This is a genomic window from Bradyrhizobium nivariense, from assembly GCF_029846695.2.
GTDB lineage: Bacteria > Pseudomonadota > Alphaproteobacteria > Rhizobiales > Xanthobacteraceae > Bradyrhizobium.
Genome location: NZ_JARWCR020000017.1, coordinates 1 through 55,555 on the forward strand (window position 1 = coordinate 1; position 55,555 = coordinate 55,555).

The following is a 55,555-nucleotide window of genomic DNA, read 5'->3' on the forward strand; positions in this document are numbered from 1 at the left end:
CCGGCCGACAAGCCTGACCCGCAGTTTCTGATCATCGTCGCTCATCACAAGGTGTCCACCTATTTTGGTGGACACCTCATGCATCAGGGCACTCAAAAGCAAAAGGTGCGGAGAAATTAGCGCTTACGGCGATTCTTCTTTCTCCAAGCCTTCAGCGTGGCCCTACGCACGCCGCTGCGCTCTTCAAGCGAGTCGTAGGTCACACGCTGGCGGGCCATCTCGGCAAAGACGAGTCTCGCGAACGGCCCGACGCGCTCGGGCATCGAGACGGTGCGCGGATTTCTGCGTCGCTTCCGGGTGGAGGGGAAAATTGGCGCCGCGCGGAAATCGGGCGGATACAGCGGATTATTCGGGGGCATCGGGTCATCCTGAAGGCGATTGAACTGCCTTCAGGGTCGGATAATGGCCTATTCCGCTACAGCCCATTTCGGTAGCCACTGCGCATGCGTCTAGTTTGGAGACAGAAGTGCATTCGAGAACAGAAAGTCACTGTTGAAATCTTATATCTAGCCAGATCGGGCGGTCGCACGTCACCCACGATTAGGGGGGCGCCAGGAGGACCCAAAGTGATCAGCGAGAGTCCAAATTACCAAGGCTGATCGTAAGCGAACGCGCACGCCGATAATACTTCGGTCGTTTCGTAAGGAATGCCACGAGGATCGAGGCGACCGGCCTCAGCAATGAGGTGGAGGTTCTTGCGCGGTCTGGAAGAGACGACGTAGAGCAGCTTCTTCGCGCTTTCGTCCCCGGCCGGATCGGCGAAGTGCGGTACCATCCCCTCAAGAAGAGCAAAGGCGATCACCGTGTCGTATTCGGCTCCCTTCACCCCGTGGATGGTCGAGATCGTAATGCCGCTCCGGCTGGCGAAAGCACGCCGAAACATGGTTATTTCTGAGACTCCCTGAACACCCGACTGCTCTAGCCGTTCGATCTGCGTAGCTGAGCGTGCGAAAAAAATGTGATAGTGGGCTGCGAGAGCCGGAACTTCCTCCAGTTCAAACTCCAGCGCTAGGCATAGCTCGTCGAAGAACAGTCGCAGATATTCCAGTCCATCATCGACCGCGATCTGGACAGTATTGCAACGTCGCAGCAATTCTCGCGGAGTCAAGCTACCGGCAACGACACCTGCGTTACGCAATTCGAAAATGATTTCTTTAGCCCATCGCGTGCGTCGCACGTACAGTTGAGGAGAAGGCTCGGTCAGGGCCAAGCGGGCGACCTTGTACCAAAAGTTGTCTTGATCCCGCGAAAACGGCGCCATGCCCGGGCCGTCAAAGTTATATTCAGGCAAGGCGCCCATTAGCCGCCTCGTTAGTGCTGCCAATTGCATCCAACGTGGGCCAACCACGCAAATCTCGTGAGCGGCGATTCCCTGATCAATGTTGAAGCGGATAAGCCGGACAATCTCGTCGTCAACCCCGTGATTCCCAGTCTGCTGATCAAAGGAAACTACACTGGCGTAATCACGACACTCACCCTCTGCCGAAATCGCAGCCGGTACGACATGGTAGTTTGAGAAATATTCAACCAGTCGCGAAGAAGATCGGTAATTGGTCGAGAGGCTCTTTTCCGCAAGCTGGAGGCCCGACAAGACTTCAAACTCGGCGCGGGTCATGGCATAGCCGCCGAGCGAGCCGTAAATCGCTTGGTTGGGATCGCCGACTAAAAAGGCGTTCGACTGACCGGCAGAGGACCTGAGGATCAATGCTAGGATGGCATATTGGATTTCCTTAGTATCCTGAAATTCGTCAACTAGGATGAACTTGAACAACGACCCCAGCAGTGTGGGTATTGCGGGCTCGCTTGCGACTAAGTCGTGCGCGTAACGGAGGATCATTTCGAAATCCACCAATCGCTCCGCCTCTAGGCCATTCCAAAAAGCTTCGAGCACTCCCGAGATCTGTTGACGGCGTTGTGGGTCCACTGCTTCCATTTGGAGGCCCTGTGGTGTGAAGAAGTAACCGCAGTCAAAAGTGCGAAGACGCGGACGCTGTCCTTGGCACAAAAGTTCCAGCCGACGTTCTGTTTCATGCTGATCGGCGATACGAAATCCGTGCTTTAGCTTGTCGTGATAAAGGCGGTAAGGCCGCAAGATCCAGTCTAAGCAAAAGGAATGTATGGTACCAATCCAGAGACGTTCGGTATCAACGCCCAAGCGCTCGATTCGCTCTTCGATCTCTTCGGCCGCGCGGTGGGTGTATGTAATTGCCACTACCCAGTGCTTGTCCGACTCCAGACGTGAGAGTTCGAGAGCGATTTTATAGGTCAGAGCTCGAGTCTTGCCGCTTCCGGGACAAGCCGTAAGAAATACGCTTCCCGGGTGCTCAATCGCCTCAACTTGCTCCGGATTCAAGTCGCGCTGTTCCCACACGAACACCATCACGCTTGTCCTAGCACCTCAATAATAACATCCCCTGGTAGCGCCTTTGCCAAAACATCAAGTAGCGAAGCGAGCTCAATCTCTCCTCGCTGGTATTGAGCCGCGTGGTCGCGGACGGATTGTGCGAGGGCTGGCGGAAGTAAGGCAGGATCATCATGCGCCCTCAGCCGGTGTGCAATCATATTGCTGAGAACCGCTCGGCTGAGAGGCCGATGGGCGGTAAAGATGGCCTCCAAGAGATATGGTGGGATACGGGTCTTTGTCGTCACTCGCTTGGCTAACTGAATTGCCAACCAGCCCTTACCGATGTTCTCAGCCATCGTTAGTATCCGCTTGCCGAACCTTTCTGGATCGGTCGAGCGCAGATCTTCCGTCGCGGTTCTAATCGTTGGGGCCGACGAATAGACCGCAGCAAGGCTGTCGACCGCCGCCTCCGCATTTCCACTTCTGATAAACTCGACTTCGAAAGTGCACGGCGCAAAATGGGTGGACAGCCAAGAATTGCCAGCCTTGAAAGAATTTAGACGCGCCTGCCGCGCGAGCCCAGCCTCTGCAGAACCCGCCGCCTTGAGCTTTAGCTTCGCAACTGCCGCCGTGTCGTCCTCGTGAGGAGTGATATCGAAGAAGCTTGCGTCCAGATCGGTAACAATTGCACAACGCTTCCGGATGCGGTCGTCGTGGAATAGCAGAGCAACGTTTTCAAACCCAGTGCTACGAATGTTTATCAGACTTATGCCGAGTTCATCGAGACTGATCCCCAATACCTCCTTCACCATCGTTGGAACGAGGATCTCCTCCGCATCGCCCTCGACGAGGATGACGCTCTTGGCGAACAGCAGATTGCTGCGCACTGCGTCCAAATAGCGTTCCAAGCTTAGGATCTGGCCGGGGTCTAGACCCGAGGCGGGCTGAAAGATTTCGCAGCGACTGCCGGAGCGGCTAAGTACGTTTACATTCTCAACATTGCTCACTTCAGATATGTGCGTGGAGTGAGTTGAGTAGATAACTTGAGTGTCCGCATAGGCCAAGCGATCGAACAAGGTCTTCTGAATATGTGTATGGATATGCGCCTCAGGCTCTTCAATCAGCAAGAAGTTAGCGCAGGCCTGTTTTGCTTTTTGGTATTTAAATTCGAGCAGCTTTAAAGTGAGATAGATTAGGTTGGCTCCGCCGAGGCTCAGTTCATGGATCGCGCCTTCGTAATCGTCGTCAGTTTCCCCGACGAAGAGCCGCAGTGATTGGAATAGTCGCTCGGCTTCAGCCGGTACCGCCGATCGTACAGCGAGGTTGGCCGGCGAATACGTTTCTCCCGCAGTGTCTCGAATGGTTTGGCGGATGTCGGAGCGGATTTCGCCGACGTCGGGCAAGTCCTCGATTGCTTGGTTTAGGTCTTTGACCTTGTCGGTGATCGGCTTGAGCTTTGCTGGATCGATTTCACCGCTCTTGCTACGTAGCAAGGTTAGGAGCGGATTAGTGCGCTGCCCCTGAAATTCGCTAACCACATCGCGAAGCGCTTGAACGAATGTAAAGCAAATTTCTTTCGAGACCGAGAGCACACGAGGAATTGGGCCGCCGAGCTGCGGAGGATTGAGCTCTTTTGGAAATGAGACCGCCTCGAAATCGCCGACCAATGTCTTGTAGGCATCGGGGTCAGTAAAGTTTGCGGTGCTCTTGCCCGTAAACACCGTTTCGTAGTCGGCGATGGTAATCCCGTTCAATATTTGCTGAAGCGCAGCTTGATCACCCTCAGCCAGTTCGCCGAGACGCTGGCGAACAGCGGCGCTCGGTCGGAAGATAAGGTTGTAAGTGGCACGCCCAACCACGCTCTGCTCGACTACGCCCGTGCCGTGAAGGAAAAGGGCTTGAATGGCTTCGTCTTGCGAAACCTCGTCGAACTCCAAGCTAATGATGATCCAGTGGCCGCGCCAACTTTTCAGGCCTCGATAGAAATCTGTCTCTTGCAGGCGGTAGGCCCATCGCAGTTGATCGGCGTCAAGCAGAAGTCGAATGCCCCGAAACAGATTGGTCTTGCCCGATCCGTTTTCACCAATGATCGTGTTAACGCCAGACTTAAACTTGGCATCTGCGCGTTCGAAATTCCGGTAGTTGACGAGCTGAACGCGCGAAATGTGCATTCGTCTGTTCCTGGACCATGCTGGAGGGATTAATTGCAGAACATCTTGGTGGCTTGCGGCCACGCCGCATTAACCCACGATTGTAAATCATGACGGGCTGCTGCGATAGGGCGTGCGGCGGAGGTAGGCGGGCCGGCTATTTGAAAAGGCCGCTCGCCGATGCGAAGTGATCCGCCCGCAAGGAGATCTTGGCGAAGCTGGCGCGCGACTGCACCCGCGTAACCTCAAGGCTCGCCAGCGGCCCCAGCCGCTCTTCCAGCCACACCCGGAGGGCGGGAACGCCTCCGGGCAGGACGCCGGGGAGATAGTAGCCGCTACTTGCCGGACCGCGCGCTCCCCCTTTGCGGTAGGTGAACACCCGAATCGGAGAAACTGCCCCGGGATCCCTAATATGATTCCTATTTAGGGATTCCGGGGCAGTTTTCGCGCGCTCAGCGTCGTGCTTCGACAAGTCAAACGCGGTCATAGAGTCGCGGCTACTCGACAACACGACACCCTCGGCCATCATGTCAGCCTCGGCACCGGGGCAGACCGCGCCCCACTCAACGACCTCGTCCACCGTAACCGGCAGGACGACTTCCCCGACTAAGTCGAGAAAGCACGGCGCCGTTCGGCGGTGCGGCCTCAATCGACCGATGGCCTGCTCAAGCTCGTCTTCCGTGATGCCACGGCGGACGGCCTCGGCGAAATGGTCGGGATGGCACTCAACGTTGGCGGAGATGGCCGGACCGTCGGTCATCCGAATGCCGCCAATCCTCTTCCGGTAATATTCGCCGATAGGCTTGACCGGGTATCCGGCGAAAACGCTCGCGCGAGCCTCCACCTTGTCCGGGGACAGCCACCACCGGCCGATAACAACCAGGCCGGCCACCGTCCCAAATTCGTTTGAGCCCGAAGTTGCACCGAAGTGCATCCACGACACATTATCCGGCACCTGACGGGCGAACCGCTCCTCAAGGCCAAGGTAGGAAATGACGCCGAGACGCGCCGGTGCGATAAGCGCTGCCCGCTGCCGGATATAGCGGAGGACACCTTGCTCGTTTTGGGGGTGAGGCTTGGCATTCTGGCCGATTCCCAGGGAGCCCATAGACATGGTCTTCCCAGTGACCTGCCGCACGAGGACATGATCCGGCCATTGAATGGGGATGTCGGCCTTCACGCTGGCGGCGACCGGAAGGCCGGCAACTTCGTCCCCGAACACGGCCGCGTGCAGAATCTCGGGCGTCGTGAGCGTCGCGTCCAGCGCGAGCACCGGCGCCAACCATGACGGATCGAACGGGCGCAGCGGCGTCAGCGTGAACGCGCTGCCCGTAACGGTGATCCGTCCCGACTGCCGATGGTCGAACGCAAGGAATAACGCGATTTCGCTCCAGAGCGCGCCAACATCCCGCGCCAAGCGGTTACGAGCGCCGTGATTGTGGAGCGCGAGATTGAGTCCAGACTCCTTCATGCCCGGTTGTAGAACTTCTGGCCGAACGCGCCGCTGCTCTAAGGTCGCAGCTCGCAGGGCGGTATGCGAGAAAATGCGGTGATCTCCATCTTCGAGCACCGCGCGGGACAACGGCCCGTTGCCGTTCGCCTTTACTACGGCCAGCAGCTTCGCGCGCGTGCCGATCAGAAAATCGTGTTCTTCATCGCTGCAAAGTTCGATCTTCGCGCGCCAAAGCTCGGTGACGTCGATCGTCGTTGTATCGCCAACGGCATTGTCATGGAACTTCTCGTCGATCACAAGGCCATCTAGCTCGGGCAGGAAGTCCGGCTTTTCGTAGAGCAGTGATGCGGACGTAATGATCCAAACCTCAGGCTTCGCCTCGCGTTGCCGCTCATGGCCGCAAACAGTAGCGAACTCACATTGCACAAGCATCTCATCAATCCGGCGCATACAGACTGCGGACCTGACGCTGACACCCAGAGCAATGGCCGCAGCCACGGCCGGCAGGTTTTGGCACATGGTCTGTCCCGGCGCGTCAGGGTCGGCCTGTTCGCGGCCCCGATAGACCTGCGCCTTGATGCCGAGGCTCTTCAGGTCGAGTGCTATATCCTTTCCGAGGTCGATACGCGGGACCACATAGGCCAGGCGCCAGCCGCGCTTGGTCCACGCGGCAACATTCCGGGCGGCTTGAAATGACTTGCCACCGCCAGCATCGATCTTCACACCCCACACGGGCGGCTTTTGGTGAATCAGCGGCGACTTGAGGCGTGCTTGGTTGCGATAGATGCGCCACGCCTTCATCTGCGCTTCGAAGTCGTCCAACGCACCGCGCAACGCCGAGGTGGCGTCGGCAAGCGGAAAAGCGCGGTCGGGATAGGTCGGTGACAGCGAGCCGGACTTGGTTGAGCGCAGAAGGATCAGGCGCTCTTCCGGCAGTCCAAGTTTTTGGCGCAGCCATGCCGCCGCAGCCGGATAGGGAATGCGCTGCGCCTTGGCGACGACCTTGATGGGCGTGAAGGTCTCCATGGTGCCGAAGTCCTGAATGCCGGTCGGGTGGAACGACAGGTTCGGTTGGCGGCGAGCCTCAGAGCGGCCCGAGCCTGAGCCACGCCATGGCGCGACTGCGCGATAGCCAACGCCATTCGGGCGGGTCTTTGGCAAACCCAGCGCAGGAACCCACGCATGCAGGTTCGCGAGCGCCACCGTATTCACGTCGTCGTGCCAAAGCAGGTCCTGGGCCGTCTCGCCTCGCGCGGGCCGTTCAACGGTTGCGCCACGCGGCTGCCGCTCGGGTGCGTCCCATCCGTATGCGCTAAGCACGTCCTCCATCGCCGCGACATGCGCGCTGGTGATCTCGGGAAGGTCACTGAGCGGCGTATCGAGCAACGTCCGCTCGGTGGTCCACTCATAGGGCCGACCGATGTCGGGATGCACAGTCGGGGGAAGCACCGTCTGCTTTCCGCCGCTCAGGAAGTCGAGCAAGCCGCGCTTCTCGGTGGTGCGGTAGTTCTTCGACGGCAGCGGCTCGGCGGCACGATAGAACGCGGTCACGCCCTTCCGGCCGCGTTTCGCGACCGTGTGGGGCGGCAACACCGCGAAGATGGGGTCAATCAGGGAGTCGTCGTCAACGTCCACCGCAACGAATCCACCGAAGCCGCAAGCGAGGCCGACCCCGGCATCCGGCCACCTTGACCAATGCTCGATAATCTTGAGATGGGCCTGCCGATCGCCGAACACCTGCCAGTTTTTGAGGCGATACCACTCCGGCTCACCGTCGCGGCCGACTTCGAGTCTGCCGGGCTCTTTGCCTTTCGGATGCCAGTCGTGTTCGCCCCACGGCGCGATCGGCAACGGCGAATAGCCGCGCTCGACCAGCGCCGGGGCAGTTAGAGCAAAGGGGGAGGCCATCATCACGCCCCCGACAGAGCAGGCGGCCGGAAGTTCACATCGGTAATCACAGCACGAATGGCGGCCTTGAACCGCTCGCGCGGGCTGCCGCCGCCACCGCTCCAAATCTTCGAGCAGAGATCGGCGCTGTTGCAGCAAATCGTGTCGCCGGTGCGAAGCGTGATCTCTACGTGGAAGTACCAAGGCTTCCGGCCGGGGTCGTTCGTCCACGCACGAACTCGGTAGATTGCGTTAGGAAATGCGGCGAAGTAAGCTGCGTTGATGTTTTTGACGGGCTTCCCGCAAAAACCTTGCGCACACTTCGAGTCGGAATTATAGAAATTGGGCCTCATAAGACTTTCCTTTTGCATCACCCGCCGCGCCAACGGCGGGTTTTGCTTTTAGGCTATACGACAGCAACACGCCGCGCTTCGAGCCATAGGTCCACGTCCGATCGGCGGTAACGCACGGCCCCGCCAGGAAGGCGGAACCAAGCCGGGCCGGTGCCTTCACGGCGATACCGCTGCAACGTCGGCCGCGACACGCCAAGTTCCGCCATGAGGTCATCTTGAGGTAGGAGCGCTGAGTTCGACATCTTTGGTCTCCAATCGTTCACGAAAACAAACGAACACGCCATCACATAGCTGAACAGGCCATTATGATCTCCCATGCCGAAACTCCTCTTGCGCAAGGCAAAAGACACCGACGCGAAGCTAGGCGCCGCGTCGGTGGCAACGTTTCGTTGATACTTATTGCTGGGATTTATCAGGCGAGCCCTGCGTCGATCAGATCGGCGCGGTCGAGAAGCGCCCGCTTGCACAAGGCCTGATCGGTCGAGCCAAGCGTGGCCTCTTCATTGTGTCCGAGGCAGTCTGCGAGCAGGCGCAGGTATTCGGGCGAACCGATTTTGGGGTTGTTGTCGTCCATGGTCAGCCCTCCCTTACGCCGCGCATCCGTTGGAATTGGCCGCCGAACGGGTAGCGAGCCATGCGTCAATCTCCGCCGCATCGAAGAAACGAGAACGGCCGATGTAGATCGGCGTGGGAAAATTGTTCGTCCGCAGCTTAACCAGTCGCTCGAAAGTGGACTGCGGCATGTCGAGCTTGCCGCGCACGGTTTCGGACTTGATCAGTTGTTTCATTCTATACCTCCTGAGATTTGATGGTGGCTCAAGAGGTACAAACGGCGGCGTAGAAAATCGCGGTAGAAATTGACTGACGCTCGTTACCCCAAAACAATGGATGCTTTGTCTCTACACGTCACGCTTCAAGCGTTTCCAGATCTTCTTGATAGATTCAATCCCGACCCCAACACCCTTATCGGCCGCGACGGCGGCTTGAGCGGCCCCAACCTTCATGCCCCCCTCAACGCGCTCGTAAACGGCTAGGAAAATCTTATAGTCCCGCCATTCGCCTTGCAGCGATCCGACGGGATTGTCTCCGCCGGAGCTGCGCCACGCTTGGCTCAACTCTTCCGCCCGAAAACGGATTGGCGGTGCGCCCAACTGGGTCTGCATCGCTTGTTCCGCAACCTTTCCGATGCAACTAGCAAACCTATCAACCTCAGCTTGGATCACATCCGGCACGGGTAGTCGGTGCCGTCGCGCCAAACTATATGCGGCCCAAGCCGCCGCAGGATTCTTGTTGACGGTGAACACTCCCGTCAGTGTGGTTAGGTCAAGTTCGGCCTTTGTGGGCAGCTTCGCCATTGATCACGCGCCCACCTTGAACTTCACGATATTCGATTCGCGTGCCGCCGAGAGATTGGCGAGGAAATCCGCCCATAGGTTGAGCGCGTGGCGCTTCTCTTGAGCGAACGAATGCCGTTGATAAACAGCCATCACGCCGCGCATCTGATGGTTCAGCACCCGTTCAATCGTCACGACGTCTACGCCCAGTCGCGGCATGGTGGTGGCCGCAGTGCGGCGAAGATCGTGGAGTCGCCATGGCTCGATTGTAACCGCGTCAGGATCAACGCCGCGCGCCACTGCATCCTCGCGCGCGATCTCAAGCATCACTTCGTCAACGCGTGTTTTCGCATGGGCGGCAGAGAATGACGCGAACACACGCGGCGAGTCCTTGACTCGGTCCATGGTGCTCAGAATCTCAACGGCGATTGGGGCGAGGGGAACGGCGTGTGCTCGACCGTTCTTCGCGCGAACGCCTGGGAGCGTCCATGTCGGCGCTTCGCCGATCAGGTCGAGTTCGGACCATTCCATGTCGCCGACTTCGTTCAACCGCTGCGCCGACAGCAAGAGCAGATGGACCAATTGACGCCGGGGCCATTCGAGCCGGTCGATTGCCCGCAGCACGAGCCGCAATTCATCATCAGTGAGGACTCGATCCCGGGGGACTTCCTTGACGACCGCAGTTCCGTCGAACGGGTTCTTTTCGACCAGTTCCTTGGTAATGCACCATTGGAAGAAATGCCGCCCATAGGCTCGCAGCCGCTTCGACTGGATCGGCGCACGCGCCTTGACCGTGTCGAGTACCCGGATTGCGTCGCTGCGCCGGATGTCATCCACCCGCCTCTTGGCCCAGCCTTTCAGTTCCCTGCCGAGAACTCGCCGTACCTCCTGGCCGGACTTCAATCCATCGGCGTGGTCGGCGTAGTAGCGAGCCAGCACGTTTGCGACCGTATCCTCGCGGCGTCGGGCTTCCTGCTCCTCGGCCGCAATCCGGGCAGCTTCTGCCCGGCGAGTAGCGCGCTTCTGGTCGGCGGGGTCCGCACCCATCGCACGTTGCCGTCGTGCGTCGCCGGCCGCATCACGGGCCTGCGCCAGCGTAAGCGCTCCGGGTCCGCTGGCCGGACCGAGTACGACAGTCACGTCTTGCGCGTCTTCCTTCTCGCCACGTCGGAACCTGTAGACGAACGTCCGCGCCCCAGACGGATACACCAACACGCGCAGGCCGGGATGCCCCACGTCCGGCAGGGCGTAGCGCTTCGCTCGCGGCTTTGCGTGTTCGATCGCCAACGCAGTCAGCGGTTTTTTCACTAGCGCCCCCTTTCTGAGCCCCACTCCAAGCCCCAACAAATACCTAGCTGTAGCGGTATTTCCTGGGATGTCGTCAGCTACCAATAGAGGGTGATGTTATTGAATAGAATGAGATTTTTTGACGCATGTGGGGCTTGGCGGTAGTTGCCGAAACTACAAGATGCCTGACTGTAAATCAGCCGCCTTATGGCTTCGCAGGTTCGAGTCCTGCCTCCCCCACCAGCCTTCGCTCGCTTCGCGAGCTACGGCTCGGCAAGCCAGCACCAGTGTCTGTGGCGCGAAACGAGCGAAGGCTGTCGCGCCGTAGCCCGAAGGGCGTAGGCGGACTGTCGAATTGATACGGATGCCGCTATCAGCCTCCCACGAGCCTGAAGCTTCATGCCGAGCTACGGCTCGGCAAGCCAGCACGAATGTCTGTGGCGCGAAACGAGCGAAGGCTGTCGCGCCGTAGCCCGAAGGGCGTAGGCGGACTGTCGAATTGATAGGGATGCCGCTATCATCCTCCACACGAGTCTGAAGCTTCATGCGACCGCGGCTGCGTGCACATGTTCTACGTGTACATTCTCAGGAGCAAAAGCGACCCCGATCGTTATTACGTCGGCCTGACGTCTGATCTTCGTGCTCGCCTCAAAAAGCACAATGCCGGTGACGTTCCTCACACGTCAAAGTTCACTCCGTGGGAGCTCAAGACCTATGTTGCGTTCTCGGATGAGCGGCAGGCCGTTGCCTTTGAGAAATATTTGAAGTCAGCCTCCGGCCGGGCATTCGCTAAGAAACGCCTCTAAAAGCGCGCTCCGGACTGACACACGCCGCCCAACGCCTCACCCCATCATCTCCCGCACCATCGGCACCACCTTCCGCCCATAAAGCTCGATGCTCTTCATCAGCTTCTCATGCGGCAGGGGTCCCGCCGAATACTTCAACTGAAAGCGCGAAATGCCAAGCGCCTTTGCCGTCTTGGCGATCTTGCGGGCGACCGTCTCCGGCGCGCCGACATAGAGCGAACCCTGCTCGGCCTCGCTCACGAACTCGTCGCGGCCCATCGGCGGCCAGCCGCGTTCCTTGCCGATGCGGTCGCGCATCGCCTTGTAGTCGGGCCAGAGTTCTTCGCGCGCCTGCTCATCGGTCTCGGCGACATAGCCAGGCGAGTGCACGCCGATCGGCTGTGCCGGGCGACCGAATTCCTTGAATGCGCGGTGATAGAGATCGACGAAGGGTGCGAAGCGCGCGGGATCGCCGCCGATGATCGCGAGCATCAAGGGCAGGTCGTAATGCGCGGCGCGCACCACCGATTGCGGACTGCCGCCAACGCCGATCCAGGTCTTCAACGTGCCGTTCTCGACCGGGGGATAGACCAGCTGATCCTTCAGCGGCGGACGCAGCTTGCCGTCCCAGGTCACCGGCTTCTGCGACAGCAGGGCCGCGAACAGATCGAGCTTCTCCTCGAACAGCGCCTCGTAAGCCCGCAGGTCGAAGCCGAACAGCGGAAAGGATTCGGTGAACGAGCCGCGGCCGAGGATCACCTCGGCGCGCCCGTTCGAGAGCGCGTCGAGCGTGGCAAAGCGCTGGAAGACGCGGATCGGATCGTCCGAGCTCAGCACCGTCACGGCCGAGCCGAGATGAATCCGCTTGGTCCGCGACGCGATGGCGGCCAGCACGGTCTCCGGCGAGGAGATCGCGAAGTCGGCGCGGTGATGTTCGCCGAGGCCGATGAAGTCGAGGCCGAGGTCGTCGGCCAGCACCGCCTCGTCGACGACGTTGCGGATCACTTGCGCGTGCGGAAGCATCGCGCCGGAGGCGTCCCTGGTGACGTCGCCAAAGGTGTCCAGTCCGAATTCGAGCGGTGCGGTCATTGATAGGATCTCTGCGGGCGCGGCTTGCGCGCCTGTCACTGTGGGAGGGGATCGCTTTGCGTGGGAGCTAAGCAGTGGAGACCGCTGCAACAATGCTGCTTCGAGAAACCCATCGTTTCCGCTTTTTCATGGTGTCGGGTCCCGCGCCTTCAATCGGACTTGGCGAACGTCTCGACCAGGGTCTCGCGCAGCCAGCGTTGCGCCGGTACGGTGTCGTTGCGCTGATGCCAGAACAGGCTGACGATGCGCGGCGGCGCCTTGAGCGGAAGCGGCATGGCGTGCAGGAACGGCGCGTGGCGGGATTGCGAGCGCAAATCGCTTGGCAGCACGGCGATCAGGTCGGACTGGCGCACGATTTCGTAGGCGGCGCTGTAGTGATTGACGGTCGCGACCAGGTTGCGCGACAGCCCGCGCGAGGCGAGGAAGAGGTCGTAGGACGGCAGGGTCTTGCCGGCGAGGCTGACATCGACATGCCCCGCGTTGAGGAAGCTGCGCGTGCTCAGCCGCTTCATCGCCGCGAGCGGATGGCCGCGCCGCATGAAGCAGGCGTAGTCGACCGTCCACAGCGAGCGCGAGCGAATGGCGGCCGGCTGCTGCGCCTCGTTGACATAGACGCTCAACACGCAATCGACCCTGTTGTCCTCGAGCTGGTCGGCGATCTCGAGGACGGTGTTGGGGATGGTATGGACGCGTGCCTTCGGCGCGATCTCGCCAAGGTGGTTCATGAGCTTCGGCATCACCAGCGAGGCGACGTAATCCGACATCGACAGGCTGAACTCGGTCTGGGCACGGCGCGGATCGAACACCTGCTCGTCGAGCGCGCCGCGGACGGTTTCGAGCGCCTCACCGATCGGCTCCCACAGCACCACGGCGCGCTGGGTCGGACGAATGCCGGTGCCGGACCTGACGAACAGGGGATCGTCGAGCGCGTCCCGCAGGCGTGCGAGCGCGTTGCTGACAGCCGGTTGCGTCATCAGAAGCGCGTTGGCGGCGCGCGTGACGCTGCCCTCGGTCATCAGGGCCTCGAAGACTTTCAGCAGGTTGAGGTCGAGCGAACGGAACGACAGAACATTCACCACAGTGATGTACTAGATCATGATTATAAATTATGACGATAATATCTCTTTGTCTATGGTTCCCCCACTAGCGGAGTGCCGGGCCGCCAGACAGAGGGGGACTTTCATGTCGATGATCTCGGCGCGCATCGAGCGCCTTCCATTCGCGCGCTTCCACACGCATCTGCTGCTGATGGGTGGGCTCGGCTACACGTTCGACGCGATGGATGCGGCGGTGCTCGCCTTCATCCTGCCGGTGCTGCGCACAGCCTGGAATCTGTCGAGCGTGCAGATCGGCGTGCTCGGCAGCAGCACCTATATCGGCTTCCTGTTCGGCGCCTTGCTTGCCGGCACCCTGGGCGACCTGATCGGCCGCCGCGCGGTGATGATGTCGGCACTGGCGCTCTATTGCGCCGCATCCATCGTCAGCGCGGCGGTTGATACATGGCCGTCTTTCTTTGCCGCCCGGGTCGTCGCCGGCATGGGCACCGGCGCGGAGAGCGCGATCATTGCGCCCTATCTGGCGGAATTCGTCGCACGGCGTTACCGCGGCAGCTTTACCGGCGCGCTGGCCGGCTTCTTCTCGTTCGGTTTCGTCGCTGCGGCCTTGCTCGGCTACTTCATCGTTCCCGCCTATGAGAACGGCTGGCGCATCGTGCTGGTCATCACCGCCGTGCCGGTCGTCATGCTGCTGTGGTGGCGCAGGGCGCTGCCGGAATCGCCGCGCTGGCTGGAGAGCCGTGGCCGGGAGAAGGAAGCCGAAGCCGTGCTGGACAGGATCGAGGCCGGCTTTGCGAGCCAAGGCCATGTCCTGCCGCAGCCGGTCGTCGAAGCCACGGCACCCGCCGGGACTGGCGGGACGCTGCTTGCCAATTTCGCTGCGCTCTTGGCAGGCCGCCAGGCGCGCATCACGATCATGACCTGGATCATGTGGCTTGCGATCACCTTCAGCTACTATTCCTTCTTCGTCTGGATCCCCGGCCTTCTGGTCCAGAACGGCATGAGCATCACCAAGAGCTTCGCCTACTCGATCGCAATCTATTGCGCGCAGATTCCCGGCTATTTCAGCGCGGCCTGGTTCAACGAGCGCATCGGTCGGCAGGCGACGATTGCCTCCTACATGGTGCTCGGCGGCGTCAGCGCGCTCGGGCTCGCCTTCGCGCAGGGCGACCAGCACATCATGGTGGCGGGAATCTTGCTGTCCTTCTTCATGAACGGCACCTATGCGGGCGTCTATGCCTATACCGCCGAGGTGTTTCCGACGGCGGTCAGAACCACCGGCGCCGGGCTCGCCTCCGCGATCGGCCGCATCGGTGCGATCGTCTCGCCGATCCTGGTCGGCTACCTCTATCCGAATTTCGGCTTCGCCGGCGTGTTCGGCCTTACCACCAGTGTGCTGCTGTTAGGCGCGCTCACCGTGGTGCTGATGGGGGTGCCGACGCGCGGCCGTTCGCTGGAAGAGATTGCGGCGGGCGAAGTCGCATGAGGGAGACGAAACGCCGATCCGATCCGCTGCTCTGCGCTGTGGCGGCCGCGCAGGGCAGGGCGGATCAGCCGAATGCCCTGTTCGCGGCGCTGGACGACGCCTTGAAATCGGCGATCGGACACAAGCTGTTCACGATCCTGAGCTATGACGACGACACCCAGGAAGCTGCGCGGGTGTATTCCAATCTCCCCGGACCTTACCCGACGGGCGGACGCAAGCGCCTGGCGCCGGGGCCGTGGACCGAGGCCGTGCTCGACCGCGGCGAGGCCTATATCGGCCGCACAGGGGACGATCTGCGCGAGGTGTTTTTCGATCACGAGCTGATCGCTTCGCTCGGCTGCGAGAGCGTGCTCAATATGCCCGTGCGCTGGCGCGGACGCACGCTCGGCTCGCTCAATCTGCTCCATGAGGCAGGCTGGTACGGCGAGGACGATGTCGCTGCGTGTCTTCCGTTCGCCCAGCTCGCCTTGCCCGCGCTGCTCATCCAGTCCTGATAAGACAGGAAGTCGTCATGTCCCGTGTGCTCTTCAAGAACGCCGCTCTGCTCGATCCGCTTCAGCCGGACCTCCTGGAGGGGCATCACGTGCTGGTCGAGGACAATGTGATCAAGGAGGTCTCCGACCGGCCGCTCCAGGCCGCAGCCGACCGCACCATCGATCTGAAGGGCAAGACGCTGATGCCCGGCCTGATCGACCTGCATGTTCATGCGGTGGCGGTCGAGCTCAACCTGGCGCAGCAGGTGCACATGCCGAACGTGCTGGTGACGTTGCGCTCGACGCTGCTGCTGCGCGGCATGCTGCGGCGAGGCTTCACCACCGTCCGCGATGCCGGCGGCGCCGGCCATGCGCTGAAGCAGGCGATCGAGACCGGTCTGACTGACGGTCCGAGGCTGTTCGTCTCGGGCCGTGCGCTCAGCCAGACCGGCGGGCACGGCGACATGCGGGCCCGCTCGGACTACCTTGCCAGCGACGCACCGTGTCCCTGCTGCGTGCGCGTCGGCGCGCTGGCGCGCGTTGCCGACGGTGTCGACGGCGTGCGCAGGGCGGCGCGCGAGGAGCTCCAGATGGGCGCCGACCAGATCAAGATCATGGCCTCCGGCGGCGTCGCTTCACCGACCGATCCGGTCGGTGCCTTCGGCTACTCCGAGGACGAGATCCGCGCCATCGTCGAGGAGGCGCGCGGGCGCCAGACCTATGTGCTCGCCCACGCCTACACCGCAGCCGCCATCGAACGCGCGGTGCGCTGCGGCGTGCGCACCATCGAGCATGGCAATCTGGTCGATGCTCCGGCCGCGCAGCTGATGGCCGAAAAGGGCGCCTATGTGGTGCCGACGCTCGTCACCTACGAGGCGCTGGCCAAGGAGGGCGCCCAATATGGCCTGCCGCCGGAGAGCGTTGCCAAGATCGCCGATGTCCGCGACGCCGGCCTGCGTTCGCTCGCGATCTACCGCGACGCCGGCGTGAAGATGGGATTTGGCAGCGACCTGCTCGGGCCGTCCCAACGCCTCCAGAGCGACGAATTCCGCATCCGCGCCGAGATTCTCGGTCCGCGCGCCGTCATCGCCAGCGCGACATTGATCGGCGCCGAGGTGCTCGGCATGGAGGGCAGGCTCGGCCAGATCGTGCCCGAGGCGTGGGCCGACCTGCTGGTGGTCGACGGCAATCCGCTGCGCGATGTTGCCTGCCTGCTCGGCCAGGGCGAGCACATCCCAATGGTGATGAAGGCAGGCAAGGTCCAGTTCGACAGGCTGAGCGCCTAGCTGGCACTATCGCCACATCCCCCGCATCCGCGCGCCGATGTCGACCTTCGGGCCTTGCGCCGCCGTGCGTGCCGCGCCGGCTCCGGCCTTCGGCCAGGCGGTGCGTTCGAACAGATAGACGAGCTGCTCCGGGATGAAGCGGGTGCGCGAGGCGTAGACGTGGCGGTCGCCCTTGGCGGCCTGGCCGTGGGTGAAGAAGCGCTGCGGCACCACGAGGTGCAGATCGTCCTTGGCGCGCGTCATCGCGACATAGAGCAGGCGCCGTTCCTCCTCGAGCTCGGCGCTGGTGCCGGCACCGAGATCGGACGGCATGCAGCCGTCGACGACGTTGAGCACGAACACCGATTTCCACTCCTGGCCTTTGGCCGAATGGATGGTCGAGAGGATCAGATAGTCCTCATCGCGGAGCGGCGGCCCGGATTTGTCGCTGGTCGCATCCGGCGGATCGAGCGTGAGCTCGGTCAGGAATTTCTCGCGCGAGGCATAGCCACTCGCGATCTGCTCGAGCTGCATCAGATCGGCGCGGCGCGTCTCGGAATCCTCGTGGAGGCGATCGAGATGCGGTTCGTACCAGAGCCGCACGCGTTCGAGATCGGCCGGCCATTCCGAATAGCGCAGATTTTCGATGGTGCGGACGAAGCCGGTCCAGTCCGCGCCGGTGCGCGGCGGTACCGGGAACTGGCCGAGCGCGGCAAGCGGGTCGGTACTCTCGGCCATCTGGTCAAGTACGCGCTGCGCAGTCGCGGGTCCGATGCCCGGCAACAGATGCAGGATGCGGAAGCCGGCGACGCGGTCGCGCGGATTCTCGGTGAAGCGCAGCAGCGCCAGCACGTCCTTGACATGCGCGGCATCGAGGAATTTCAGCCCGCCGAACTTGACGAAGGGAATGTTGCGGCGGGTCAGCTCGATCTCCAGCGGGCCCGAATGCGAGGACGTCCGGAACAGCACCGCCTGGTGCTTGAGCAGCGCGCCTTGCTCGCGGTTGGCCAGCACCTCCTCCACGATGTAGCGGGCCTGGTCGGCCTCGTCGTGCACGGTGACGAGCTGTGGTTTTTGCGTGGAGGCGCGGTCGGTCCAGAGGTTTTTTGTAAAGCGCTCGCGGGCCAGGCCGATGACGCCGTTGGCCGCCGCCAGCACGGCTTGCGTCGAGCGGTAGTTGCGGTCGAGCGTGATCATCTCCGCGCGGGGCGAAAAGCTTTGCGGAAAATCCAGGATGTTGCGCACGGTGGCGGCGCGGAACGAATAGATCGACTGGGCGTCGTCGCCGACCACGGTGAGGCCGCGTCCGTCCGGCTTCAACGCCAGCAGGATCGAGGATTGCAGGCGGTTGGTGTCCTGATATTCGTCGACCAGCACATGATCGAAGCGGCCGCCGATCTCTTCCGCGATCAGCGCGTCGCTCATCATCTGCGACCAGTAGAGCAGGAGGTCGTCGTAATCGAGCACGTGCTGGGCCTGCTTGGCCTCGACATAGGCCGCGAACAGGCCCTTCAGCTCGGCCGCCCAGCCTGCGCACCAGGGATAGTGCTGGCCCAGCACCTTCTCGATCTCCATCTCGGCATTGACGCAGCGCGAGTAGATCGAGAGGCAGGTGCCCTTGGCGGGAAAGCGACTCTCCGTCTTCGACAGGCCCCGCTCGTGCCGGACCAGGTTCATCAGGTCGGCGGAATCCTCGCGGTCGTGGATGGTGAAGGCGGGATCGACGCCGATCCGCTCGGCATATTCGCGCAGCAACCGTGCGCCGATGCCGTGGAACGTGCCGGCCCAGCTCAGCGCGTCACGCATGATCGCGGCATTGTTCTCGCCGAGCACTTTTCGGGCGATGCGCTCGACCCGGCCGGCCATCTCGGCCGCGGCGCGGCGCGAGAACGTCATCAAGAGAATGCGGCGCGGATCGCTGCCTGCGACGATCAGATGCGCGACGCGGTGGGCCAGCGTGTTGGTCTTGCCGGACCCGGCGCCGGCAATGACCAGCAGGGGGGCGCCCACGGTCGCACCATCAGCCACGCCATGCTCCACGGCGCGGCGCTGCTCCGCATTGAGCGTGTCCAGATATGTCGCCACGAATCGCCCCGGTGAAACCGCCAGAGTCGGCGATCCCGCGGCGAATCGCAATGCGGCTGGACGGAACCGGTGTTAAGACCTAGGGAAAAGACAGCCCAAGTTCCAGCCTGAGAGCGCCCCCGGCATGACCGAGCTCAAGTCCGACCAGTTCGAGATGCGGCGGCTGGAATCGCTCAGCAACACCATCTTTGGTGTCGCCATGACGCTACTCGCTTACGACTTGCCCAAGGCCGCGGTGTTCACCAGCGCGCCCGACTGGAACGATCTCGCCCGGGTCTATTCCGGCAAGCTCGCGGGTCTTGCGCTCAGCTTCATCATTGCCGGCGTGTTCTGGATCAGCCATCACCGGCGGCTGGCACGCCAGCCCGTCGGCAGCCGCGGCGCGGTGATCCTCAATCTGTTCTTCCTGCTCTCGATCGTGCTGCTGCCGGTGACCAACGGTCTCTACACCAACTACCCCATGAGCAACGCGGCCGCCGTGCTCTACGGCCTGAACCTGACTGCGATCGCCGGCCTCAATGCCTGGCTGTGGTGGAGGATTCTTGGGGGCTGGCGCCACGAGATCATGGCCTCCTTGTTTCCGCTGCTGGTGTTCATCCCTGGCACGATCGTTGCGGCGTTCGCGCCGCATGTCGCGCCCTTCCTGTGGTTCATCGCCTTCGGCGGACTCCTGATCCGGCGCTTCTATGTCGGGCCGACCGAGCCGGATGCGTAAGGCGGCTCACCCTTGCGTCGCGCCGAACCCGTCGGCCGGCACGTAAAGCTTGACCGGGCGGATTTCGTAGACCGCAGTCGGATTGACCTGGCGCAGCGTCCGCGCCGCCGCGATCGCCTCCTCATCCGTGTCGTATTCGACGAGGTGGAAGCCCAGAAGCTGCTCCTTGGTCTCGGCAAACGGGCCGTCCAGCACCATGCCTGCGCCGGGGCCACGCAAGGTGCGGGCCTTTCGGGTCTCATCCAGGCGGGCGGCCGGCCCAAAATGTCCACTTGCCCGGAGAGGAGCCTGAACCTCGATGACTTTGGCCACGACCGCGGCGTCCTTCTCGGGCGTCCAGGACAAGATCTCGTCTTCCACGTGATAGGCCAGGATGGCGTAAAGCATCGTCACCTCGTTGATTTTGCGGCGCGCAGCTCGAAGGACGTATCACGATGGCTGGGACCGACAAGGGCAGTGCGGAAAATATTGCGTCGTGCCGGCCTCGATGAAGCCGTCCCGAAACCCGATTGCGGCCCGGGCGGGTGAACGCCGCCCCAAGCCGAGGCGACTGATGGCCACAAGAACACGGAAGGCCATCGGAGGCGGCAATGTCGGGTCACACCATCAAGGTCATTTGCAAGATCATTTGCGACGCGCGGCGGGCGGCACGATCGGAGCCTGCCGATTTGCACGACCGGAGCGGTCACCATCGCTATTACGGCAGCTCGGTCGAGAACGGCGGCGAACGCATCGCCGAGAGCCGCGGGGGCAAACGCCCGCGCGCCCTCAATGTCTGCGGCTTCTGAAGCCTTCGGCGAGAACGTCATTCAACATGGACGTCCTGCAAATACCAATCGCGGCGATGCCGTTGCTGCTCGGCGGGGAGCCGCACCGCGCAGTCATGGCCTGCTGCGTCGACATGCTGATCGCCGCCGTGGCATTGCGCGAGCGGCTTCGCGCGGGCTGATCCGGCGCCGTCACGGCGCGCTCAGGACCTGCTTGACCAGCGCCTCGCGCAACGTTGCCAGCTCGCCGCTCGCCTCCATCTGCGCGATCATCTTGCCGACCTTCGGCACCAGATCGCGATGGCGTTCGTGCAAATAGTGGTAGATGTGGACGCGCTCGAGCGGTGGCGAGAGCGCGACAATCCTGTCCTGCAGATTGAGCTTCCTCACCGCGACCAGGCCGCTGAAGAGGTCGGTGACCATCACGTCGAAGCGGTCGGCGTCGAGCATCCTGACCATGTTATCGAGGCTCGTGGTTGCCGTGACGCGGGCCATGCCGCGCGTGCCGTCCTCCGACGAGCCGACGCCGCGGACGATGCCGATGCTGTAGTCCCTGATCGAATTCCAGCCGGCGACGTCGAAGCGGAGTTTCGTCGAAAACACCGCCGGCTCGATGTAGTTGATCGCCGGCGTGACCTGGACCAGCGTCGGGTAGTCGCGGGAGAGCGTCCCGATCCGCTGGATCTCGCCGTCGACCGCGCCGGCGCTCGACAATGCGAGCGCGCGCTTACCGGGGACGTCCTCGAATTCCAGCTTGATGTTCAGCCTGGCGTAGACGGCCCGCAGCATCTCGCCGCCGACATATTGATCGGGGATGCCGGCGATCCGCGCCAGCCGGATCAACTCCTGCGCCTGCGAGGGGCCGGCTGCGAGCAACGATAGGCAGGCCACGACTATCCGCCACATCAGGCGTCTCCTTCGGGCGTGCGTTGCTACCACTGGATTCGGGCGCTCGCGCGATCTACCGGGGGGGCCTGCGCGGCGGCCACAACGATTCACCGCTCGCCCGCCTTGCAGGCGGTTCCGGACTTTCACCGATGTCATTTTAGCACGCGAAGTGATAGCTTGCGCGAGATTCCTGCTGCTGGGCGCAAGACATGACCCCGCAGATTCCATGGCGCCCATGGGCCGAGGATCGCTGCGCGCCTCGCGTGACGGACACGTCGCGTGAAGGGTACGTTGCGCGAAGGGAAAGTCTCAACGATCGAATTGCTCGCGGCTGCGGCCGGCCGGAGCAGGGTGCCATTTTCGGGGACATGGTGCATGGGCAATGCAGGCGACGAGAACTCCAAGCGCAGCCGCGCCATCGCCCCGGCGGCCGCGAAGCAGGATTCGACCGGGCAGAATTTGAACGGAATCGGCGCTGCCCTCGCGCCGCCGATGATCGGGGCGCTGCTGTCGCGGATCTTCAACTGGTCGCGCAGCGGCGTCGGACCCCGCCTCCTGGCCGCCGTGCTGCTGTTCTCTTCGATCGTGACGCTCACGCTGACCGCACTCCAGCTCTATCTGGACTACGAGCGTGAGGTCGGCGTCATTGAGACGCGGCTTGACGAGATCGGTCGCAGCACTACCGGCAGCCTCGGCGAGAGCCTGTGGAATCTCGACCAGAACCAGCTCAAGCTCCAGCTCGACGGCATCCTGCGGCTTCCCGACATCCGGGCGGCGGAAGTCCACGAGATCGCCGATCGTCCCAGTCCGATCCATCTCGCGGTCGGCGAGCCGAGCACCCGCTCGATCGTGACGCGCGACTATCCCTTGAACTACAGCGTGCAGGGGACCGCACGCCCGATCGGCGTGCTCCACGTCGAGGCGACCCTGACCGATGTCTATCAGCAACTGCTGAACCGTGCCCTCGTCATTCTGGCAAGCCAGGCGGCGAAGACGTTCCTCGTCTCCCTGTTCATCATCTACATGGTCCATCTGCTGGTGACGCGGCATCTCGTCGCCATCGCGGAGTTCGTCAGCAAATACAGCCTGACGCGGCCACCGCCGCCTTTGCAGCTGGAGCGCCGGGCGCCCCACGATGCCGACGAACTCGACAAGGTGATCGATGCCTTCAACGCCATGTGTGCAAAGCTCGAGCGAGTCTATGGCGAGCTGCGCGAGGCCAATGCGAATCTCGAGCGTGACCTGAATATCCGCCGGCGCGCGGAGGAGGACGCGCATGCGAGTGAGCAGCGTTTCCGCGACTATGCCGAGACCGCCTCCGACTGGTTCTGGGAGACCGGACCGGATCATTTGTTCACCTACATCTCCGACCGGGCCGGCGCCTTCGGCATGGACAACAAGGCGCTGATCGGCAAGCGCCGTTCCGATGCCGCCTTCGACCGCGACGCCGAGCCGGAGAAATGGCGCGCGCACACGGCGACGCTGGACCGCCACGAGCCGTTCCGGAAGTTCGAATATCGTGGCCGCGACGTGTCCGGACGCGTGCGTCATTTCAGCGTCAACGGCCAGCCGGTGTTCGCCGCCGACGGACGCTTCATGGGCTACCGGGGGTCGGCGACCGACCTCACCGAGCAGCACGAAACCGGGGAGCGGCTGCGCCAATCCCAGAAGATGGACGCGATTGGTCAGCTCACCGGCGGCGTCGCGCACGACTTCAACAACGTGCTCACCGTCATCACCGGCACCATCGAGATCGTCCAGGAGGGGCTTGCGGACAAGCCCGAGTTCGCCGCGATCGCGCAGTTGATCGACGATGCGGCCGCGCGTGGTGCGGAGATCACCTCGCAGCTCTTGACCTTCGCGCGTCGCCAGCCGCTCGAGCCGCGCGAGATCGACGTCAACGCGCTCGTGGTCGAGACGGCGAAGCTGCTGAAGCCGATGCTCGGCGAGCATATCGAGATCGTGACACGGCTCGCGGACGACGCCTGGTCCGCGTTGGCAGATCCGTCGCAGCTCACGTCCGCGATCGTCAATCTCGCCGTCAACGCCCGTGACGCGATGCCGGGAGGCGGCAGGCTCACGCTCGAGACCGCGAACCGCGACCTCGACGGCACGAGCACTACCGGCGACGGCGATGTCATGCGCGGTGCCTTCGTGATGGTCGCGGTTGCCGACACCGGCCACGGCATTGCCTCCGACATCCGCGAGCGCGTGTTCGAGCCGTTCTTCACCACCAAGGGCGTCGGTCGCGGCACCGGGCTTGGGCTCAGCATGGTCTACGGCTTTGCCCGCCAGACCGGAGGCACCGTCGCCATCGAAAGCGAGGAGGGACGTGGCACGGTGATGCGGCTGTTCCTGCCGCGATCGAAGGGCGATGCGCCGGCCAGAACGGCACCGGTTCAGGCGCTCGCGGCGGCACGCGGGCACGAGACGATACTCGTGGTCGAGGACGATCCGCTGGTGCAGGGCTATGTCATCGCCCAGCTCGGCACCCTCGGCTATCGCACGCTCGCGGCCGGGGACGGCGCAGCCGCGCTTGCACTGGTCGATCAGGGCGCCAGGTTCGATCTGCTGTTCACCGACATCATCATGCCCGGCGGCATGAACGGGCGGGAATTGGCCGAAGCCGTCCAGCTCCGCCGGCCGGGAGCGCGGGTGCTCTACACCTCCGGCTACACCGACGACACCATCGTCCACGGGGGGCAGCTCGACCCCGGCGTGGCATTGCTCAGGAAACCGTACCGGAAGTCGGAGCTGTCGCTGAAGATCCGCGAGGTGCTTGCGGGCGAGCCGCCGGCCTGAGCGGCGCCCGCCAACGAAAAAGGCGCGGCGGGGAGGCCCCGTCGCGCCCGATTTCTTGCTCGCTGGTCCAGGGCCGAGAGCGCCCCGATGCCAAGCTTCTATTCAAAGCCTAGCGGGCGATCCCAGCGAGGTGACAGCGCTTGGTAAGAGACACTGGATCACCTCCTTTCGTTGGTTTCGGAAGACCTCAATATAGGCGGCAATGCCGCCGCTGTTAAGGGGAGGCGGGCCGGGAGGAACCAGCGGCTGTTCGCAAGGCCGGGAAGCCGTCTGTTGGGCAGTTGAGACCGCCGCCCGGCCGTGTTAGGGAGCCCCTGTCGCGGGTGTAGCTCAATGGTAGAGCAGCAGCCTTCCAAGCTGAATACGAGGGTTCGATTCCCTTCACCCGCTCCATCCGCTCCCAAATAGTTTCTTTCGCATGAGGCTCTGCTTGATTGGCCTTCTGCCCGATGTGCCTTTCGGTAGTTCTTTCTTGGTTCGGGGGCCCGATAGTCAGCCCTTCGCGCCGTTCGCTTCGCGCTTAAGCTGCTGCTGCTTGTAGTCGGCCTGCACGGCTGGATCGTCGTTGCTTCCGCGAATGGTGTCGGCTTCGCCCGGACCGCCATCGAGTCCCTTAGCTGCGGCAATGTGCTCCTTCAGATTGGAGACCGCAGCATGGATGCAAGGTTCAAGATATTTGTCGAGGATGCCTTTGCCGGGATCGTCCAATTCTTTCGTCAAGGCTTGCAGATAAGCGGTCTTATCGGTCGAGGTCCAATCGAGGCTGAAGCCGGCGCGTTGAGCGAGTATGGAGTGGATCACCATAATCGTTCGGCCGTTGCCGTCCAGGAAGGGATGGCCGTGGGCTAGATAGCCCATGACTTCCCCGGGCTTCTCGCGCATGGTTTTGGGATCGTTGCCGAGCTTCAAGGCATGCTCAATCGCGTTTTGGATGTACTTGGGGTGTGCGAACAGAACATCGCCTCGGCTTACGGCGATATTTGGTGCCGTCGTGGTGCGGTCCTGGCCGGCCCACGGATACATGGCCTCAAAGAGCGTTTTGTGAGTGCTGAGAAGGTCCCCGTAGGTCAGGGTCTTCTTTTTTTGAAGCGCCGCGAACGCGTCATCGATGCCAGTCGTGAAGGAGGCATGTTCAAGCCTCCGCACAATCGCGCGATCTTTCTCTCGGGCAAGGTTACGTAGATATCCGCGCGTTTCAAAGTCGCCGAACGGATCAAAGGTCACGGCCTGGCTTCACGCAGGTAGGCAGCCTGAAGCAGGATCATTTCCGGACGTGTGATCCGCTCCGCGCGTACCAAACCAATGAGCAGCCGCTCGATCTCGTCCAGCTCGACGGTATCGCCGGCCAGGCGCGAGATATGATGGGCCAGGCGGTCGTTAGGACCTTCGGAATAGGATACGTGGAAGGTCCGGGCCAGTGTCCGGATGTGCTCTGCGGTCGAAGGGGCGGTTAGCTTATCCATATCAACAATATAGCAGTTTTTGACTGAGATTCCATTAACGAATAGCCCGCTGAAATCAGTGGGTTGCGAGGCAAATTCCGAAGAGGAATGCAGTCCGCCTTATCGCAAGAGTGCCCTTGGATTTCAGGGGAGATGCTCAGGGTCCCGACCTTTGCCATCAGCTCAGTCCCAATGTCGGCTGGAGCTTGGCGTCGTCGACGGGACGCCCGGTGACATCGGTGAAAAGCGTGGCCGCTCCCCCCGCCTTGTCGACGAAGGCGGCCTTCGCACGGGCGACCTTGTCTTTTGCCTCCTGGGTATCGCTGGTGGTGTGGGCGGCCTCGCGATAAGCGGCTTCGGTGTTGCGGAGATCGGTGATGACCGCGTTCAATTGCGTTGCGTTGTTCGAGGTCACGAGCTTGCCTGCGATATACACCACCTGGCTGAGACCCAAAATACCGAGGATGTTCTGCGGCACCGTGAAGGACGCAAGTTGAAACACGCCGCCGGCGAAAAGTGCGAGCCCTACCGCGCCCGTAAATATCAAGCTCTGGAAGCGGTAAACGTCGAAACTGCCGTCGCTCGAGATCAGGTCGTAGAAGCTCGGCTCAGGTGTGGCGCGGGCCGTGTCCTTGTCGAACCAGCCCTTGTTCATGAGCCAGGCCTGATTTGTGGGGTCGAGCGCCGTCTTCGACGAGTCTGCGCCCTTCGCCGCCGCAGCCCCGATACCCGCGATGCCGAGCAATTGCAGGATCGTGGTCGAAAGGTCAGACAGCACGCCCGTGCGAAGCAAGACGTAGGCGAGCATCGCGAAAACCAGGATCGTGAAGAAGAACACCTGGAAGGCCGAGAGGCTCCCGCGATTGTCGGAGCTAGCCGTAATCCGGATGGGATTCCAGGCTTTGACGCCTTTCAACGACGATTTGCTCAGGCGAGCAAAGGCCTTGGCCGAGAGAAAATAAGCAGCGACAACGATCCCGAGCGCCAGCCAGATGCTCAAAGAGTAAGGGCTGAGATAGACCGGCAGGTAGGAGACCTTGAACGGGCTTCGCGTGCTGTCGCACTGGTAGATGTAGAGATTCCGCCGGGTCCACCATCCCGCGACATCGTTGGGAACGTCGATCGAAACGATGGTGTCGCCGGACTTCAGCAGGCGCTTCACGACGAGGTCGTCGGTTTCGCCCGCTTTTCGAGCCCGGGCGCCGTGCCTGACCTCGCCCCGCGGGACTTCCTTGTCCTCCAGGAAGACCGCAAAATAGTGCGCCTCGGGATCGAGAGAGCTCGCAAGTCCGAAGTCGACGTTGCTTCCGGCGGGCACGAGATTGCTGTTGTAGATGATCGCGGCGCTGTTTGCCGTATTGGCGAGCTTTTGAAGAAACTCACCGCCGGCGCAGTCGGAGACTTCCGTCCGCGCCGCCGTCGTGTCCTTCACGCTCGCCTTTTTCGCGTTCGTTGCCGCGTCCTTGGCAGGAGGCTGCACGCCCTTCGTCTCGGCCGCCGGGGCGGGGGGATCGCCTGCCTGTTGGGCAAGACAGGGGGCAGCCGGTAGGGCAGCTGCGAGCAGGATTGCGAGGATCCCAATCGCCCGAGTGGAAGCACGGCATCGGCTTCAAATGTGCACAACGATAGCTTGCGCGAAATCGAACAAGTATCCCTCCCACAAAATGACATAAGGCCCGCAAGAGGCCTGCAAAGCTAAGTTCGAAATCTACCTAAAATAGTACGTGCGATGCGCTTCGCCAGCGAGGCTCCGGGCCCGAAGGCCTCGACTTATGCACAAAATCCTCAGGCGAGCTTGCCGTGGACTGCAAGGGCCTCGGTTCGGCCGACGGTCTTCGGACGATGCATCGCCGTATTAGGTTGACCTCGGCGGTCGATATGGCAGAGAAGGGCGGCGGCCGGAACGGGACGCTGGCGCCCCATCGGGTCGCTGTTGGGAGCAGGTGCGGATATGGCTGAGCGGATCGCTCTCATCACCGGCGTGACCGGACAGGACGGCGCCTATCTCGCCGAATATCTGTTGTCGCTCGGCTATGTCGTGCACGGCATCAAGCGGCGCTCGTCCTCGTTCAACACCGCGCGGGTCGATCATCTCTACCAGGACCCGCATGTCGGCAACGTGCCGTTCCTGATGCATTACGGCGACATGACGGACTCGACCAATCTGATCCGCCTGGTGCAGCAGATCCGGCCGACCGAGATCTACAATCTGGCAGCCCAGAGCCACGTCGCGGTCAGCTTCGAGAGCCCGGAATACACCGCCAATGCCGACGGCATCGGCGTGCTGCGCCTGCTGGAAGCGATCCGCATCCTCGGCATGGAGAAGGAGACGCGGTTCTACCAGGCTTCGACCTCCGAGCTCTACGGCCTCGTGCAGGAGATCCCGCAGAAGGAGACGACGCCGTTTTATCCGCGCTCGCCTTACGGCGTCGCAAAGCTTTACGGCTACTGGATCACGGTGAACTACCGCGAAGCCTACGGCATGTTCGCGAGCAACGGGATCCTGTTCAACCACGAGAGCCCGATCCGCGGCGAGACCTTCGTCACCCGCAAGATCACGCGCGGCGTCGCCCGCATCGAGGTCGGGCTGGAGGAGACGCTCTATCTCGGCAATCTCTCCGCCAGGCGCGACTGGGGCCATGCGCGCGACTATGTCGAGGGCATGCACAAGATCCTGCAGGCCGACAAGCCCGACGATTTCGTGCTCGCCACCGGCGAGATGCACTCGGTGCGTGAGATGGTCGAGTTGTCGTTCGCGCAAGTCGGCCGCCGCATCGCATGGCGCGGCAAGGGCGTCGACGAGACCGGCGTCGATGAGACGAGCGGCAAGACCGTGGTGAAGATCGATCCGACCTATTTCCGCCCGACCGAGGTCGATCTCCTCGTCGGCGACGCCAGCAAGGCGCGCGAGGTGCTCGGCTGGACGCCGAAGCGGGGTTTTGCAGAGCTCGTCGCGGAGATGATGGCGAGCGATCTGGCGGAGGCAAAGCGGGATGCGGCGAGTGGCAAACGCACCGTTTGAGCTGAAAGGCAAAAGCGTCTACGTCGCCGGCCATCGCGGCATGGTCGGAGCTGCGATTGCGCGCCGGCTCGAACGGGAGGACGTCAAGCTCGTCACGGTGGCTAGGGGCGAGGTCGATCTCTGCAACCAGGCCGCGGTGTTCGACTGGTTCGCGAAGACGCGGCCGCAGGTGATCTTCCTCGCCGCGGCAAAGGTCGGCGGCATCGTCGCCAACAACACGCTGCGCGCCGAGTTCATCTACGACAACATCGCGATCGCGGCGAACGTGATCCAGGCCGCGCATCAGAACGGCGCCGAGAAGCTGATGTTTTTGGGCTCGTCCTGCATCTACCCGAAAATGGCCGCGCAGCCGCTGCAGGAAGATTCCGTGCTGACCGGCCCGCTGGAGCCGACCAACGAGCCCTATGCAATTGCAAAAATCGCCGGGATCAAGATGGCGGAGGCCTATCGCAGCCAGTATGGCAGCGACTTCATCAGCGTGATGCCGACCAATCTCTACGGCCCCGGCGACAATTATCATCCCGAAATGAGCCACGTGGTCGCGGCGCTGATCCGCCGCTTCCACGAGGCGAAGGTTTCGGGCGCGAAGAACGTCGTCGTGTGGGGCACCGGCACGCCGCGGCGCGAGTTCCTTTATGTCGACGACATGGCGGATGCCTGCGTGCACCTGATGAAGACCTATTCGAGCGCAGAGCTGGTCAACATCGGCACCGGCGAGGACATCACCATCGCCGAGTTCGCGCGCGTCGTGGCCGAAATCGTCGGCTACAGCGGCGAGATCGGTTTCGACAGCTCGCGTCCCGATGGCACGCCGCGCAAGCTGCTCGACGTCAGCCGCCTCGCCAGGCTCGGCTGGCGCGCGACGACATCGCTTCACGATGGCTTGAAGCGTGCCTACGCGGCGTATCAGGCCAGCGCACAGGTGACGGCGCAAGGGTAACAAGCGTAGGAACCATCACCGCCAGCACGAGTTGGCCGTCGGGCAGGACATAAGTCACACGAGGTCGACCGTGCAAGAAGACGTGCGCGTGCGCACCACCGCGCAAATCGCGGGCCATCCAATTCATCCGATGCTGGTGCCGATACCGATCGCGTGCTTCATCGGAGCGCTGCTGACCGACATCGCCTATGTCGTCAGTGCCGAGATCATGTGGGCGGATTTTTCGGCCTGGCTTCTGGTTGTCGGCGTCATCTTCGGCGTGCTGGCGGCGATCGCCGGCCTGACCGATTTTCTCGGTAACCGCCGGGTGCGGGCGCAGTCGCCGGCCTGGCCGCACCTGATCGGTAACGCGGTGGCGCTGATCCTGGCCATCGTCAACGCCCTGATCCACACGCGTGATGCCTGGACCTCGGTGTGGCCGACCGGGCTCGTGCTTTCGGTGATCACGGTGCTGATCCTGCCCGTGACCGGCTGGCTTGGCTGGGCCATGGTGTATCGCCACGGCGTGGGAGTTGCGCGATGAAATCCTCAATCGCTCCCGCACTGTTGTGCTCCTCGCTGCTGTGTCTGGCCGCCTGCAACGACGGCAGCGGCGATCCGAAGGCGCAAACCGGCGCCAACCCGGTACTTCCCGACATCCAGCAATATCTGCTGCCGCCGATGCACATCGCCCGCATCGTTGGCTGGAAGAAGGACGAGACCCCGGCCGTTGCGCAGGGCTTGCAGGCCAAAGCTTTTGCGATGGGCTTGCAGCATCCGCGATTCCTTTACGTGCTTCCCAACGGCGACGTGCTGGTGGTGGAATCCAAGGCGCCGAAGGGGGCTCCGATCAAGCGGCCCAAGGAAATCGTGATGGGATACGTCGAGTCCTGGGCGACATCAGGCGGCGATACCGGCGAGAGCAACCGCATCACGCTGCTGCGCGACAGCAATGGCGACGGCGTGCCTGACACGCAAAGCGTCTTCCTCGACCATCTCAATTCGCCGTTCGGCGTTGCGCTGGTCGGCAACGACCTCTATGTCGCCAACACCGATGCGATCGTCAGATATCCCTACACGGAGGGTGATACGAAGATCACCGCGCCGGGCACGGTGCTGACGCCGCTGCCGGGCGGCCCGATCGATCATCACTGGACCAAGAGCCTGGTCGCGAGCCCCGACGGTTCAAAGCTCTATGCCGGCGTCGGCTCCAACAGCAACATCACCGAGAACGGCATGGAGGCCGAGCACAATCGCGCCGCCATCCTCGAGATCGACCGCGCCAGCGGCCGCTGGCGCATTTTTGCGAGCGGCCTGCGCAATCCCAACGGCCTCAGCTTTGAGCCGCAGACCGGGGCGCTGTGGACGGTGGTGAACGAGCGCGACGAGCTCGGTCCCGATCTCGTGCCCGACTACATGACGTCGGTGAAGGACGGCGGCTTCTACGGCTGGCCCTACAGCTATTTCGGCCAGCACGTCGATCCCCGCGTTAAGCCGCAGCGGCCCGACCTCGTCGCCAAGGCGATCGTGCCCGACTACGCGTTGAGCTCGCATGTCGCCCCGCTCGGAATGGCATTCTACTCCGGGAGCAGTCTGCCGGCCGCCTATCGCGGCGGCGCCTTCGTGGGCGAGCACGGCAGTTGGAACAGGCAGGTCCTGAACGGCTACAAGGTGGTGTTCGTGCCGTTCACGGATGGCAAGCCGAGCGGCCCGCCGCAGGATGTCGTCATGGGCTTCCTCAACAACGACAACCATGCGCGGGGGCGGCCCGTCGGGGTCGCCATCGACAAGACCGGCGCGCTGCTGGTCGCCGACGACAGCGGCAACATTGTGTGGCGCGTGACCGCCGCGCACCCGCAGCTGACGCAGCGATAGACTAGAGAACGGGAGGAGTTGAACCATGGGCCTTGCTCAATACGCCATCGTGCCGGTGCAGGACCAATGGGGCGTGCTGCACGACGGCAACATCAACGGCAAATACGCCACCAAGGAATCGGCGTTCGAATCGGCGGTGGCTGCCGCCTCGCTGGCGCTTCGCCAGGGCCATGAAGTCCATGTCAGCGTGCCCGGCCGCGAAGCCGGCGAGAACGCGCTCGGCAGCTAGTGGAGCGCGCCCCCTGCTGACAAGGCGAAGCCGCTCTGCGGCTGACGCTGCGGTGCCATTCGGAACCAACATTTCCGATTCGCGCATCTCCAGCTAAGACAGGTCGCACAGGCGTGATCCGCGCCTGGCGGGCAGGCGACGGTTGGAATGCGGTTCTTGAAATCTGACAGCAGGCTCATCGGCGTCCTGCTGGTGCTCGCGGTCACCCAGCTTGTTGGGTGGGGTACAATAGGTCTTCCCGCCATCGTCGGGCGCGATCTCGCGGCCGATCTCGGCATGAGCCTGCCGGCGGTGTTCGCAGGGACGTCCGTTCTCTATGTCTCGATGGGGCTGTGCGCGCCCTGGCTGGCCAAGTCGTTTGCGCGGCATGGCGCACGAAACGTGATGGTGGCGGGCACGGTCGTCGCCATCCCGGGCTACGTTCTTCTGTCCTTCGCCCGCGAGCCAACGCTCTATTTCGTCGCCTGGATCGTCCTCGGAATCGCCGGCAGCGCCACGCTCTCGACCGGTGCCTATATCATGCTGAACGAGGTCGCCGGGCGGCAGGCCAAGAACGCCATCGGTGCGCTGATGCTGGTGACGGGCCTCTCCAGCAGCATCTTCTGGCCGACCACCTCGTTCCTGAGCGGTCTGCTCGGCTGGCGCTGGACGTGCCTCGTCTACGCGGCCATGATGGTCGTCATCAACCTTCCGCTCTACGCGTTCCTCGCACCGCGCCGGAAAATTGTCCCTGATGAGGGGGGCGTGCCGGTCAAAGCTGCGCCGCCTCCTGCGATTCCGAAGCGCACCTTCAGTCTCGTCGTCGCCACGATCACGCTCAATGCCTTCGTCAATTTCGGCATCGGCGCCATTATGATCGAGCTGTTGAGAGCGGAAGGGCTGGCGCCGGCGCAGGCGCTCGGCTTCGGCTCGATGCTGGGCGTAATCCAGGTCAGCGCCCGCGGGCTCGATTTTCTCGGCGGGGGGCGGTGGGACGGAATCACGACCGGTCTCGTCGCCGGCACGGCGCTCCCGGTCGCCATGCTGCTGCTGATGACGGGCGAGGGCGCGACCTGGGCCGTCGCGGTCTTCATCCTGCTCTATGGCGCCGGCAGCGGCGCGATGGCGGTGGCGCGGGCGACGATCCCGCTGGTGTTCTACGATCAGGCCGAGTTCGCCAAGGCGATGTCGATGATCGCGCTGCCGCTCAATCTGGCATCCGCGGTCTCGCCGCCGCTCCTTGTCGGCCTGCTCACCCAGTTCGGCAGCCGCGGCGCGCTCGGTCTCACCTTCATCTGCTCCTGCGCCACGGTGCTGATCCTGGTCCTGCTCGGCCGCCGCCGGCCGCGGATTGTCCCGGCGGCCGCGACCTGAAATATTCGCACTGCGGAAATTGACCGCGCGGGTGACCTGCCCTGGCGAGCGAAGGGATGGCCGTATGCCGCCAGTGCAGTGCTCAGAGCACGAAAATGGTGTATCCGCAGGGAGCGCGGTCCGCTGCGAGCCGCCGCGCCAAGATCCAGTTCCCGGAGGAAATCGTCATGTCGGCCCTGCCGCTTTCAGGCATCAAGATCCTTGACCTCACCCGCGTGCTTGCCGGGCCGTTGTCGGCCCAGATGCTGGGCGACCTCGGCGCGGAGGTGATCAAGATCGAGCGGCCGGGCACCGGCGACGACGCGCGCGCCTTCGGCCCGCCTTATCTGACCGACCCCGAGGGCAAGGCCAACAACAACAACTCGTTTTACCTCTGCGCCAACCGCAACAAGAAGTCGGTCACGGTCAACATCGCCAAGCCGGAGGGGCAGGCGATCATCCGCGAGCTCGCCAAGGACGTCGACGTCTTCATGGAGAACTACAAGGTCGGGGATCTCAAGCGCTACGGCCTCGACTACGAGACCATCAAGGCGATCAATCCCGGCATCGTCTATTGCTCGGTGACCGGCTTCGGCCAGACCGGCCCTTACGCGCCGCGCGCCGGCTATGACGCCATCCTGCAGGCGATGGGCGGCCTGATGAGCGTCACCGGCCATATCGACGGCGAGCCCGGCGAGGGCCCGATGAAGGTCGGTCCGTCGATCGTCGACTACATGACCGGCATGAACACCTCGATCGGGATTCTCTCGGCGCTGTATCATCGCGACGCCAATGATGGCGTGGGCCAGCACATCGACGTCTGCCTGTTCGACACCGTCATCGCGTCGTTGTCGCACTGGCTGCAGATCTACCTCGTCAACGGCAAGACGCCGCCGCGCCGCGGCACCTGGGGCAATGGCGGCATGCCGGCCGGCGTGTTCCGCTGCACCGACGGCGAGCTGATGCTGGTGGTCGGCAATGACGGCCAGTTCCAGCGTACCTGCGCCGTGCTGGGCGAGCCCGAGCTCGCGAGTGACAAGCGCTTCGTCAGGAACAACGACCGCGTCGTGCACGGCAAGGAGATCATGGCGATCTTCGCCGGCCTGTTCCTGAAGCAGCCGGTGGCCTACTGGCTGGACAAGCTGGAGGAGGCCGGCGTGCCGTCGGGTCCGATCAACAATTTCGAGCAGGTGTTTTCCGATCCGCACGTCCAGTCGCGCGGCATGCGGGTGAAGGTCGACCATCCCTTCGAGCCCGATCTCTCGCTGATCCGCAACGCGCTGACGCTCTCGGAAACTCCGATCGAGACCTACCGCGCCCCGCCGCTGTTAGGGGAGCACACCCAGGAGGTGCTCGAAGGCAAGCTCGGCTATGATGCCGGCAAGATCGAGACGCTGAAGCAGCAGGGTATTATCTAGCTGGCTCGTATACGAGCAAGGGACAGCACGCATGACCCCCACCAAAACCATCATCACCTGCGCGATCACCGGCAACCTCACAAAGCCCGAGCAGTCGCCGCATCTGCCGATCACGCCGGAGCAGATCGCGACGTCGGCGCTGGAGGCCGCCGAAGCCGGCGCCGCCATTGCCCACATCCATGTCCGCGACCCCGCGACGGGGCGGCCCTCGATGTCGATCGACCTCTACCGCGAGGTGGTCGCGTTGATCCGCGCCCGCAACAACAGCCTGGTCATCAACCTGACGACCGGTCCCGGCGGACGTTTTGTTCCTTCCATCGAGGATCCCCGCATCGCCGCTGCAGGCACCACGCTGCTGCCCCCCGAAAAGCGCGTCGAGCATATCGAGCTGCTCAAGCCCGACATCTGCACGCTCGACCTCAACACCATGAATTCCGGCGGCGAGGTGGTGATCAACACCCCGCGCAACGTCCGCATCATGGCCGAGCGGATGAAGGCGGCCGGCGTGCTGCCCGAGATCGAGCTGTTCGATTCCGGCGACTGCCATCTCGCCCGCGACCTCTTCGCCGACGGCACGCTGAAGGGACCGGGCCTGTTCTCGCTCGTGCTCGGCGTCAAGTACGGTTTCTCCGCCACGCCCGAGACGATGTTCTATGCCCGCAGCCTGTTGCCGCCGGGCGCGATCTGGTCCGGCTTCGGCATCGGCCGCGCCGAATTCCCGATGGTGGCGCAAGCCTGGCTGCTCGGCGGCCACGTCCGCGTCGGCATGGAGGACAACCTCTATATGTCCAAGGGCGTGCTGGCGAAGACCAATGCCGAGCTGGTCGCGCATGCCGCCGGCATCCTGAAAAGCCTGGGGGCGAGCGTCGCGACCGCCAACGAGGCGCGCGCAATGCTCGGGCTTGCCTGAGGCTTGCGGGCAATCCCCAGATAATCCCGGTCCGTACTTACACAGGCTTCCGCTCGGCGCGCGACTCAGATTCGATCCTTCCACTCAGTCCGGGAGGGAACGAATGTCCTACACGATCGGGTTTCAAGCCAAGAACCAGAAGGCAATCCTGGCGACCGAGGCGGCAACCGCCAATCAGGCCGTCGCCATCATTGCCGCGCTGCGGCGAAGCTCCGACGAAATAAAGTTCATCCGCTCGCCGCAGGAAGGCGAGATGGGCATCGAGATGCTGCTGTTGCTCGCCAAGGAAGAGGCCGAGGAGATGCCGCAGCACGCCTAAAGCGCGATCGCGCTTTAGGTTGTTGTTCGAGCATGATCTTTTCGGAAAACCGCTTCGCACTTTTCCGGATCATGCTTTAGGCGGTTCAGCGACCACACTTCGATCAGAAGCGAAGCATGACGGCTGCAAGATGATGTAGCAAGCCGTCATCTCGCTCGAACCGAAGGTGGCCGCCCATGCAACGCGAAATGAAACGCGAAGCGCTCCGCGTCGAACCGATCTCGTCCTTTCTCGACCGCGTGAAGGCACCGACCTCGCCGGTCACGCGCGCCGGCAACATGATCTTTGTCGCAGGGCTGCCGCCCTTCGACCCCGAGACGGGCGAGATCGGGGGGATGCCGATCGAGCGGCAGAGCGAGATCATCATGGAGCAGATGAAGCTGTGCCTGGAGACGGCCGGCGCCTCGCTCGACAACGTCATGAAGTGCAACGTCTACTGCACCTCGACAAAGCATTTTGCCGCGTTCAACGCGATCTATGCGCGCTATTTCCCGCAAGATCCTCCTGCGCGGATCTTCGTCTGCACGCCGGAATGGTTCGGCCCCTTCGACGTCGAGATCGACTGCATCGCGATGATGTGATGCCCCCGGCGGGCCCGGCTTCCTTGCGTCCATCCTTCGAGACGCCCGCTCGGGCGGGCTCCTCAGGATGAGGCTGGAGTGCGCAGCGACAGATTTAACGAGCGGCAGTGCTGGTTGGCCTCATCCTGAGGAGACCGCGAAGCGGTCGTCTCGAAGGACGAGGCGTGCGCGCGGTCGCGCTCCTTCGTCAACGTGCGTCTCTCGCCAGCGCGCGCGCCGGCGGCCTGGTCTCCACCTTTCCCGCCGTCAGCGCCATCGTCGCCACGCTGACGACGCGCGCGACGACGTCCTCGACGTCGTCGAGATCGCATTTGCCTTCCGACAATTTTGTCAGCCGCTCGCTCTCGCGGATGGTGTGGTGCGCCATGGCGAGCGCGAAATTCAGGCCCCAATAGATATCGACGTCGCCGCGGTCGGGCAGGGCGCGGCGCATTGCGCCGGCGAATTTGCGCAAATGGTCGATCTCGCGGTTCTTGATACGGCGGATCGGTGGCACGGATTCGATCGAGGCGCGGATCATGAAGCGCGCCGCGGTGGAGCGCTGGTTCTCGGGGCCAAGGCAGCCGCGCAGCGTCGGGCCGACCAGGGCATGCAGGATCACCTCGATCGGCGCGCGGCCGCCGCCTTGCTCCTCGGCTGCCTTCAATTCGCGCAGGCGCTCGCGGTTGGTGGCGATCGAGCGGGTGACGAACAGCTCCGCGATCAACTCGTCCTTCGAGCCGAAATGATAGTTCACCGCCGCCAGATTGACATTGGCCTCCGCGACGATGTCGCGCAGCGTCACGTCGCCGAACCCGCGATCGGCATAGAGCCGTTCGGCGGCGGCGAGAATGGCAGTCCGGGTATGATCGCTGGCCATGGGTGCCCCTCGGGGAGGGAGTTGCAATTCAAACACTTGTATGAAACTATCGTTTGAAGGCCGGGAAAGTCAATCCGCAATCGGGATTCGTTCGCAAGCTCGCGAACTGGTTCCGGAGCGGCCACAGGCCGCGCATTCGCACTTGCGGGTGGCGCGGTGCGGGTGGACAGTCCGGCGCAAAACAAGTTCGCCAAAACAAGTTCGCGAAGAAAGATGAGGAGCGTCCCATGGATTTCGATCTGTCGCCGAAGCAGCAGGAATGGCTCGACCGCGTGCGGTCCTTCATGGCCAAGCATGTGCGCCCGGCGGTGCCGGTCTATGATGAGCAGGATCGCGCCGGCGAACGCTGGAAGGTGATCCCGGTTCTCGAAGACCTCAAGAAGAAGGCGAAGGCCGAAGGCCTCTGGAACATGTTCATGCCGCCGAACGAGCATGAGGACGACGAATTTCGCGGCGCGGGATTGACCAATCTCGAATACGCGCTGCTCTCGGAACAGATGGGCCACATCTCCTGGGCTTCGGAAGTCTTCAATTGTTCCGCGCCCGACACCGGCAACATGGAAGTGTTCATGCGCTACGGCTCCAGGGAGCAGAAGCGCAAATGGCTGCGCCCGCTGATGGACGGCGAAATCCGCTCCGCCTTCCTGATGACGGAACCGGCGGTGGCCTCGTCTGACGCCACCAACATCGAGACCAGCATCGTGCGCGACGGCGACCACTACGTCATCAACGGCCGCAAATGGTGGTCGTCCGGCGTCGGCGATCCCCGCTGCAAGATCGCGATCCTGATGGGCAAGACCGATTTCAAGGCGGCCAAGCACCAGCAGCAGTCGCAGATCCTGGTGCCGCTCGACACATCAGGCATCAAGGTCGAGAAGATGCTGCCGGTGTTCGGCTTCGACGACGCGCCGCATGGCCACGCCCAGGTGCTGCTCGATAACGTGCGGGTGCCGAAGGAGAACATCCTGCTCGGCGAAGGCCGCGGCTTCGAGATCGCGCAGGGCCGCCTCGGTCCCGGCCGTATCCATCACTGCATGCGCACCATCGGCAAGGCCGAGGAGGCGCTGGAGAAAATGGTGAAGCGGCTCACCTCGCGCACCGCCTTCGGCAAGCGGATCGTCGAGCATTCGGTGTGGGAGCAGCGCATCGGCGAGGCCCGCACCAATATCGAGATGACGCGGCTCTTGTGCCTCAAGGCTGCCGACATGATGGACAAGGTCGGCAACAAGACCGCGCAGGCCGAGATCGCCATGATCAAGGTCGCAGCCCCCAACATGGCGCTGAAGATCATCGACGAGGCGATCCAGGCATTTGGCGGCGCGGGCGTGTCGGACGAAGCCGGCCTTGCCAAGGACTACGCCCACATCCGCACGCTCCGTCTCGCCGACGGCCCGGACGAGGTGCACAATCGCGCCATTGCCAGGCTTGAAGTTCGGAAGTATGCAAACTCTTCCAGTCATTGAGCAGGTCATCAAGAGGGAGGGCCGCACGGCGCTCCCGACCTGAAGAAACGACAGGGCATGATCCGCTTCAGTGACCGCTTGACGCAAGTGCGTCAGCGGTTACCGATTAGGATCATGCTCGACCTGAAATGGTCAGGACTGAAGAGGGAGCGTCATCGTGGCTGACGGCGTCAGGAAAGACGAAGAGTTCTCGGGCACCAAGCCGGTCGAGGAGCGGCATCGTATTGACGAGATGCGGCTTGAGGCCTGGATGCGCGATCACGTCGAAGGCTATCAGGGACCGCTGGTCGTCCTGCAATTCAAGGGCGGCCAGTCCAACCCGACCTACCGGCTCGACACGCCCGGCCGCTCCTATGTGATGCGCCGAAAGCCGTTCGGCAAATTGTTGCCGTCGGCGCATGCGGTCGACCGCGAATATCGCGTGATCGCGGCGCTGGGAAAACAGGGTTTTCCGGTCGCGCACGCCTATGCGCTCTGCCAGGACGACAGCATCATCGGTTCGGCCTTCTACATCATGTCGATGGAAGACGGCCGGGTGTTCTGGGATCCGACGCTGCCGAGCCAGACGCCGGAAGACCGCCGAAAAATCTTCACCAGCAAGATCGAGACGCTGGCAAAACTCCACATGTTCGATCCCGTCGCAATCGGTCTTGGCGAGTTCGGCAAGCCCGGCAATTATTTCGCGCGCCAGATCGATCGTTGGACCAAGCAGTATCGCGCGTCCGAGACCCAGACCATTCCGGAGTTCGAGAAGGTCGCCGAATGGTTGCCGAAGACCGTGCCGGAGCAGGCGCGCGTCTCGATCGTCCACGGCGACTATCGCCTCGACAACATGATTTTCCACGCGACGGAACCGCGCGTGCAGGCCGTGCTGGACTGGGAGCTGTCGACGCTCGGCGATCCCATGGCCGACTTCACCTATCTGTTGATGCAGTGGGTCATGCCGGGCCTCGAGGGCGCCGACCTCAAGGCGCTCAACATCCCGAGCGTGGAAGAAGCCGCGCAGATCTATTGCAACGTCACCAAGACGACGGTGCCCGATCTCAACTGGTATTTTGCTTATAATCTGTTCCGCCTCGCGGGCATCACGCAAGGCATCGCCGGCCGCGTCCGCGACGGCACCGCGGCGAACGCCAAGGCGCTGGAATCAGCCAAGCGCACCGTGCCGCTGTCGAAAGCGTCATGGGAGTACGCGCAGAAGGCGGGGGCGGTATAGGGAATGCGAAGGCGTGGCCGATGTGGCTGTGCCTTTTTGCGTTGTGGGTGGCTATCTGTACACACTCGGTGTCATTGCCCGCGAAGGCGGGCAATCCAGTATTCCAGAGCCGGCAGTGCCTGAACCGGGCCGCCGCGGCGTACTGGATGCCCCGGTCAAGCCGGGGCATGACAGCGAGGTTGCGGTGACGTAAGCTGACCGCATGATTGACCACACCACGCTCATCACCTACATCCTTATCGTCCTCGGCTTCGTCTTCATTCCCGGTCCGGCGACACTCCTCACCATGGCGCGCGCCGCGAGCTCGGGAACCAAGGTCGGCATCGCGACGGGCGCGGGAATTGCGGCCGGCGACGTGGTCCACACCACCATGGCGATCGTCGGCCTCTCTGCGATCATCGCAACTTCGGCGCTGCTGTTCAGCGTCGTCAAATACGCGGGCGCAGGCTTCCTGATCTACCTCGGCATTCGCGCCATGCTCGACGAGACGCCGATCGAGGTGAATGGAGGCACGCCCGCAATCAGCGCAGCGCGGGCATTCCGGCAGGCCGTGCTGACCGAGGTGCTTAATCCGAAGACTGCGCTGTTCTTCCTGGCGTTCCTGCCGCAGTTCGTCCGACCGGAATACGGCTCGACGACGCTGCAGCTCGCGCTGCTCGGCGCTGTCTTCGTGTTGCTCGGCCTCGTTAGCACGGTGGTGTTCGCCGTCGGCGCCGGCCGTCTCGGCAATCTTCTGCGCCGCCATCCAGCCGTCGTGAAATGGCAGGGCAAGGTGGTCGGGACCATCTACTGCGCGATCGGCGTGCGGCTGGCGTTGCAGGAGCGCTGAGCCCGTAGGGCGGACCAGCGATTAGTCCGCCGCTCTCGTGTCCCGAACGCGGTGCAGCACGTCACTTCGTGCCGCAGCGCGTTCAGGACACGATATCGGTCTCGGTCAAGACCTAATCGGGCCAGCGCAGAAGGGCTGCCTCGCGGGATACGAGGTTTTGACAATGGCTCACCGCAAACTCGCGCGCCCAAGTCTCGGCTTCTTCGATCTTGGGCTGCAAGTCGGCTAGCGCTCGTGCCTGCCAGTGGATTTGATCGTGTCCGAGAGGGAGCGCGTCAGTCTCCGAATCGATCCCAACGAAAGGCAAGATGTCGGGATCGTCTTCCAGTTTTGCCTCGAATCGACATCTCGCGATGATGCGAGCCGCTTCGATCGCGGTCGTCGCTCGGGACAGCACTTGCTTTGCCGCGTCAAGGATTTGCCGGCGCGCCGCGGTGATCTCGGGAAGATTCCGACTCATTGCACCCCCGACGCATTAGCCCTTCACGCAATGCGCGATCAGCTTCTCCACGAAGCCTGCGCATTTCTCCAGCTCCGCCATCTCCACGAACTCGTCCGGCGTGTGCGCCTGCGCGATTCCGCCGGGGCCGATCACCACTGACGGGATGTTGGCCATGCTGACAAACAAACTCGCCTCGGTGCCGAAAGCGACCTTGGCGTGGTCGTTGCGGCCGGCAAGGCTCTTGGCCAGCGTGACGATGGCGGCGTCGGCGGCCGTGTCGAGCGCGGGATAGTCGAGGATCTCCTCGAAATCGATGCCGCACTCGGGGCTCTTCGCCTTCATTGCCGGCTCGATCTCGGCCTTGGCCCAGGCGACGATCGCATCCGTTACCTCCCTGGACTCGGTGATGCCGATGCCGCGGCATTCAAAATCCACCGTGCAGGTATCGGGCACGATGTTCAGCGCGGCGCCGCCATGCACGATGCTGGTCAGCAGCGTCGAATGCGGAACGTCGTAAAGGCTGTCGGCCGATCGCACGGCTGCGAGCTTTACGGCGCGGCGGCGGATCTCGACGATCAGTTCGGCTGCATATTCGATCGCGTTCACCCCGTCGGGCGCGATCGAGGAGTGGCGGGCGAGGCCATGGAACGTCGCGCGCACGCCGTGCTTGCCCTTGTGGCCGATGATCACCTTCATCTCGGTCGGCTCGCCGATGAAGGCGCCGAGCGGTTTTATCCGTTTCTTCGCGATCTCGCGTAGCATTGGCCGCACGCCGACGCAGCCGATCTCCTCGTCATAGGAGATGGCGAGATGAATTGGCGTTGCGAGCTTCGCCTCCAGCATCTCCGGCACCATGGCGAGGCACACCGCGACAAAACCCTTCATGTCCGTGGTGCCGCGGCCATAGAGCTTGCCGTCGCGCTCGATCAGCTTGAACGGATCGTGGCTCCAGTCCTGCCCCACGACAGGCACGACGTCGGTATGGCCTGATAGCACGAGGCCGGGGCGGTGTTCAGGTCCAATGGTGACCCACAGCGAGGCTTTCTGCCCGGTCTCGTCGACGATGCGCTCACCCTTGACGCCGAGCGAGGCGAGATAGCTCTCGATATGGGCGATCAAAGGCAGGTTGGAGCGATCGCTGATCGTGTCGAAGCCGACGAGGTCGGCGAGCAGCTTGCGGATACGGTCGGGTCTTGAGCTTGGCATTTTCACGTTCTTGTCAGGAGCAGGGAAGCTGACGCAGCTTGCATGAACCATACCAACGTCGTGCTCCTGTGAGCAAATCAACATGTAGGTCCCGTAGCCCGGGTGAGCGAAGCGATACCCGGGGCGGCTCGTGGTGGGAATCCCGGATGTCGCTTCGCTCATCCGGGCTACAAGACCTTGCTTGCCCGTCGGGCAAAACACCCAATCTGTCGGTCAACGCACGCCGCCGAAAATATTCCACTTTACCGAAATTCGGAAACGGCGTATGTGTCGCCGCAACCCGGCCCAAGGAAGAGGGGCGTATCGCGATCGTCACGAATTGGACGCTGATAACATCGGCGCGAATGGTTTCGCAGGGCGGGCAACCGTGAGCGGAGTCACCGCGCACACGACCGGTGTGATCGGCGTACGGCAAAATCGTGTGGTCCTGACGCCCGGGGTCTGTGCGTCAAGTCTTGCGGTGATGTGGCGGCCCAACCGGGCGCGCGCATCAGTCATCTGCACGGCGACGGGGGCAATAGTGCATCGCTCCCCGGGGAGAGCACGTCATAAGCCGTAAAGCCACTGCGCAGGGAAGGCCGGATGTTGGGCTTCACCTGTATGCCGCTGTGCAGCCTCTTGTAGCGCAACCTTCGCACAGTGGACCGCGGGTGCCAGCCGGCACCCGGTCTTCCCTGCGCCCTTTCATTTGAGGGTGAGGCGATGAAGCAAAGCTCGGGCGAACACGCCGCGAGGATGCGATCCCATGTCGGCTATTCAACAACAGTCTCGTGCCCCGGACGCAGCGCAGCGCCCCTCAGCGGTGCGCTGCAGAGCCGGGGCCCATGCAGCAGCGAGTGCCGCAGCCTCCTGGGCCCGGCTCTGCGCAGCAGCGTAAGAACGCTGCAGCGCGTCCGGGACACGGGGGCACCGCTATTAAACCGGCTTGCCCGTATACGGCATCGACGCCGTCAATCCGCCATCCACCGGGAACGCCTGGCCGTTGACATACGAGGCCTCGTCGCTGGCCAAAAACAATCCCATCGCCGCGAGCTCGTGCGGCTGGCCGGGGCGCTTGAGCGGATTGAGCTGTCCGATCTTGTCGGCGGTGCCGCGCTCCTTGGCGCGGTCGAAGATCGGCTTGGTCATGCCGGTCTCGATCAGGCCGGGACACACGGCATTGATGCGCACGCCGGTGCCGGTGAGCGAATAGGCCGTGGTCTGCACCAGGGAGATGACGCCGGCCTTGCTTGCCGCATAGGGATGACCGCTGGCGCCGGCCTTGAGGCCCGCGACGGACGCGGTCAGCACGATCGCGCCGGACTGCTGCTTCACCATGTGCGGCATCGCATGCTTCACCGCGAGAAACGGCCCGATCAGATTGATCCGCAAAACCTCCTGCCATTGCTCGACGGTCTGCTCGCCGAGCGGGACGAGTCCGCCGGAGACGCCGGCATTGGCCCAGATCACGTCGAGCCGGCCGTGCGTCTTCACCGCTCTGTCGATCACGGCCATGACGTCCTGTTCGGAGCCCGCATCCGCCATCATCGCTTCCGCGACACCGCCGGCCTTCTTCACCTCGTCGACCGTCTCCTTCACCGCCTCGGTGCGATCGACCGCGATCAGCTTGGCGCCTTCTTTGGTGAACAGCAGCGCAGCCGCGCGGCCGATGCCGCTGCCGGCACCGGTGATGATGACGGATTTGCCTTGCAGACGGCCCATGCGTTTCTCCCTTTGGTTCGTACGCGACGCTTGCCGCGCGACGGAATTTCAAACAAGATTTCAAACGGTAAAGTGTCTTGAGACACGTTCGCTACTGACGTACAGCGACATCACACGGGATGGAAGGGTTTCGATGGCAGGTGCAGACAAGCCCAATGTGGTCACGACACGCTGGTGGTGGGTCCGCCACGCGCCGGTGCGCAATGACGGTGGCAACATCTACGGTCAGGCCGATCTCGCCTGCGACACCAGCGATACCTACGTCTTCAATGCTGTTGCCAAGGTGCTGCCACGCAATGCGGTCTGGTATTCGAGCAATCTGATGCGCACGCATCAGACCGCCGAAGCGATCTGGGCGGCCGGTTTTCCGCGGCCCGCGTTGATGACACGGGAAGCGGACCTCGCCGAGCAAAATCTCGGGCGATGGCAGGGCATGAACCGCGCCGAGTTCATCGCCAGCCGCCCCGTCGGCTCGAGCTGGTTTGCCGATATCAACGAGCCCGCGCCCGGCGGCGAAAGTTTCATGGACCTCTACGACCGCACGCGCCGCACCATCGAGCGGATCAACAATGAGGTGGCCGGGCAGGACGTGATCGCGGTCGCACATGGCGGCACCATCAAGGCTGCGCTGGGGCTGGCGCTCGATGGCCAGCCGGAGCGGGGGCTGTCGTTCGACATCGACAATTGCTCGGTGACGCGGCTCGACTATTTCGCGAGCCCCGAGCGTAAGGTCTGGCGGCTGCCGATGGTGAACCAGCAACCGTGGATCGCGGACGATGCGCACGCGGCGATGCATCAGCCGGCAGGGCCGGAAGTCAAGAAGCTCGCCTGAGTCGTTGCCCGCTCGCGCGGACGCGGCGTAAGCTCCAGGCCAATTCAAATCATAACTGTTGGGAGAGAAGCATGACCTTGTTCGACATGAAGGGGAAAGTCGCCGTCATCACCGGTTCGACGCGCGGCATCGGGCTTGCGATCGCCGAGCGCATGGCCGAGCACGGCGCCAAGGTGGTGATCTCGTCGCGCAAGGCCGACGTCTGCGACCAGGTCGCGAAGGGCATCAACGACAAGTTCGGCAAGGGCACGGCGGTCGCGATCGCCGCCAACATCTCGTCGAAGGAAAACCTGCAAAACCTCATCGACGAGAGCAACCGCGCCTTCGGCAAGATCGACGTGCTGGTCTGCAACGCCGCATCGAACCCGTATTACGGTCCGCTCGCCGGCATCTCCGACGATCAGTTCAGGAAGATTCTGGACAACAACATCGTCGCCAACAACTGGCTGATCTCGATGGTGGTGCCGCAGATGATCGAGCGCAAGGACGGTTCGATCATCATCGTCTCCTCGATCGGCGGCTTGAAGGGCTCGACCATCCTCGGCGCCTACGCGATCTCGAAGGCCGCCGACATGCAGCTCGCGCGCAACCTGGCCTGCGAATATGGCCCGCACAACATCCGCGTGAACTGCATCGCGCCCGGCCTGATCAAGACCGACTTTGCGAAAGCGCTGTGGGACAATCCGGAGAACCTGAAAGCCTCGACCGCGCGTTCGCCGCTGCTGCGCATCGGCATCCCCGACGAGATCGCGGGCGCCGCGGTGTTCCTGGGCTCGAAGGCCGGCGACTTCATGACCGGCCAGACCATGGTGATCGACGGCGGCGCGACGATCAGTTGAGGCCCCAGTAGGTGTCATCGCCCGCGAAAGCGGGCGATCCAGTACTCCGCGGCGGGAGTTGCGTGAACGAACTGTCGCCACGGAGCACTGGATGCCCCGGTCATGCCGGGGCATGACAGCGAAAATGTGGGATGCAGCGCCGCGTATAGCGGCGCCGTCTCACTCCACCGCCGCGTAAACCAGATCCCGCACCAGCGTCCGCGTAAAATCGCGCTGTCCCGGGCCCTGGCTCATGAACACGACGAATAGATCCTCCTTCGGGTCGATCCAGAAGAACGTCCCCGCAATGCCGCTCCAGAAATACTGGCCGACGCTGCCGGGGAACGGCGCGATGCCGGCGTCGCGGCGCACGGCGAAGCCGAGACCAAAACCGTGACCAGGGGCGAGCAGGGTGCCGTTGGTCACAACGCCGGGCCCGAGATGATCGGAGGCCATCAGCTCCAGCGTCTTGCGGCCGATGATCCTGTTGCCGTCGAGGGTGCCGCCGTTGCGCAGCATCAGCCCGAAGCGGGCATAGTCCATGGTGGTGGAGACGAGGCCGCCGCCACCGGACTCCATGATCGGCTGTTCGAGCATGTTGAACAGCGCGACCTTGTCGCCGGTCCAGGGATCGGCCGCGAACGGCTCGGCGAGCCGGCCGGCGTTGGCCTCGCTGGTCGCAAAGCCGGTCTCGGCCATTTGCAAGGGCGCGAGAATGCGCTCGGCGAGGTACGTGCCGAGCGACTTGCCGCTGACGATTTCGATGATGCGGCCGAGGATATCGGTGGAGCGGCTGTAGTTGAACTCGTCGCCGGGATGGCAGACCAGCGGGAAGCTCGCCACCAGCGCGGCGTGCTCGGCGTTGGTGATCTTGCGGCTGCGCACCCGCGAGTCCTGGTAGATCTTGTGCACAGGGCCGTCGCCCTGGTGCTCGTAGGTCAGGCCGGAGGTGTGGCGGAGCAGGTCCTGCACCGTCATCGGGCGCTTCGGCGGAACCAGTTCCAGCTTGCCGCCGCTGACCACGCCGACCTTTTGGTCGGCGAACTCCGGGATGAATTTGGCGACCGCATCGCCAAGCAGCAGGTGGCCGTCCTCGACCAGCGCCATGATGCCGACCGACACGATCGGCTTGGTCATCGAGAAGATCCGGAAGATCGAATCATGCGCCATCGGCGCCGAACCCGTCGGGCTCTGCTTGCCGAGCGCCTCGACCCAGCCGACCTGGCCGCGTCGTGCCACCAGCACGGTGACGCCCGGAATGGTTCCCTTGTCGATCTCGCGTTTGAAGGCGTCCGACATGACCTGGAGGCGCGGACGTGACAGCCCGAGCGTCTCGGGGCGGGCTTCCGGCAAAGGCGGGGTCTTCGGCGCGATCGAGCGTCGAGGGGCGGCTGTCGCAGACGCTTGGGCAGTCATGGGCACTCCCGGTTGCGTATCATTATTCGGGACGGACTGTGGCCCAGAAGGCGCGGCACGAACAAGCGAAGCCAGCGCGCTTCACCCTTGCAATCCGGCCTTGCAATCCGGCCGCCCCCTGTGCTTCAAAGCGGCCTGATCCGGGCGGCAACGCAGGGTCCGTAGGAGTGTAGCTCAATTGGTAGAGCACCGGTCTCCAAAACCGGGGGTCGCAGGTTCGAGCCCTGCCACTCCTGCCAGCGAAATCAAACACTTAGATCAGGTGCTGGCAGAACGGGGACCATATCCCCGTGCGCGACTCGTCGTGCATCGCGACCCGGGCTCGGCTGTCGCCTAGCGCGCGGAGGTCCGCCCGGCGTCAACGGGAGCCTGGCTGAGATCGACGTCCCGGATGGGGACGCGGCGGAGCAGCGAGACGATGGTCCCGCCGAGCTCGAAATAGGTCCGCAGCCGCATTGCACGGGACGACCCCTTCAGCTCCGCGTTCAGGCTGACCGGCACCTGCACGTGGGTAAGGCCGAGCTGGAGCAGCGAGATCAACGCACAGATCTGATAGCCGTAGCCGTCGGCCTTGACCGCGATCTGGCGCAGCCATTTCACGGGGTAGACGATCATGCTGTGGTAGTCGGACAGCCAGAATCCGAACAGGCAGTTCAGCATGAACCGCAGCGAATGCGACTGGATCGAGCGGTTGACGGAGCGGTCCGACTGGTTGTCGCGATACGTGATGACGATGTCAGCGGCGCCCGCCGCCTTGAACATCCTGGCGATGCCTTCGTTCTGAAAGGCATGATCGCCGGGAATGAGCGTGATGGCATCGAACTTCGCGCGCGACAGGGCATATTCGAAGCTGGCGCCGACGCCCCGCCGTTCGGCGTTGTGATGCACGACGATCCGCGGCTCCCTGGTCGCGAACTCGTCCATGATCGCACCGGTGGCATCCGTGCTGCCGTCGTCGATCAGGAAAATCTCGAAATCGTCGAGCAGCTCGCGGGCGAGCGGCAGCACGCCGTCGATAGTGTCGGCGATCTTGTCCTGCTCGTTCAGTGCAGGGATGACGATGGTAAGCTTTTTTGCCGCCCTGGAAGGTGTCATCGCACTCTTACTGTTGGAACCCGCCCACGACCCTAAGTGATCGGGACCAGGCAAACAATATCGGTGGCGCAGGCTGCGCGGGAGAGTGGCATTCGGGCCACTAGTCGGTGAACTCGTAGAGGCCGGTGTTCCCGATGCCAAACGCCTGGCGCAGCCTCCCGATCCGGCTGGCCATGGTCTGGCCCGCCGCCGTCGCGGCAAAGCGCGAATCAACCTGTTCGACCAGGCCGCCGTCGATCAGGATTTTGGTCCGTCCCCGGAACAGATCCGGAACCTGCCGGTCGACGACATCCGAAAGCGGAGCCGTCCGGCCGGGCCGATCGACAAGACCAAGCAGGATGTCGAGCGAGACCGATTTGTAGGCTGCGCCGAAGGCGAACACATAGCCCATGACGCAAAATCCGAAAATCGATGCGGCGTCCCAGTACCGGAATTGCGGGACGATCAAGACGCCCAGCAGCACGCCGAGAAGATGCGACACGACCGCGGCAAGCGCGAGCAGCATCACCGGCGCAAGCGGCCAGGCTTGGACACGAGCCATGAACTGCATGGCAGGCGCCAGCAGGGCAAAAGCGACCACAGCGATGAGACCGACGGCGAATGACATTGTGGCCGTTATCCAAGACCCGTTGAGAAACGAACGAGCTTGACGAGATGGGCGACCGCGAGTCCCTTGGTCGTCGGGGCCAATTTGCTGCCGGCCGTCGTTACCATTCCCGCCCCGATCAGGAGCTTCAATCGATTGTGTGCGAAGGTGCCGAGATCTCCGCCCTGCGTGTAGGCCGCAGCCCATTGTTCCGCGGTGAGGGGACGTCGGGCCTGGACCAGCGCCGTGAGCAGCGTCAGCGTAAAGCCCCAGGCCAGCAGACTGAACAGGACGTAGCAAAGCATCATCGCCGTCGCCAGCAGGAAGAGGCCGCCAACCACGTCGTCGAGATGCCGTGGACCCGGAAGCGCGATGCAGGCGATCACGAAAATGGCGATGACGCTGAGGCAGCCCAGCCGAAAACGGCGGCCGGCTCCGCGAATGGCAGGGATACGCGCGTAGCACAGCAGCAGCAGCGGAAGTACGGCACTCAGACAAATCGCAGCGGTCTGCGCCGGACCCGGTAGGAAGCTCATCGCGAAAATCGCCTCGGACGCCTCGGTGCTGCCCAGCCTGGGCGGTGTCTATAGGAGGTCGCATTTTTGGGGTCAATGATCAATTGGGAGTTCGCCATCCGGCTCTTGCGGCGGCCAAACGGGCGTGCGAACTCTTGCCGCCGATGCCGTCTCTCACCCGTCCCAGCACATCCGCAATGCGTCGCGCGACAGCCGTTCTGCTGGCGCTGTTGCTGGCCGCGCATGCGCCGATGCTCTTGAACGATGGCCTCTTCATGGACGACTGGCTGGTGCTCAAGCCGCGTCCGGACTTCATGATCGATATCGATTTCCTCCTGCGCGGTGCGGGCCATCCGATCTTCTTCAGCTACGACACGTTCGCCAACTGGACCGGCGCGCCGATTGCCGTGATGGTGTCGCTGGCGTTCGCCGGAATCTTGCTCGGTGCGATGTCACTGGCGCTGACCGCAACGCGACTCGACCTGCTCGACCGCGCCGAGGCGGTCGGCTTCGCGCTGATGGTCTGGACCTATCCCGGCTATCAGCTCTGGGCGGGCAAGGCGAACGCGGTCTACGTGCTCAGCTTTGGGCTGCTGTTCTTCGGTGCCTGGCTGTTGATGCTGGCCTACGGCGCGCGCGGCATGCGGTGTGCGCTGCTTCGCCTGGCCTGCGTGCTCGCGTTCATGCTCAGCTTCGCACTCAACTCGACGATCGTGCTGTATGCTTTCGTGATGCTGGGTCTCTTCATCGCGGTGTGGCGCAGCGGCGACGCGGCGCAGGGACTGATCCAGCGCACATGGCGTGCTGCGTGGTACTGCGTGACCCGTTATCCGGAATTGGCGGTGCTTCCCCTGGTCTATTGGGGCGCGCTCAACATCTGGTTCAAACGTACCGGCGTCTATGCGCAACATTACAATGCCCATTTCCCGACGCTCGGCGAACTGGCGAGGGGCTGGCAGCTATTTTTCGTCACCAGCTATTGGGACGTCGTGGCCACCGCGTTCCAGCTGGCGATCGGTGCAAGCGCGCTGCTCGTTGCCACCGTACTGCTCGTCAGCGCCGCCGTGTTCCTGTTGCGCTCCGAGGCAGAGCCGACCGCGGCCAGATATGGGATCGCCGCGCCGCTCCTGCTCGCCGTTGCCTTGTTTCTGGCATTGTCGTTCCCCTATCTGGTTGCCGGGTTGCAGCCCTCCGCCACGCATTTCTATGAGAGCCGCCACCTGCTGATGTTCGGCCTGCCATCAGCGTTGACCCTGTTCGCTCTCAAGCGTTGGGCCGAGCGTGCGATCGGTCCGAAGGCGGCCTTCATGGTCGTGTTCGGGGTCGGATCGGTGCTGTCGATCGGCGTGCTGTGGAACACTTACATCTTCATGCAGGCGAGAACGCTGAAGCAGGAGGCTCTCGCGAAGGATCTCGCGAGCCGGGCCCAGCCGGCAGCAACGGTGTTTGCGCTCGATGACGGTTTCGTCGACTACCCGTCGCGCCACGTGCCGTTCGGCTTCGCCGAGGTCAGCGGCATGCTCCGTCTTGCCTGGGGCAATCAGCCCTTTGTCGGATTTGCCTTGCGCGCCGAGCGGCCGAGCGTCCTGCAGGAATTGGAAGTGGCCCGAACCGCGCCAAGCAGCGCGTTTTCTCATCTCGATCCATCGGGCCCGCAGGCGACGATTTCGCTTCAGCCGGGTCCTGCCGCCGCGCCGAACCAGGCACTGGTGCAGAAGTACTACGCATGCCGGCTGCTGGCGCGCTGTGAGGTTTCGCAGCTCCTCGATCAGATCGCGCGGGTAACCATCAAGATGGGGCCCATCGCCGGGATTCTACCGCTCGACGGCGCGAAGCCTAGCCGCTGAGCCGCCGTTTCCAGATCGCTTCTGCAAGGGCGATGTCGGCCACGGAATCTTCGCCGGAAGCCAGCGGCGTCCTCTGTTCGACCATATCGGCGACGAATGCATCGGCCTGACGCCGAAACGCCCAACTCGTGTCGCGCGACAATTGCGTGCGTTGTCCTTGCTGATCGAGGATAACGTCCGCCTCCTGCTCGGCAAAAGGCGGGGGCAATTCGATGGTCAGTGCGCCCCGCTCGAACTCGATGCTCAGTCCCTCGCGCCAGACGCCTTCGGATCCATTCGCGAGTTGCAATGCGCAGGCGACGCCGTCGAAGTCGAGTGTCACGGTCGCCGCGCCCGAGGGCTCGACGGTGCTTTCGGCGACTGCCGGCGACGATCCGAGCACGTAGCGCGCGAGATTGAGGATATGGCTGAACACGTTCAGAAAATTGTCGTAGCCGGGTCGCATCGCGCCCGGCATCCAGTCGGGGCCGTCCTGCCAGAGCTCGAGCCCGTCCGGCCGCGCTTCACCGGTCATGACGAAATTGTCCTGCGCCCGGCCAGTGTTGCCGCCAAAGCACCAGCCTCGCGCGCCGATAATGCGTCCAAGCGACTGATCCGCTCGAATGCGCGCCAACTCGGCTACCGCGCGCGCCACGCCGGCGTCGTGACGCTTCATATAGCCGATGCTGTAGACGAGGTTTTGCCGCCCTGCCGCCTCGGCCAGTGAAACGGCCTGAGCCGTGGTGTAGGCCATCGGCTTTTCCGACAGCACATGCCGGCCGCTGTTCAACGCATCCAGCACGATCGGACCGGTAGCGCGACGCTTCGTCACGACGACGACGGCGGACACCTCGCTGTCCGCCAGCAGATCCCGGTGCGTGCCGTAGACCCGCGCGATGTCGAATTTTTGCGCCGCTGCGGCGGCGAGATCAGGCCGGAGATCGGCGATCGCGACAACACGGCAGGCGGGATTGGCGGCGAAATTGGCGAGGTGGCACATCTGGCCGACCATGCCCGTTCCGATGATGCCAATGCCCGGCCTCACTTGCTAGGATCCCTCGAAGCGCTTCCGGATGACGAGGAAATGCGCCGGCTGTCCCCAGGTGTTGATGAACGCCGGGTCTGACTGGGTGAGGGCGGTGACCGCGGACACGTCGCGTCGCCCGATCGCACCAAAGATGCGATGGAAACTGTCGAGGGTCGCAATGATGGCGTCGATGTCGGAAGCATCGTCGGCGAGAATATCCGTCGTCCGTATCGTCTCGCGCAGCGACGCGAGGCTCGCGATCACGAGGGGCAGGCTGTCGCCCAAGGGATCGTCGATCATCGCATCGACATCGAGGACCAGTGTCTCGATCGTAGCCGAGATCGCGTCGACCGCTTCGGTCCGGCCGGCCAGATAGAGCTTCCGTCCGCCGAGAAAGCTCAGACGGCTGCGGCCGAGATGGCGCGTCGCGCGCCGCAGCTTCTCGTCATCGGACAGGATCATCTTGTGCCAGTAGACGTCCAGGCTGTCGCGATAGGCCGGCCACGCCGAATGGATATCGAATCCCTGCCCATGCGCCGCCGTACACAACGCTCCCGCGTCGAGGAAGTAGCGGTGCCGGACGAAAGGATTTTCGAGCACGTCCATCAGCCAGGATTCGAAGCCGCGCGTGTGCGGAATGCTGATCCATTTCGCGTCGAACAGCATCTTCGCGGTTTCGAGCCCGGGACGGCCCGTCAGTGCCTTGCCGGCCGCATGAATCGCCTTGAGCGCGAGCTCGAAGAAGCCGCCGTAGCGCTCATAGTAGGAAACGACGGCGTAACCGTCCGGATTGAGCAGCCGGTGAAAGATGCCGAGCCAATTTTCAGTCGGCTGCACCGTGTAGATGAATCCTTCGGCATCGATGATGTCGAAACGACGATCGCTGCGAAATCCTTCGACATCGGACGATACGAGTTCGCGGAGACGTTGGGCTTGGCTGAAATGCGTGAAGTAAGCCTGGATTTTCGCGTGCGCATGCCGGTTCGGCTCGGCGAGCGTCATGTTCGCGCCCCAGCCCGCAAACACCAGCGCGTTCTCGCCGGAATCAGGGCCGAATTCGAGCACGTCGGCGTCGCGGAACAACCGCGGCGGCAGCACCAGCTTGTCCGAAAACAACTCGCGCCGCAGGCCGGCATAGGCTTCAAGTTCGGCGGCGGATTTGAAATTCCCGAACGTCGGTAGGACGTCCTGACGTTCGTAGTAGTTGAAGAGCTTGTCGTCAGCCATGCCGCGACCCTGCGGCCGCCTCGAGGCGATCGAGCTCGTTCCAGATGTCCGAGGGCGCGAAGATCGAAACGATGTGGAGCGGACGCTTCACGTTTTCGCGCAGCCGGCTGCTGACCTTGTCTTCGTTCTCCTGGTTCACGGCGAGAAGACAGACGAGCGGATCCGACTTGCCGGCGAGGTCCTCCGGCGCGCGGATCGGAATGCCGGTGCCGGGCAGGAACAAGCCCTGGCGCTCCTTCTGGTCGTCGACCGAGAGGTCGACGAGATCCGCGAGTTCATGGGCATTGGTGAAAGTGCAGGCGCGGCAGCCGGCGCCGTAGATGGCGATCTCGGCGCCGTTGGCGCGGGCCTTGGCGAGGATCGGGCGAAGACGCTCGCCGTACTCCCTTGCGCGCCGACCGAATTTCTCGCCGACGCCGGACGGTGCGGGCGGCGCCGTCACGTCGCGCGTCGCGCGTCGCGCCGCGATCGCGAGGCTGCCGCCGCTGAAATTGTATTTCTTCACCGACACCGCCTCGAAGCCGTGGCGCGCCAGCAGCGCGAGCAGCGTCGGTTCGGTGAAGTAACTGACGTGCTCCTCCCACAGGACCGAGAGGTCGCCCGCCGTCGAGCCGGGTGCGAAATCAGGCACGTCGATGAACAGCAGCCCGTCGTCGCGCAACGCGATCTTCACGCAGTCGAAAAAGTTCTCGAAATCGACGATGTGCTCCAGCACCTGGCGCGAGACGACGAGGTCGAACTGGCCGGCCTGGGCGACCGCGTCGTGACACAGCGCCGGGCTGATCATGTCGGCATAGACTTTGATGCCGCGCTCGCGGGCGATCTTGCCCGACACCGGGTTGGGCTCGACGCCCACCAAAACTTTCGCGCCACGTTCGCGAAGCTTGTCCATGAACAGGCCATCGTTGCATCCGATCTCGAACACCGATTGATGGCTCGAGAATTTGGCGATGGTATCGAGCTCGTCGACCTGGTGCGGCTCCGGCTTCCAGCTGCTGAAATTGTAGTTGAACTGCCGGTACAGAATGTCAGGATCAATCGGCTTGACGATCTGGGGCAGGCCGCACTCCCCACACGCCAGCACCTCGAACGGATACCGTTCATCCTGTTCGTCCCGGCTGTGCCGAAGCCGATGCGCAATCGGCATCTGTCCGAGGTCGATGACCGGGCGCAAATTGGTCGAATGGCAGAGGCGGCAATGATCGGTCACGGGTTTGGCTCTGTGCAGGAAAAGCAGGGGAACATCGGCGCCTCAGGCGATACGCGAGGCAGTTGAAGGCTATATCGCGCTACAGGTCGTGCCACAATTCTTAAGTTGCCGCGCCGGGGCGTCAATTCGTCGTTTTCGAACTTGGCGCCAAAGCAATGCAATCCTGGTCCTGTCATGGTTTGATCGGCGCAGCGTCTGTCCGTTCGGCGACGGCCCGGGCCTGGTCTGCGCTGAAATTGGCGCGCTCCGGTGCGAGCAGCCATACCAGGCCGCCGAACAGTCCCACGATCAGGCCGCCGAGGCCGAGGAAAACCGATATCGCGAGCGCCTTGTCGGATGCGATCCCCGCCAGGCCAAGCGCGGCAACCATCGCGCCTTCTCGCACCCCCCATCCTCCGATCGAGATCGGAACCGCGGACGACAGGATGACGAGCGGGACGAGAACGAATGCATCAAGCGCGGAGATTGGTGCGTCGAGGCCGATCGCGAGGACATAGCAGGCTGCAACCGTGATCAGGTGGATGAGGACGGCGGACGCGATCAGCATCCCGCGCCCTTCGGCCGCCAGCAACGGAGCCCTGACCAGCATCGCGAATTGCACGATCCTCGCCGGCAGGATCCCGATCATGCCAGGCGGCCAACGATCCAGCGTGGCCAAAGCGATTGCGCCAAGGCATGCAACGGCGAGAACGGTGACGATGGCGAAGAGGAGCGAGCCATCGCTTATCCGCGGGAGCAGGAACGGCATTCCTGCGAATATGATAGCACCGAGGACCAACAGCGCGACGAAGTGATCGGCCACGATGCTGCTGATGGCCCTTGACCATTGCTCGCCACGCCGCCGCAACATCCAGACCCGGACCGCATCGCCGCCCGCCGGCAGCACCTGATTGAAAAACGTGCTGACGATGACAATGCGCCACCCTGCCGGCCAATCAAGCGGCACATGCATGGCGCGGAGAATCAGGATCCAGCGGTGACAGAGCACGAAAGTCTGGGCGAACAGCAGCAGCACCGCAAGC

General features: G+C 63.2%; 53 protein-coding genes and 2 tRNA genes (1 of these 55 cut by a window edge). 26 read left to right on the plus strand and 29 right to left on the minus strand.

Features of this window, described 5'->3' with window-relative positions; translation table 11 throughout:
• Nucleotides 1-116: 116 nt before the first annotated feature.
• The 10 genes from QCM77_RS15990 to QCM77_RS16035 all read right to left on the minus strand — a co-directional run bounded on the left by QCM77_RS15990 (nucleotide 117) and on the right by QCM77_RS16035 (nucleotide 10,829).
• Nucleotides 117-359, minus strand: coding sequence for a hypothetical protein (locus QCM77_RS15990; RefSeq protein ID WP_279684201.1), 243 nt, complete (start codon nucleotides 357-359; stop codon nucleotides 117-119).
• 227 nt (nucleotides 360-586) lie between these two features.
• Nucleotides 587-2,380, minus strand: coding sequence for a UvrD-helicase domain-containing protein (locus tag QCM77_RS15995; RefSeq protein ID WP_279684202.1), 1,794 nt, complete (start codon nucleotides 2,378-2,380; stop codon nucleotides 587-589).
• Entirely contained in the window at nucleotides 2,380-4,515 is a 2,136-nt protein-coding gene (locus QCM77_RS16000; RefSeq protein WP_279684203.1) for an ATP-dependent nuclease, read from the minus strand. The genes QCM77_RS15995 and QCM77_RS16000 overlap by 1 nt, the downstream gene beginning before the upstream one ends.
• Before the next feature lie 136 nt (nucleotides 4,516-4,651).
• Nucleotides 4,652-7,858, minus strand: a complete 3,207-nt coding sequence (locus QCM77_RS16005) for a bifunctional DNA primase/polymerase (RefSeq protein WP_279684204.1) — start codon at nucleotides 7,856-7,858, stop codon at nucleotides 4,652-4,654.
• Complete coding sequence (locus tag QCM77_RS16010; RefSeq protein WP_148777118.1) at nucleotides 7,858-8,187, minus strand: hypothetical protein; 330 nt, start codon at nucleotides 8,185-8,187, stop codon at nucleotides 7,858-7,860. Before QCM77_RS16010 ends, QCM77_RS16005 begins: the two co-directional genes overlap by 1 nt.
• Before the next feature lie 53 nt (nucleotides 8,188-8,240).
• Complete coding sequence (locus QCM77_RS16015) at nucleotides 8,241-8,504, minus strand: helix-turn-helix transcriptional regulator (protein WP_462804326.1); 264 nt, start codon at nucleotides 8,502-8,504, stop codon at nucleotides 8,241-8,243.
• 95 nt (nucleotides 8,505-8,599) lie between these two features.
• Entirely contained in the window at nucleotides 8,600-8,761 is a 162-nt protein-coding gene (locus QCM77_RS16020; protein WP_187437400.1) for a hypothetical protein, read from the minus strand.
• A gap of 13 nt (nucleotides 8,762-8,774) precedes the next feature.
• The gene (locus QCM77_RS16025; RefSeq protein WP_148777119.1) at nucleotides 8,775-8,975 is read right to left on the minus strand and encodes a helix-turn-helix transcriptional regulator; all 201 of its coding nucleotides are present in this window, start codon (nucleotides 8,973-8,975) and stop codon (nucleotides 8,775-8,777) included.
• A gap of 111 nt (nucleotides 8,976-9,086) precedes the next feature.
• Nucleotides 9,087-9,542, minus strand: coding sequence for a hypothetical protein (locus tag QCM77_RS16030; protein WP_279684205.1), 456 nt, complete (start codon nucleotides 9,540-9,542; stop codon nucleotides 9,087-9,089).
• Between the two features lie 3 nt (nucleotides 9,543-9,545).
• Nucleotides 9,546-10,829: a tyrosine-type recombinase/integrase gene (locus QCM77_RS16035; RefSeq protein WP_279684206.1), complete on the minus strand. Its 1,284-nt coding sequence runs from the start codon at nucleotides 10,827-10,829 to the stop codon at nucleotides 9,546-9,548.
• 545 nt (nucleotides 10,830-11,374) lie between these two features.
• On the opposite strand from QCM77_RS16035, the gene QCM77_RS16040 reads away from it, so the two are divergent.
• Entirely contained in the window at nucleotides 11,375-11,614 is a 240-nt protein-coding gene (locus QCM77_RS16040; RefSeq protein WP_279666437.1) for a GIY-YIG nuclease family protein, read from the plus strand.
• Nucleotides 11,615-11,650: 36 nt separating this feature from the next.
• On the opposite strand, the gene QCM77_RS16045 is transcribed toward QCM77_RS16040, so the two are convergent.
• Nucleotides 11,651-12,682: an LLM class flavin-dependent oxidoreductase gene (locus QCM77_RS16045; protein WP_279684207.1), complete on the minus strand. Its 1,032-nt coding sequence runs from the start codon at nucleotides 12,680-12,682 to the stop codon at nucleotides 11,651-11,653.
• A 149-nt stretch (nucleotides 12,683-12,831) separates the two neighbouring features.
• A complete protein-coding gene (locus tag QCM77_RS16050; protein ID WP_462676359.1) occupies nucleotides 12,832-13,761 on the minus strand; it encodes a LysR family transcriptional regulator in 930 nt (309 codons plus the stop codon).
• A 103-nt stretch (nucleotides 13,762-13,864) separates the two neighbouring features.
• Here QCM77_RS16050 and QCM77_RS16055 point away from each other — a divergent pair, with 103 nt between their 5' ends.
• Genes QCM77_RS16055 through QCM77_RS16065 form a run of 3 tightly spaced genes read left to right on the plus strand, consistent with a single transcriptional unit; the run spans nucleotide 13,865 to nucleotide 16,982 of the window.
• Nucleotides 13,865-15,223, plus strand: coding sequence for an MFS transporter (locus QCM77_RS16055; RefSeq protein ID WP_279684208.1), 1,359 nt, complete (start codon nucleotides 13,865-13,867; stop codon nucleotides 15,221-15,223).
• The gene (locus QCM77_RS16060; protein WP_279684209.1) at nucleotides 15,220-15,717 is read left to right on the plus strand and encodes a GAF domain-containing protein; all 498 of its coding nucleotides are present in this window, start codon (nucleotides 15,220-15,222) and stop codon (nucleotides 15,715-15,717) included. Before QCM77_RS16055 ends, QCM77_RS16060 begins: the two co-directional genes overlap by 4 nt.
• A 17-nt stretch (nucleotides 15,718-15,734) precedes the next feature.
• Nucleotides 15,735-16,982, plus strand: coding sequence for a metal-dependent hydrolase family protein (locus QCM77_RS16065; protein WP_279666430.1), 1,248 nt, complete (start codon nucleotides 15,735-15,737; stop codon nucleotides 16,980-16,982).
• 6 nt (nucleotides 16,983-16,988) lie between these two features.
• Here QCM77_RS16065 and QCM77_RS16070 read toward each other — a convergent pair whose 3' ends face one another.
• Entirely contained in the window at nucleotides 16,989-19,046 is a 2,058-nt protein-coding gene (locus QCM77_RS16070; protein WP_279666428.1) for an ATP-dependent helicase, read from the minus strand.
• A gap of 124 nt (nucleotides 19,047-19,170) precedes the next feature.
• On the opposite strand from QCM77_RS16070, the gene QCM77_RS16075 reads away from it, so the two are divergent.
• The gene (locus QCM77_RS16075; RefSeq protein WP_279684210.1) at nucleotides 19,171-19,761 is read left to right on the plus strand and encodes a TMEM175 family protein; all 591 of its coding nucleotides are present in this window, start codon (nucleotides 19,171-19,173) and stop codon (nucleotides 19,759-19,761) included.
• Between the two features lie 6 nt (nucleotides 19,762-19,767).
• Here the strand turns inward: QCM77_RS16075 and QCM77_RS16080 are convergent, their stop codons facing one another.
• Nucleotides 19,768-20,148, minus strand: coding sequence for a YciI family protein (locus QCM77_RS16080; protein ID WP_279666426.1), 381 nt, complete (start codon nucleotides 20,146-20,148; stop codon nucleotides 19,768-19,770).
• Nucleotides 20,149-20,351: 203 nt separating this feature from the next.
• Between QCM77_RS16080 and QCM77_RS16085 the strand changes: the two genes are divergently transcribed.
• Together QCM77_RS16085 and QCM77_RS16090 are read left to right on the plus strand one after the other, a co-directional pair.
• Nucleotides 20,352-20,549 carry a hypothetical protein gene (locus QCM77_RS16085; RefSeq protein ID WP_279666425.1) on the plus strand — a complete coding sequence of 66 codons (198 nt, stop codon included), beginning with the start codon at nucleotides 20,352-20,354 and terminating at the stop codon, nucleotides 20,547-20,549.
• Nucleotides 20,550-20,575: 26 nt separating this feature from the next.
• A complete protein-coding gene (locus QCM77_RS16090) occupies nucleotides 20,576-20,710 on the plus strand; it encodes a hypothetical protein (RefSeq protein ID WP_279666424.1) in 135 nt (44 codons plus the stop codon).
• Nucleotides 20,711-20,720: 10 nt separating this feature from the next.
• Here QCM77_RS16090 and QCM77_RS16095 read toward each other — a convergent pair whose 3' ends face one another.
• Complete coding sequence (locus QCM77_RS16095) at nucleotides 20,721-21,434, minus strand: substrate-binding periplasmic protein (protein ID WP_279684211.1); 714 nt, start codon at nucleotides 21,432-21,434, stop codon at nucleotides 20,721-20,723.
• 357 nt (nucleotides 21,435-21,791) lie between these two features.
• Between QCM77_RS16095 and QCM77_RS16100 the strand changes: the two genes are divergently transcribed.
• Entirely contained in the window at nucleotides 21,792-24,218 is a 2,427-nt protein-coding gene (locus QCM77_RS16100; RefSeq protein WP_279684212.1) for an ATP-binding protein, read from the plus strand.
• A gap of 319 nt (nucleotides 24,219-24,537) precedes the next feature.
• Nucleotides 24,538-24,611: transfer RNA gene (locus QCM77_RS16105), tRNA-Gly, on the plus strand.
• Between the two features lie 99 nt (nucleotides 24,612-24,710).
• Here QCM77_RS16105 and QCM77_RS16110 read toward each other — a convergent pair.
• The 3 genes from QCM77_RS16110 to QCM77_RS16120 form a co-directional block, all read right to left on the minus strand.
• Nucleotides 24,711-25,442: a Fic/DOC family protein gene (locus QCM77_RS16110; protein ID WP_279661856.1), complete on the minus strand. Its 732-nt coding sequence runs from the start codon at nucleotides 25,440-25,442 to the stop codon at nucleotides 24,711-24,713.
• The gene (locus QCM77_RS16115) at nucleotides 25,439-25,681 is read right to left on the minus strand and encodes a hypothetical protein (protein WP_279661857.1); all 243 of its coding nucleotides are present in this window, start codon (nucleotides 25,679-25,681) and stop codon (nucleotides 25,439-25,441) included. Before QCM77_RS16115 ends, QCM77_RS16110 begins: the two co-directional genes overlap by 4 nt.
• 157 nt (nucleotides 25,682-25,838) lie before the next feature.
• Nucleotides 25,839-27,140 (minus strand): hypothetical protein, encoded by a 1,302-nt coding sequence (locus QCM77_RS16120; RefSeq protein WP_279661859.1) that lies wholly within the window; start codon nucleotides 27,138-27,140, stop codon nucleotides 25,839-25,841.
• A gap of 471 nt (nucleotides 27,141-27,611) precedes the next feature.
• Between QCM77_RS16120 and gmd the strand changes: the two genes are divergently transcribed.
• From gmd to QCM77_RS16170, 10 genes are all read left to right on the plus strand, one after another.
• Nucleotides 27,612-28,682 carry a GDP-mannose 4,6-dehydratase gene (gmd, locus tag QCM77_RS16125; RefSeq protein WP_279661861.1) on the plus strand — a complete coding sequence of 357 codons (1,071 nt, stop codon included), beginning with the start codon at nucleotides 27,612-27,614 and terminating at the stop codon, nucleotides 28,680-28,682.
• On the plus strand, nucleotides 28,654-29,622 hold the full coding sequence (gene fcl / locus QCM77_RS16130; RefSeq protein WP_279661863.1) for a GDP-L-fucose synthase: 969 nt from the start codon (nucleotides 28,654-28,656) through the stop codon (nucleotides 29,620-29,622). Before gmd ends, fcl begins: the two co-directional genes overlap by 29 nt.
• 70 nt (nucleotides 29,623-29,692) lie before the next feature.
• The gene (locus QCM77_RS16135; protein ID WP_279661865.1) at nucleotides 29,693-30,145 is read left to right on the plus strand and encodes a DUF2231 domain-containing protein; all 453 of its coding nucleotides are present in this window, start codon (nucleotides 29,693-29,695) and stop codon (nucleotides 30,143-30,145) included.
• Nucleotides 30,142-31,476, plus strand: coding sequence for a PQQ-dependent sugar dehydrogenase (locus QCM77_RS16140; protein ID WP_279661867.1), 1,335 nt, complete (start codon nucleotides 30,142-30,144; stop codon nucleotides 31,474-31,476). The genes QCM77_RS16135 and QCM77_RS16140 overlap by 4 nt, the downstream gene beginning before the upstream one ends.
• A 25-nt stretch (nucleotides 31,477-31,501) precedes the next feature.
• Nucleotides 31,502-31,705: a hypothetical protein gene (locus QCM77_RS16145; RefSeq protein ID WP_279661869.1), complete on the plus strand. Its 204-nt coding sequence runs from the start codon at nucleotides 31,502-31,504 to the stop codon at nucleotides 31,703-31,705.
• A gap of 147 nt (nucleotides 31,706-31,852) precedes the next feature.
• A complete protein-coding gene (locus QCM77_RS16150; RefSeq protein WP_279661871.1) occupies nucleotides 31,853-33,058 on the plus strand; it encodes an MFS transporter in 1,206 nt (401 codons plus the stop codon).
• 167 nt (nucleotides 33,059-33,225) lie between these two features.
• Entirely contained in the window at nucleotides 33,226-34,455 is a 1,230-nt protein-coding gene (locus QCM77_RS16155; RefSeq protein ID WP_279662369.1) for a CaiB/BaiF CoA transferase family protein, read from the plus strand.
• A gap of 31 nt (nucleotides 34,456-34,486) precedes the next feature.
• The gene (locus QCM77_RS16160; protein WP_279661873.1) at nucleotides 34,487-35,365 is read left to right on the plus strand and encodes a beta-keto acid cleavage family enzyme; all 879 of its coding nucleotides are present in this window, start codon (nucleotides 34,487-34,489) and stop codon (nucleotides 35,363-35,365) included.
• A gap of 103 nt (nucleotides 35,366-35,468) precedes the next feature.
• Nucleotides 35,469-35,684 (plus strand): hypothetical protein, encoded by a 216-nt coding sequence (locus QCM77_RS16165; RefSeq protein WP_279661875.1) that lies wholly within the window; start codon nucleotides 35,469-35,471, stop codon nucleotides 35,682-35,684.
• A gap of 188 nt (nucleotides 35,685-35,872) precedes the next feature.
• Complete coding sequence (locus QCM77_RS16170) at nucleotides 35,873-36,265, plus strand: RidA family protein (protein ID WP_279662370.1); 393 nt, start codon at nucleotides 35,873-35,875, stop codon at nucleotides 36,263-36,265.
• A 187-nt stretch (nucleotides 36,266-36,452) separates the two neighbouring features.
• Here QCM77_RS16170 and QCM77_RS16175 read toward each other — a convergent pair whose 3' ends face one another.
• Nucleotides 36,453-37,124 (minus strand): TetR/AcrR family transcriptional regulator, encoded by a 672-nt coding sequence (locus tag QCM77_RS16175; protein ID WP_279661877.1) that lies wholly within the window; start codon nucleotides 37,122-37,124, stop codon nucleotides 36,453-36,455.
• A gap of 227 nt (nucleotides 37,125-37,351) precedes the next feature.
• Here QCM77_RS16175 and QCM77_RS16180 point away from each other — a divergent pair, with 227 nt between their 5' ends.
• From QCM77_RS16180 to QCM77_RS16190, 3 genes are all read left to right on the plus strand, one after another.
• Nucleotides 37,352-38,587: an acyl-CoA dehydrogenase family protein gene (locus QCM77_RS16180; protein WP_279661879.1), complete on the plus strand. Its 1,236-nt coding sequence runs from the start codon at nucleotides 37,352-37,354 to the stop codon at nucleotides 38,585-38,587.
• 157 nt (nucleotides 38,588-38,744) lie between these two features.
• On the plus strand, nucleotides 38,745-39,803 hold the full coding sequence (locus tag QCM77_RS16185; protein ID WP_279661881.1) for a phosphotransferase family protein: 1,059 nt from the start codon (nucleotides 38,745-38,747) through the stop codon (nucleotides 39,801-39,803).
• A gap of 202 nt (nucleotides 39,804-40,005) precedes the next feature.
• Entirely contained in the window at nucleotides 40,006-40,632 is a 627-nt protein-coding gene (locus QCM77_RS16190; RefSeq protein WP_279684213.1) for a LysE family translocator, read from the plus strand.
• Between the two features lie 475 nt (nucleotides 40,633-41,107).
• Here QCM77_RS16190 and argE read toward each other — a convergent pair whose 3' ends face one another.
• Nucleotides 41,108-42,280: an acetylornithine deacetylase gene (gene argE / locus QCM77_RS16195; RefSeq protein ID WP_279684214.1), complete on the minus strand. Its 1,173-nt coding sequence runs from the start codon at nucleotides 42,278-42,280 to the stop codon at nucleotides 41,108-41,110.
• A 915-nt stretch (nucleotides 42,281-43,195) separates the two neighbouring features.
• Entirely contained in the window at nucleotides 43,196-43,981 is a 786-nt protein-coding gene (locus QCM77_RS16200) for an SDR family NAD(P)-dependent oxidoreductase (protein WP_279684215.1), read from the minus strand.
• Nucleotides 43,982-44,114: 133 nt separating this feature from the next.
• Between QCM77_RS16200 and QCM77_RS16205 the strand changes: the two genes are divergently transcribed.
• Together QCM77_RS16205 and QCM77_RS16210 are read left to right on the plus strand one after the other, a co-directional pair.
• Nucleotides 44,115-44,813 (plus strand): histidine phosphatase family protein, encoded by a 699-nt coding sequence (locus tag QCM77_RS16205; protein ID WP_279684216.1) that lies wholly within the window; start codon nucleotides 44,115-44,117, stop codon nucleotides 44,811-44,813.
• 71 nt (nucleotides 44,814-44,884) lie between these two features.
• On the plus strand, nucleotides 44,885-45,652 hold the full coding sequence (locus QCM77_RS16210; protein ID WP_219683752.1) for an SDR family NAD(P)-dependent oxidoreductase: 768 nt from the start codon (nucleotides 44,885-44,887) through the stop codon (nucleotides 45,650-45,652).
• Nucleotides 45,653-45,811: 159 nt separating this feature from the next.
• Here QCM77_RS16210 and QCM77_RS16215 read toward each other — a convergent pair whose 3' ends face one another.
• Nucleotides 45,812-47,047, minus strand: coding sequence for a serine hydrolase domain-containing protein (locus tag QCM77_RS16215; protein ID WP_279684217.1), 1,236 nt, complete (start codon nucleotides 47,045-47,047; stop codon nucleotides 45,812-45,814).
• Nucleotides 47,048-47,210: 163 nt separating this feature from the next.
• On the opposite strand from QCM77_RS16215, the gene QCM77_RS16220 reads away from it, so the two are divergent.
• Nucleotides 47,211-47,286, plus strand: a tRNA-Trp gene (locus QCM77_RS16220).
• A gap of 94 nt (nucleotides 47,287-47,380) precedes the next feature.
• On the opposite strand, the gene QCM77_RS16225 is transcribed toward QCM77_RS16220, so the two are convergent.
• From QCM77_RS16225 to QCM77_RS16235, 3 genes are all read right to left on the minus strand, one after another.
• Nucleotides 47,381-48,142 carry a glycosyltransferase family 2 protein gene (locus tag QCM77_RS16225; RefSeq protein WP_279684218.1) on the minus strand — a complete coding sequence of 254 codons (762 nt, stop codon included), beginning with the start codon at nucleotides 48,140-48,142 and terminating at the stop codon, nucleotides 47,381-47,383.
• 100 nt (nucleotides 48,143-48,242) lie between these two features.
• A complete protein-coding gene (locus QCM77_RS16230) occupies nucleotides 48,243-48,749 on the minus strand; it encodes a hypothetical protein (protein ID WP_279661898.1) in 507 nt (168 codons plus the stop codon).
• Nucleotides 48,750-48,757: 8 nt separating this feature from the next.
• Nucleotides 48,758-49,264 (minus strand): hypothetical protein, encoded by a 507-nt coding sequence (locus tag QCM77_RS16235; protein ID WP_279684219.1) that lies wholly within the window; start codon nucleotides 49,262-49,264, stop codon nucleotides 48,758-48,760.
• 176 nt (nucleotides 49,265-49,440) lie between these two features.
• Between QCM77_RS16235 and QCM77_RS16240 the strand changes: the two genes are divergently transcribed.
• On the plus strand, nucleotides 49,441-51,090 hold the full coding sequence (locus tag QCM77_RS16240) for a hypothetical protein (RefSeq protein ID WP_279684220.1): 1,650 nt from the start codon (nucleotides 49,441-49,443) through the stop codon (nucleotides 51,088-51,090).
• Here the strand turns inward: QCM77_RS16240 and QCM77_RS16245 are convergent.
• The 4 genes from QCM77_RS16245 to QCM77_RS16260 form a co-directional block, all read right to left on the minus strand.
• Nucleotides 51,080-52,114 carry a Gfo/Idh/MocA family protein gene (locus QCM77_RS16245; protein WP_279684221.1) on the minus strand — a complete coding sequence of 345 codons (1,035 nt, stop codon included), beginning with the start codon at nucleotides 52,112-52,114 and terminating at the stop codon, nucleotides 51,080-51,082. The genes QCM77_RS16240 and QCM77_RS16245 overlap by 11 nt on opposite strands.
• A 3-nt stretch (nucleotides 52,115-52,117) precedes the next feature.
• Nucleotides 52,118-53,323, minus strand: a complete 1,206-nt coding sequence (locus tag QCM77_RS16250; RefSeq protein WP_279684222.1) for a class I SAM-dependent methyltransferase — start codon at nucleotides 53,321-53,323, stop codon at nucleotides 52,118-52,120.
• Nucleotides 53,316-54,533, minus strand: coding sequence for a class I SAM-dependent methyltransferase (locus QCM77_RS16255; protein ID WP_279684223.1), 1,218 nt, complete (start codon nucleotides 54,531-54,533; stop codon nucleotides 53,316-53,318). Before QCM77_RS16255 ends, QCM77_RS16250 begins: the two co-directional genes overlap by 8 nt.
• Before the next feature lie 172 nt (nucleotides 54,534-54,705).
• Nucleotides 54,706-55,555: the 3' portion of a lysylphosphatidylglycerol synthase transmembrane domain-containing protein gene (locus QCM77_RS16260; protein WP_279684258.1), read on the minus strand. The gene runs 137 nt beyond the window's last position; the window shows 850 of its 987 coding nt (coding positions 138-987); its start codon lies beyond the right edge, outside the window — the gene reads right to left on this strand; the stop codon is at nucleotides 54,706-54,708.

Excerpts from the sequence above, each read along its gene's own strand:
- QCM77_RS15990 (WP_279684201.1), bottom strand. The coding sequence starts at position 359 with ATGCCCCCGAATAATCCGCTGTATCCGCCCGATTTCCGCGCGGCGCCA.
- QCM77_RS15995 (WP_279684202.1), bottom strand. The coding sequence starts at position 2,380 with ATGGTGTTCGTGTGGGAACAGCGCGACTTGAATCCGGAGCAAGTTGAG.
- QCM77_RS16000 (WP_279684203.1), bottom strand. The coding sequence starts at position 4,515 with ATGCACATTTCGCGCGTTCAGCTCGTCAACTACCGGAATTTCGAACGC.
- QCM77_RS16005 (WP_279684204.1), bottom strand. The coding sequence starts at position 7,858 with ATGATGGCCTCCCCCTTTGCTCTAACTGCCCCGGCGCTGGTCGAGCGC.
- QCM77_RS16010 (WP_148777118.1), bottom strand. The coding sequence starts at position 8,187 with ATGAGGCCCAATTTCTATAATTCCGACTCGAAGTGTGCGCAAGGTTTT.
- QCM77_RS16015 (WP_462804326.1), bottom strand. The coding sequence starts at position 8,504 with ATGGGAGATCATAATGGCCTGTTCAGCTATGTGATGGCGTGTTCGTTT.
- QCM77_RS16020 (WP_187437400.1), bottom strand. The coding sequence starts at position 8,761 with ATGGACGACAACAACCCCAAAATCGGTTCGCCCGAATACCTGCGCCTG.
- QCM77_RS16025 (WP_148777119.1), bottom strand. The coding sequence starts at position 8,975 with ATGAAACAACTGATCAAGTCCGAAACCGTGCGCGGCAAGCTCGACATG.
- QCM77_RS16030 (WP_279684205.1), bottom strand. The coding sequence starts at position 9,542 with ATGGCGAAGCTGCCCACAAAGGCCGAACTTGACCTAACCACACTGACG.
- QCM77_RS16040 (WP_279666437.1), top strand. The coding sequence starts at position 11,375 with ATGTTCTACGTGTACATTCTCAGGAGCAAAAGCGACCCCGATCGTTAT.
- QCM77_RS16045 (WP_279684207.1), bottom strand. The coding sequence starts at position 12,682 with ATGACCGCACCGCTCGAATTCGGACTGGACACCTTTGGCGACGTCACC.
- QCM77_RS16055 (WP_279684208.1), top strand. The coding sequence starts at position 13,865 with ATGTCGATGATCTCGGCGCGCATCGAGCGCCTTCCATTCGCGCGCTTC.
- QCM77_RS16060 (WP_279684209.1), top strand. The coding sequence starts at position 15,220 with ATGAGGGAGACGAAACGCCGATCCGATCCGCTGCTCTGCGCTGTGGCG.
- QCM77_RS16065 (WP_279666430.1), top strand. The coding sequence starts at position 15,735 with ATGTCCCGTGTGCTCTTCAAGAACGCCGCTCTGCTCGATCCGCTTCAG.
- QCM77_RS16075 (WP_279684210.1), top strand. The coding sequence starts at position 19,171 with ATGACCGAGCTCAAGTCCGACCAGTTCGAGATGCGGCGGCTGGAATCG.
- QCM77_RS16080 (WP_279666426.1), bottom strand. The coding sequence starts at position 20,148 with ATGCTTTACGCCATCCTGGCCTATCACGTGGAAGACGAGATCTTGTCC.
- QCM77_RS16085 (WP_279666425.1), top strand. The coding sequence starts at position 20,352 with ATGTCGGGTCACACCATCAAGGTCATTTGCAAGATCATTTGCGACGCG.
- QCM77_RS16090 (WP_279666424.1), top strand. The coding sequence starts at position 20,576 with ATGGACGTCCTGCAAATACCAATCGCGGCGATGCCGTTGCTGCTCGGC.
- QCM77_RS16095 (WP_279684211.1), bottom strand. The coding sequence starts at position 21,434 with ATGTGGCGGATAGTCGTGGCCTGCCTATCGTTGCTCGCAGCCGGCCCC.
- QCM77_RS16100 (WP_279684212.1), top strand. The coding sequence starts at position 21,792 with ATGGGCAATGCAGGCGACGAGAACTCCAAGCGCAGCCGCGCCATCGCC.
- QCM77_RS16115 (WP_279661857.1), bottom strand. The coding sequence starts at position 25,681 with ATGGATAAGCTAACCGCCCCTTCGACCGCAGAGCACATCCGGACACTG.
- gmd (WP_279661861.1), top strand. The coding sequence starts at position 27,612 with ATGGCTGAGCGGATCGCTCTCATCACCGGCGTGACCGGACAGGACGGC.
- fcl (WP_279661863.1), top strand. The coding sequence starts at position 28,654 with ATGCGGCGAGTGGCAAACGCACCGTTTGAGCTGAAAGGCAAAAGCGTC.
- QCM77_RS16140 (WP_279661867.1), top strand. The coding sequence starts at position 30,142 with ATGAAATCCTCAATCGCTCCCGCACTGTTGTGCTCCTCGCTGCTGTGT.
- QCM77_RS16145 (WP_279661869.1), top strand. The coding sequence starts at position 31,502 with ATGGGCCTTGCTCAATACGCCATCGTGCCGGTGCAGGACCAATGGGGC.
- QCM77_RS16150 (WP_279661871.1), top strand. The coding sequence starts at position 31,853 with ATGCGGTTCTTGAAATCTGACAGCAGGCTCATCGGCGTCCTGCTGGTG.
- QCM77_RS16155 (WP_279662369.1), top strand. The coding sequence starts at position 33,226 with ATGTCGGCCCTGCCGCTTTCAGGCATCAAGATCCTTGACCTCACCCGC.
- QCM77_RS16160 (WP_279661873.1), top strand. The coding sequence starts at position 34,487 with ATGACCCCCACCAAAACCATCATCACCTGCGCGATCACCGGCAACCTC.
- QCM77_RS16165 (WP_279661875.1), top strand. The coding sequence starts at position 35,469 with ATGTCCTACACGATCGGGTTTCAAGCCAAGAACCAGAAGGCAATCCTG.
- QCM77_RS16170 (WP_279662370.1), top strand. The coding sequence starts at position 35,873 with ATGAAACGCGAAGCGCTCCGCGTCGAACCGATCTCGTCCTTTCTCGAC.
- QCM77_RS16175 (WP_279661877.1), bottom strand. The coding sequence starts at position 37,124 with ATGGCCAGCGATCATACCCGGACTGCCATTCTCGCCGCCGCCGAACGG.
- QCM77_RS16180 (WP_279661879.1), top strand. The coding sequence starts at position 37,352 with ATGGATTTCGATCTGTCGCCGAAGCAGCAGGAATGGCTCGACCGCGTG.
- QCM77_RS16190 (WP_279684213.1), top strand. The coding sequence starts at position 40,006 with ATGATTGACCACACCACGCTCATCACCTACATCCTTATCGTCCTCGGC.
- argE (WP_279684214.1), bottom strand. The coding sequence starts at position 42,280 with ATGCCAAGCTCAAGACCCGACCGTATCCGCAAGCTGCTCGCCGACCTC.
- QCM77_RS16200 (WP_279684215.1), bottom strand. The coding sequence starts at position 43,981 with ATGGGCCGTCTGCAAGGCAAATCCGTCATCATCACCGGTGCCGGCAGC.
- QCM77_RS16205 (WP_279684216.1), top strand. The coding sequence starts at position 44,115 with ATGGCAGGTGCAGACAAGCCCAATGTGGTCACGACACGCTGGTGGTGG.
- QCM77_RS16210 (WP_219683752.1), top strand. The coding sequence starts at position 44,885 with ATGACCTTGTTCGACATGAAGGGGAAAGTCGCCGTCATCACCGGTTCG.
- QCM77_RS16215 (WP_279684217.1), bottom strand. The coding sequence starts at position 47,047 with ATGACTGCCCAAGCGTCTGCGACAGCCGCCCCTCGACGCTCGATCGCG.
- QCM77_RS16225 (WP_279684218.1), bottom strand. The coding sequence starts at position 48,142 with ATGACACCTTCCAGGGCGGCAAAAAAGCTTACCATCGTCATCCCTGCA.
- QCM77_RS16230 (WP_279661898.1), bottom strand. The coding sequence starts at position 48,749 with ATGTCATTCGCCGTCGGTCTCATCGCTGTGGTCGCTTTTGCCCTGCTG.
- QCM77_RS16235 (WP_279684219.1), bottom strand. The coding sequence starts at position 49,264 with ATGAGCTTCCTACCGGGTCCGGCGCAGACCGCTGCGATTTGTCTGAGT.
- QCM77_RS16240 (WP_279684220.1), top strand. The coding sequence starts at position 49,441 with ATGCGTCGCGCGACAGCCGTTCTGCTGGCGCTGTTGCTGGCCGCGCAT.
- QCM77_RS16250 (WP_279684222.1), bottom strand. The coding sequence starts at position 53,323 with ATGGCTGACGACAAGCTCTTCAACTACTACGAACGTCAGGACGTCCTA.